Source organism: Pseudomonas sp. PDM31 (assembly GCF_019218965.1).
GTDB lineage: Bacteria > Pseudomonadota > Gammaproteobacteria > Pseudomonadales > Pseudomonadaceae > Aquipseudomonas.
The window spans coordinates 517692-569182 of the sequence record NZ_JAHUWS010000003.1 but is presented as its reverse complement, the minus strand read 5'-3'; the positions used below and the strand labels follow the sequence as shown (position 1 = coordinate 569182).

37 protein-coding genes and 2 pseudogenes (1 of these 39 only partly in view) are annotated in these 51491 nt (G+C 56.7%); 21 read left to right on the top strand and 18 right to left on the bottom strand.

Annotation, left to right across the window (positions count from 1 at the left end; all coding sequences use genetic code 11):
* Positions 1-398: 398 nt before the first annotated feature.
* Positions 399-1043 carry a DUF1345 domain-containing protein gene (locus KW839_RS08885; RefSeq protein WP_218424095.1) on the top strand — a complete coding sequence of 215 codons (645 nt, stop codon included), beginning with the start codon at positions 399-401 and terminating at the stop codon, positions 1041-1043.
* A gap of 53 nt (positions 1044-1096) precedes the next feature.
* Here KW839_RS08885 and KW839_RS08880 read toward each other — a convergent pair whose 3' ends face one another.
* The gene (locus tag KW839_RS08880; protein ID WP_060542897.1) at positions 1097-2320 is read right to left on the bottom strand and encodes a pyridoxal phosphate-dependent aminotransferase; all 1224 of its coding nucleotides are present in this window, start codon (positions 2318-2320) and stop codon (positions 1097-1099) included.
* A gap of 466 nt (positions 2321-2786) precedes the next feature.
* On the opposite strand from KW839_RS08880, the gene KW839_RS08875 reads away from it, so the two are divergent.
* Both KW839_RS08875 and KW839_RS08870 read left to right on the top strand, forming a co-directional pair.
* Positions 2787-3071, top strand: coding sequence for a LuxR family transcriptional regulator (locus KW839_RS08875; RefSeq protein WP_218424094.1), 285 nt, complete (start codon positions 2787-2789; stop codon positions 3069-3071).
* 51 nt (positions 3072-3122) lie between these two features.
* Positions 3123-3869, top strand: coding sequence for a response regulator transcription factor (locus KW839_RS08870; RefSeq protein ID WP_218424093.1), 747 nt, complete (start codon positions 3123-3125; stop codon positions 3867-3869).
* Positions 3870-3965: 96 nt separating this feature from the next.
* Here the strand turns inward: KW839_RS08870 and KW839_RS08865 are convergent, their stop codons facing one another.
* The 5 genes from KW839_RS08865 to KW839_RS08845 all read right to left on the bottom strand — a co-directional run bounded on the left by KW839_RS08865 (position 3966) and on the right by KW839_RS08845 (position 16023).
* The gene (locus tag KW839_RS08865) at positions 3966-4838 is read right to left on the bottom strand and encodes an RHS repeat-associated core domain-containing protein (protein ID WP_218424092.1); all 873 of its coding nucleotides are present in this window, start codon (positions 4836-4838) and stop codon (positions 3966-3968) included.
* Positions 4838-8638: an RHS repeat domain-containing protein gene (locus tag KW839_RS08860; protein ID WP_218424091.1), complete on the bottom strand. Its 3801-nt coding sequence runs from the start codon at positions 8636-8638 to the stop codon at positions 4838-4840. The genes KW839_RS08865 and KW839_RS08860 overlap by 1 nt, the downstream gene beginning before the upstream one ends.
* Positions 8639-8829: 191 nt before the next feature.
* Positions 8830-11730 (bottom strand): hypothetical protein, encoded by a 2901-nt coding sequence (locus KW839_RS08855; RefSeq protein ID WP_218424090.1) that lies wholly within the window; start codon positions 11728-11730, stop codon positions 8830-8832.
* Between the two features lie 33 nt (positions 11731-11763).
* The gene (locus KW839_RS08850; RefSeq protein ID WP_218424089.1) at positions 11764-14136 is read right to left on the bottom strand and encodes a hypothetical protein; all 2373 of its coding nucleotides are present in this window, start codon (positions 14134-14136) and stop codon (positions 11764-11766) included.
* A 51-nt stretch (positions 14137-14187) separates the two neighbouring features.
* A complete protein-coding gene (locus KW839_RS08845) occupies positions 14188-16023 on the bottom strand; it encodes a hypothetical protein (RefSeq protein WP_218424088.1) in 1836 nt (611 codons plus the stop codon).
* A 363-nt stretch (positions 16024-16386) separates the two neighbouring features.
* Between KW839_RS08845 and KW839_RS08840 the strand changes: the two genes are divergently transcribed.
* The 6 genes from KW839_RS08840 (at position 16387) to KW839_RS08815 (ending at position 27362) form a co-directional block, all read left to right on the top strand.
* Positions 16387-16893, top strand: a complete 507-nt coding sequence (locus KW839_RS08840; RefSeq protein WP_156465530.1) for a hypothetical protein — start codon at positions 16387-16389, stop codon at positions 16891-16893.
* A 77-nt stretch (positions 16894-16970) separates the two neighbouring features.
* Entirely contained in the window at positions 16971-21932 is a 4962-nt protein-coding gene (locus KW839_RS08835) for an RHS repeat domain-containing protein (RefSeq protein WP_218424087.1), read from the top strand.
* A 316-nt stretch (positions 21933-22248) separates the two neighbouring features.
* Positions 22249-22797 carry a fimbrial protein gene (locus KW839_RS08830; protein WP_060542887.1) on the top strand — a complete coding sequence of 183 codons (549 nt, stop codon included), beginning with the start codon at positions 22249-22251 and terminating at the stop codon, positions 22795-22797.
* 95 nt (positions 22798-22892) lie between these two features.
* The gene (locus KW839_RS08825; RefSeq protein WP_218424086.1) at positions 22893-23654 is read left to right on the top strand and encodes a molecular chaperone; all 762 of its coding nucleotides are present in this window, start codon (positions 22893-22895) and stop codon (positions 23652-23654) included.
* Between the two features lie 17 nt (positions 23655-23671).
* A complete protein-coding gene (locus KW839_RS08820; RefSeq protein WP_218424085.1) occupies positions 23672-26191 on the top strand; it encodes a fimbria/pilus outer membrane usher protein in 2520 nt (839 codons plus the stop codon).
* Between the two features lie 70 nt (positions 26192-26261).
* Positions 26262-27362, top strand: coding sequence for a fimbrial protein (locus tag KW839_RS08815; RefSeq protein WP_218424084.1), 1101 nt, complete (start codon positions 26262-26264; stop codon positions 27360-27362).
* A gap of 45 nt (positions 27363-27407) precedes the next feature.
* Here the strand turns inward: KW839_RS08815 and KW839_RS08810 are convergent, their stop codons facing one another.
* The 3 genes from KW839_RS08810 to KW839_RS08800 form a co-directional block, all read right to left on the bottom strand.
* On the bottom strand, positions 27408-28907 hold the full coding sequence (locus tag KW839_RS08810) for a hypothetical protein (protein ID WP_218424083.1): 1500 nt from the start codon (positions 28905-28907) through the stop codon (positions 27408-27410).
* A 132-nt stretch (positions 28908-29039) separates the two neighbouring features.
* Positions 29040-31256, bottom strand: a complete 2217-nt coding sequence (locus tag KW839_RS08805) for an autotransporter outer membrane beta-barrel domain-containing protein (protein WP_218424082.1) — start codon at positions 31254-31256, stop codon at positions 29040-29042.
* A gap of 212 nt (positions 31257-31468) precedes the next feature.
* Positions 31469-33475, bottom strand: a complete 2007-nt coding sequence (locus KW839_RS08800; protein WP_218424081.1) for a hypothetical protein — start codon at positions 33473-33475, stop codon at positions 31469-31471.
* 345 nt (positions 33476-33820) lie between these two features.
* Between KW839_RS08800 and KW839_RS08795 the strand changes: the two are divergent.
* Positions 33821-34422 (top strand): annotated as a pseudogene (locus tag KW839_RS08795) (aldo/keto reductase).
* 427 nt (positions 34423-34849) lie between these two features.
* Complete coding sequence (gene rarD / locus KW839_RS08790; protein ID WP_218424080.1) at positions 34850-35731, top strand: EamA family transporter RarD; 882 nt, start codon at positions 34850-34852, stop codon at positions 35729-35731.
* A gap of 125 nt (positions 35732-35856) precedes the next feature.
* Here rarD and hppD read toward each other — a convergent pair whose 3' ends face one another.
* Complete coding sequence (gene hppD, locus KW839_RS08785; RefSeq protein WP_060542879.1) at positions 35857-36933, bottom strand: 4-hydroxyphenylpyruvate dioxygenase; 1077 nt, start codon at positions 36931-36933, stop codon at positions 35857-35859.
* A gap of 409 nt (positions 36934-37342) precedes the next feature.
* Here hppD and KW839_RS08780 point away from each other — a divergent pair, with 409 nt between their 5' ends.
* Both KW839_RS08780 and KW839_RS08775 read left to right on the top strand, forming a co-directional pair.
* Positions 37343-38875 carry an EAL domain-containing protein gene (locus KW839_RS08780; RefSeq protein ID WP_218424079.1) on the top strand — a complete coding sequence of 511 codons (1533 nt, stop codon included), beginning with the start codon at positions 37343-37345 and terminating at the stop codon, positions 38873-38875.
* Between the two features lie 231 nt (positions 38876-39106).
* Positions 39107-39469 carry a histone-like nucleoid-structuring protein, MvaT/MvaU family gene (locus KW839_RS08775; RefSeq protein WP_060542877.1) on the top strand — a complete coding sequence of 121 codons (363 nt, stop codon included), beginning with the start codon at positions 39107-39109 and terminating at the stop codon, positions 39467-39469.
* A gap of 167 nt (positions 39470-39636) precedes the next feature.
* Here KW839_RS08775 and KW839_RS08770 read toward each other — a convergent pair whose 3' ends face one another.
* On the bottom strand, positions 39637-40155 hold the full coding sequence (locus KW839_RS08770; protein ID WP_218424078.1) for a DUF4946 domain-containing protein: 519 nt from the start codon (positions 40153-40155) through the stop codon (positions 39637-39639).
* 144 nt (positions 40156-40299) lie between these two features.
* Here KW839_RS08770 and gloA point away from each other — a divergent pair, with 144 nt between their 5' ends.
* A complete protein-coding gene (gene gloA, locus KW839_RS08765; protein WP_060542875.1) occupies positions 40300-40821 on the top strand; it encodes a lactoylglutathione lyase in 522 nt (173 codons plus the stop codon).
* 208 nt (positions 40822-41029) lie between these two features.
* Here gloA and ahpF read toward each other — a convergent pair whose 3' ends face one another.
* From ahpF to KW839_RS08750, 3 genes are all read right to left on the bottom strand, one after another.
* Positions 41030-42592, bottom strand: coding sequence for an alkyl hydroperoxide reductase subunit F (gene ahpF / locus KW839_RS08760; RefSeq protein ID WP_218424077.1), 1563 nt, complete (start codon positions 42590-42592; stop codon positions 41030-41032).
* Positions 42593-42721: 129 nt separating this feature from the next.
* Entirely contained in the window at positions 42722-43285 is a 564-nt protein-coding gene (ahpC, locus tag KW839_RS08755; RefSeq protein ID WP_007975937.1) for an alkyl hydroperoxide reductase subunit C, read from the bottom strand.
* A gap of 105 nt (positions 43286-43390) precedes the next feature.
* Positions 43391-44362: a site-specific integrase gene (locus KW839_RS08750; RefSeq protein ID WP_218424076.1), complete on the bottom strand. Its 972-nt coding sequence runs from the start codon at positions 44360-44362 to the stop codon at positions 43391-43393.
* Between the two features lie 753 nt (positions 44363-45115).
* Between KW839_RS08750 and KW839_RS08745 the strand changes: the two genes are divergently transcribed.
* Positions 45116-46126 carry a DNA-binding protein gene (locus tag KW839_RS08745; RefSeq protein WP_218424075.1) on the top strand — a complete coding sequence of 337 codons (1011 nt, stop codon included), beginning with the start codon at positions 45116-45118 and terminating at the stop codon, positions 46124-46126.
* Here the strand turns inward: KW839_RS08745 and gorA are convergent.
* Positions 46123-47481, bottom strand: coding sequence for a glutathione-disulfide reductase (gene gorA, locus KW839_RS08740; RefSeq protein ID WP_218424074.1), 1359 nt, complete (start codon positions 47479-47481; stop codon positions 46123-46125). The genes KW839_RS08745 and gorA overlap by 4 nt on opposite strands.
* Positions 47482-47785: 304 nt before the next feature.
* On the bottom strand, positions 47786-48625 hold the full coding sequence (galU, locus tag KW839_RS08735; protein ID WP_060542862.1) for a UTP--glucose-1-phosphate uridylyltransferase GalU: 840 nt from the start codon (positions 48623-48625) through the stop codon (positions 47786-47788).
* A 289-nt stretch (positions 48626-48914) separates the two neighbouring features.
* Here galU and KW839_RS08730 point away from each other — a divergent pair, with 289 nt between their 5' ends.
* Together KW839_RS08730 and KW839_RS08725 are read left to right on the top strand one after the other, a co-directional pair.
* On the top strand, positions 48915-49103 hold the full coding sequence (locus tag KW839_RS08730; protein WP_060542861.1) for a hypothetical protein: 189 nt from the start codon (positions 48915-48917) through the stop codon (positions 49101-49103).
* A gap of 128 nt (positions 49104-49231) precedes the next feature.
* Entirely contained in the window at positions 49232-49513 is a 282-nt protein-coding gene (locus KW839_RS08725; protein WP_060542860.1) for a hypothetical protein, read from the top strand.
* A gap of 11 nt (positions 49514-49524) precedes the next feature.
* On the opposite strand, the gene KW839_RS08720 is transcribed toward KW839_RS08725, so the two are convergent.
* Both KW839_RS08720 and KW839_RS08715 read right to left on the bottom strand, forming a co-directional pair.
* Positions 49525-49755 (bottom strand): hypothetical protein, encoded by a 231-nt coding sequence (locus tag KW839_RS08720; protein WP_060542859.1) that lies wholly within the window; start codon positions 49753-49755, stop codon positions 49525-49527.
* Positions 49756-49827: 72 nt separating this feature from the next.
* Positions 49828-50184 (bottom strand): hypothetical protein, encoded by a 357-nt coding sequence (locus KW839_RS08715; protein WP_060542858.1) that lies wholly within the window; start codon positions 50182-50184, stop codon positions 49828-49830.
* A gap of 192 nt (positions 50185-50376) precedes the next feature.
* On the opposite strand from KW839_RS08715, the gene KW839_RS08710 reads away from it, so the two are divergent.
* The 4 genes and pseudogenes from KW839_RS08710 to alkB form a co-directional block, all read left to right on the top strand.
* The gene (locus KW839_RS08710; protein ID WP_007912251.1) at positions 50377-50679 is read left to right on the top strand and encodes a DUF1883 domain-containing protein; all 303 of its coding nucleotides are present in this window, start codon (positions 50377-50379) and stop codon (positions 50677-50679) included.
* A 30-nt stretch (positions 50680-50709) separates the two neighbouring features.
* The gene (locus KW839_RS08705) at positions 50710-50883 is read left to right on the top strand and encodes a hypothetical protein (RefSeq protein ID WP_156465527.1); all 174 of its coding nucleotides are present in this window, start codon (positions 50710-50712) and stop codon (positions 50881-50883) included.
* Between the two features lie 97 nt (positions 50884-50980).
* Positions 50981-51067: pseudogene (locus KW839_RS27600) on the top strand (2OG-Fe(II) oxygenase); the annotation flags it as partial.
* A protein-coding gene (alkB, locus tag KW839_RS08700; protein WP_060542857.1) for a DNA oxidative demethylase AlkB crosses the window boundary here: on the top strand, positions 51064-51491 show its 5' portion. Its footprint extends 253 nt past the window's final position; the window shows 428 of its 681 coding nt (coding positions 1-428); the start codon lies at positions 51064-51066; its stop codon lies beyond the right edge, outside the window. The pseudogene KW839_RS27600 and the gene alkB, both read left to right, overlap by 4 nt.

Genomic DNA, 51491 nt, shown 5'->3' with positions numbered 1-51491 from the left:
GCGCCGCGGGCATTCAGGAAACCCGCGTCATCGTTCACGTCCATCGCGAGCGTGCTCGCTCCTACAGTCCAACACGGTCAATTGTAGGAGCGAGCACGCTCGCGAAAAACCAGAGAGCGCCGCGGGCATTCAGGAAACCCGCGTCATCGTTCACGTCCATCGCGAGCGTGCTCGCTCCTACAGTCCAACACGGTCAATTGTAGGAGCGAGCACGCTCGCGAAAAACCAGAGAGCGCCGCGGGCGTTCAGGATGCCCGCGTTATCGTTGACGCCCATCGTCGGAACGCCGCCCGGAGCATGCTCGCTCCTGCGAAGATTTGTGTCTGGCCGCGCGAATGTGGTCCAACGGATCGCACTGGGCTAAGGTGATCGCACACCCCCGGCCCCTTCGAGCGCCCATGCCCTTCCTCGCCCGCACCCACCCTCGCCTGTCCGCCGCCGCCACCCTGGGCGTGGCGGTGGGCATTCTGGCCCCGTCCGACTCGATCATCAGCAAAATCCTCTTCGGCTGGAACGCCGGGGTCTGGACTTACCTGCTGCTGATGATCTGGCTCGCCACCCGCGCCAAAGCGCCGGACGTGAAACGCATTGCCGAAATCGAAGACGAAAATGCCGGGTTGGTATTGTTTGTCGTGTGCATCGCGGCACTCGCCAGCCTGGCGACCATCACCTTGGAACTGGCCGGCAGCAAGGACATGGAAACTACTCGCAGGCTGGTCCATTACGGCTTCACGGCAATGACCGTAATGGGCTCATGGCTGTTGATCGGTGTGATTTTCAGCGTGCACTACGCCCGGTTGTATTACACCTGGGGCGGCAAGGAACCGGCGTTGCGTTTTGCCGAGGGTTTGACGACCCCCAATTACTGGGACTTTTTGTATTTCTCGTTCACCATCGGCGTGGCGGTACAGACCTCGGATGTGGGCGTGGCCACCCCTGAGTTGCGCAAGATCGTGCTGGCGCAGTCATTGATCGGCTTTTTGTTTAATACGGCGATCCTGGGATTTTCAATCAATATCGCCGCTGGATTGTTTGGTCACTAGCAGCAAGGTGAGTGCAAAGGCACATCGTATGTGCCATGGCAGACTCGTTTTCATTACCCGCGACCCAAGGTCGTTCCGACTTCCGCCCCGCGCAGGTACAACCTTTCGGTGAACGCTTTGGCGCACAGGGCGATACGTTCACAGGCCTTGGCCAATTGTTTGCAGTCGAGCACTAACCCGATCCGGATGTATCCTGCCGCACTCGCTCCGAATGCCTCGCCGGCAAGTACCGAGACGCTGTAATGCTCGAGTAATTGCTGCGAAAACTCTTGTGCGGTCGCACCCGTTCCACGTACGTCGACCATCACGAACATGCCGCCATCGGGCCAGATTGGCTGCAAGCCCGGACAATCGCCGAGGCTGATGCAGACCAGATCGCGGCGCCGCCGGTACTCCTCGCGCATCAGTGCCAGTTGCGGATGCTCTTCATCCAACGCCACTTGCGCGGCTTTCTGCACAAATTCCGGAATGCCGAACAGCATGCACATCGACAGATGTTCCAGATGATCAATCAGCGGTTTCGCCCCGATCACCCAGCCTACCCGCCAGCCACTCATGGCGTGGGATTTGGACAGGCTGTTGATGGTCGCGGTGCGTTCGGCCATGCCCGGCAGGCTCGCGGGGCTGATGTGTGCGCCTTCGTACAGTAGCTCGCTGTAGACCTCATCGCTGATCAGCCACAAGTCATGACCAATGCACAGCGCGGCCAATTGCTGCCAGACGCTCAACGGCAGACTGGCACCGGACGGGTTGTTCGGACTGTTGAGCAAGATGGCGCGAGTCCTGGGCGTGATACGGGCCGCGACGTCTGCCGGGTCGACGCGAAACCCGTTTTGCGCACTCACCGGAACCGGCACCACTTTGGCCGCGCAAGCCCCGAGCACGCCTTCGTAGGTCACGTACATCGGCTCGGCGACGATCACTTCATCACCCGGATCGAGCAGGCATTGCGCGACGCAATACACCGCACACTGCGCCCCGGGAAGGACGATTACATGGTTGGCGTCAACGGCCTGGCCGCAGCGTTGCCGATGGCGGCGGGCAATGCTGTCACGCAAGCCTGGACTGCCACGCACCGGCGGATAATGGGTATCGCCGGCCAACAAGCTGGCAATGGCTGCCTGGACGATGGGCTCAGGTGTCGCGAAATCCGGATCGCCGATCGATAACAGCAACACATCGACGCCCTGCTCACGCAATTGCAGCGCCCGATCATGAATCTGCCAGGCCGCCGCTCCGTCTCCAGCGATTCGTTGGGTCAAGGCTGAATAGCGCATGTCTTTCTCCTGTCGCGCGGGCTCCCAGACACAACCCTACCTCAAATCGCCAAACGCGCCAGCATGACAACCCAATCGACGGACGGCCCCGACAGTGCACACCAGGAGCGGGCCATGCCCGAGCCCCTTTGTCTCCCCCGGCATTTCAGTGTTGCGCAGAACCGTATTGAAAATAAAAACCAGCTGAATCAGCACATTAACCTTCAAGTTCCAGAATGAAAAACACCAGCGACTACTCCTACACACGCCGGCGCTTTTACTGACAGCCATTTCTACAACATCTGGCTAAAGTCCGTCACCTGTAATATCTGACAGGTTCCAAACGGCCTGAATCGCGTTATAAAAAGCCCGTGCCTCCGGCCCCTATCCAGGTGCCTGAAGGACGGCCGCGCGAACCACGCCATCCTGCAGTAGGAAGATTCTGCCGCGCCCACGCCGTCATTGATGATGAATGGGAGATCCAACCATGCAACGCTCCATCAGTAGTTCAGTTCGATCTTCGCCCGCCCTGCCCAACACCTTGCCACGGGAAAGCAAGCCTGCGAAAAAAATCAAACTCACCACCCGGGAGAAAGAAGTCTTGCAGTGGAGCGCCGCTGGCAAGTCATCCTGGGAAATCGCCCGGATCATCAGCTGCACCGAAGCGGGTGTGAATTATCATTTTTGCAATATCCGCCGAAAATTTGGCGTGAGCTCGCGCTGGATCGCGTTGGTCATGGCGTTGGAACAAGGCTTGATTCGATTGCCTTGAACCGGCCTTGCGCAGTGGTCAGCGTGACATCGACCCCTGTTGAGACATTCCATGAACCCCGCACAAATGCCACCACCCTCACAACCCGAAGCTAGCCATTCAAGTGCCTGTGACGATACCCCCGTACCGTACGGGCACCGCATCATTTCCCCCTTGCGCATCATCCTCGCCGATGATCACCCCGTAGTGTTAATGGGGGCCGAAACGGCCCTGTGCCCAGGATCGGGGTCAGCGTTCTCGATTGTCGCCCAGGCCCATAATGCCGATGAACTGATCTGCCATTTGCAACGCACGCCGTGCGACTTGCTGATCAGCGATTATTCCATGCCCTATGGGCGCTTTCCCGACGGCCTGGCATTGATGAGTTATCTGAAACGCCATTTCGACCACCTGCCGTTGATTGTCATGACCATGATGCGCAACCCTTCGCTGCTGCAGGCTTTGCTCAACTCAGGCGTGAACGGACTGTTTGACAAACGCAGCCCCATGAGCGAACTCAAGCGCGCGGTCAACACGGTGATCAAAGGGAGGCGCCACCTGTGCTCGACATTCGCCACGATTCTGCAGGCCCAGACCTTGCCATGCTCGAGTGTGGCGGTGCCTCGGGTGAGCCTTTCCGAGCGTGAACTGGAGGTGGTTCGGTTGTTTGTCCAGGGCTTGTCCGGCCGGCAGATTGCCGCGCAATTGAATCGCAGCGAAAAAACCATCAGCAGGCAGAAAAGAACCGCCATGGACAAGTTGGGACTTGACCATGACGGTGGGTTGGTGGAATTTGCGCGGGTGAGTGGGCTGGGGTAGATAATGACCCAATAAACATCTACTCCGCTTGTATGTCGTGAACGATTAAACGCTGGATGGTGAGGCATTGTACCCCACCATCCAGACATTAAACGTTTAACTCTTTCCATCACCCAAAAAACTTCTTTCAAATCTACGCTTTACTTCTTTGCCGGCTCTCTCGTTTCGCTTATCAAATTGCGCTTGTTGCATATAAAAATATTGTTGTTTCCGCTCCTTCCTGACTTCGGACGCTGACGCCGCAAACTTGTCTGCTGTTGCTTTCAAGCTTTTTGAAGCTTCCTTTGTTATTCCAATTTTTCCGACATTATTACTTGCCCAACCCTTAAGCTCACGGGAATTTTCCAGGTTATATCTCGCCTTCCCAATGTCATTCATAGCCTCGTTTCGAAAACTTCCCAGACCATGTTTGCGGTCGTATCCCTGTTCATAACCAGGGGTTCTACTCCTTTCGCCCCACTTTTCGTCTACATTGTTTAACTCCGACTCACGCCCCCTCACAACCGTCTTCAACCGCTCTACATCTTTATGCTGAATAGGCCGCACCGAAGCTGGACCAGTTTTGGATCCGGGTTTCTGAAGAAATATATTTGGAACTTTGGCGTTTTCAGCCTGGATAGTAGTAGGTCTGAACATCCGCAGAATATTGCCAAATACCGAATGCCCATCCGGATCCGCGCTCAACACCGGCTCACCCTCGCAATAGGCGTACCTATTCAATCCACCCTCGCCAAACGGACTCAAACTGTCGGGACTTAAAAACTTCATCAATCTAGGGTTATAAGCCCGATACCCATTCCCCAACAACTGCCACCCCGTCTGCGGCTCGCTGAATTGCCCGTTGTAATGCAGTTGCGTACTGATCGGCTGTTGCGCACTGGCATGGCCATACGCGGTATGCGCAACCTGATTGACCACCCCGTTACTCGCCTCGCTCAGCAACGTATTTTTATGGTCACCGAGCAGCATCAAGACTTTGGGTCATCACCTTCCTGGTACTCGGCGAGCACCATGTTATCGCCGTGCATGAAGGTGCTGTGGCTTGCCCCCTGAATGCGGTTGACCAGCACGCCGTTACGATAGAAGCGCTGCTCCGGCCCGCCGTCGCCGTTGCCCCCGGATATCTTGTCCAACGGATCGTAGTCATAATCGGTTGGCGTCTCGCCCGGCAGTGCACTGACGCGGATCAAGCGGCCCAAGGCGTCGTATTCCAGAAACCGGCCTTCTTCATCACGAGTCATGCGGCCGTCCCAGTCATACTCAAGTTCGATGAGCGCGGGATAGCCGTCACCCGAGGCCGAGTTGGTCACGCTGGACAATTGCGTCGGGTCGGTGCCGGTGTAGCGGTAAGTGGCGATGTTGTTACTTGTGGTTCCCCCCGGCCCCTGGTAAGTCGTCGTTACCCGCTTCAGATTATCCATGGCGTCGAACATGAATCTCTGACTGACAATGGCCTTGCCATAGGGATCCACCGGTGGTTCGCTGCCCTCGCACTTATAAAGCACCAGGCGCCCGCGCGGGTCGTATTCATAGGTCTCATCACGCAACAATGTCTGGCCTTCGCGCAATGTTCTGCGCACCAGTAGATCGACCTTGTTATAGACCTGGCTCAGCACCTGCAGGACGCCATCAAGGTCAAACGTACGCTTGATCTCGCGGCCCAATCCATCGTGTTCCAGGCTGATGGTCACCTGTTGTCCGCTGGCGCTGTCCCGGGTTTTGATCGTGAGTGGCTGTCCCAGGGTGTCAAAGGTAAAGTCCGAAAACGTGGTTCCCAGCTCGGTGTGCTCCAGGCGGCCAGGGTCGTCGTAGTGATAAGTTTGAACTTGATCTCGTACGTCGGTGTAACTGAGCAAAAGCCCCTGTCGACTGTAGTCATAATGCATGACATCGGTTTGATTGCCCTGCACCCGTGTTTCGCTTTTCATTTCACCGGTGGTGAAGTATTCGCGTTGCAGCTCCAGGTCATCTTCCTTGCAACGGACAAGACGAGCGTTTTTACCGTCGCGCTCGTATTCAGCTGGATCCTTATCGGGCAGACTGCGCTGGCTCGGTTCATCGCCCAACTGGGGCTGGTAGGCATAGTTGATCACTTGGTTGCTGGCGGTGGTGACCGTCGCCGGTTGGGTTTGGCCCGGGTTGTAGGTGAAGCTTTGCACGCGTCCACCGGTGATCGATTCAATCATCCGATCCAGGCCATCGAACGTTTGCTCGCCAAGCACGACATCGTCGACACTGATTTTCGTCGGCAAGTCTGCGGAACTGTGCTCGGCGTAACAGCGGCGAACCTCGGCGCCACCCGGCAGACCGTTGATGATCAACCGGTCAAAAGCATCGTAGGCATATGTCGTGGTGGCATCGCTCGCATCGGTTTCCTCAACCGTTCTTCCAAACCCGTCATAGACGTATTGATGTTTACTCACCAGCGATTGGTCAATCTCGAATCGCTCAACGTGATCGGGCTTCTCGAACAGATTCAGGTAAGTCACTACCTTGCCGCCGACTTTTCCCGGCCCCTCTCGCCAACTGCTCTGGATCGGCCCTCGCCACCCGGAAGTGCCAATCGGATTGGTTTGCTCATAGACCGTTACACCGTCCGGGCCGGTGACACTGCGCTGCATGCCCCAATCGTCGTATTCGAATGTGCTGGTCTGAGCGACCTGCTGCGCCCCCCGCCAGTCGTAGTGAGTTTCCTCCCTCAGGTTTCCGTACAGATCGTACGAGGCGGACCAGGTCTGGCGGTATTTGTCGGCGCGCTGCGGGTTATCCGCGTCATGGCGCTCTTCGTATATCGGGCGGTTGAGGCCGTCGACCAGGCTTCGGGTCTTCACCCCTTTGACATCGGTGACCACCTGACTGGCCTGCTGCCCGGCAATGGATGTCAGGTAGTATTCATAATGACGCGTAGCTTCGAACTCAGGCTCGTCCGGGGCGACGGTCTCACTCAGCACCCGCATCAGCGCATCGTAGACGTAGCGAATTCTCACGTTATTGTCGTCGCGGGTCAGCAAAGGCTGACCGTGTAGCAGTGAGTCCTCACTGATGATCTTTTTACGGACTTCCTTTTTACCGGGCACATCATCGAAACCCTTGAAGGTTGCAGTGGTCTGCAGCACCGTCGCCCCAGCCAGTGCGCTGTACAACCTCTCGTATTCATATGACGTCGTGCTGGTTTTGCCATTGAGAGTAGTTTGCTCGGTTTGCGGGCGAGCATGCAGGAACGCATCCGCCGGCTCCACGTGATAGGTGCGCTGGGTCTGTTGCAAAGTGGTGTCGGTGGCGCCGTTGATCTGCGCCAGGGTCTCGCTCTCGATCGCCAGCCAGTCGGGTTGCCCGCTGCCGGTCAAGGCTTTGTGCGCCGCATAACGCAAGCGCGTACGCAGTGTCGGGGCGCCCGGTTTGCCTTGGGGCGACGGGGTGACCAGGGTGTCTTTGAGGTTGCGCACAAAACGGTCCGGCGGGCAACCGTCCTCGCCCTCCTTGAGGTAGTAGGTGTAGGTGGTCACGAGGCCATTGGGCTCGACCTGTCTGGTCTGATTACCGTCCGTGTCAAATTCACTCTCTGCCACTTCCTCGCGGTATTGGGTGGGGTCCTTGTCGATTGTCCAGATGGTGGTGACCTTCCTGGGCAGCTGAAATTGCGCGACCTGCTGCTCGAACGGTATGTCCTCGGCGTAGTAGTCGGTCTTGACTTGTTTGATACATTTTTGCTGGGTGGTTGTTTCTTCGGTCAGCAAATGAAAGCGGTTGTAGGTGCGTTTCACGGTGCGCACCACCTTGGGGTTGTTTAGGTCGGTGGCGTCCATCAGCGTGGCGGTGCTGCCGTAATCATAAAGGGTGCGCACTTTGTACAGCGGGTCCATGCCTTCTTCCCAACTGACGGTTTCCCCGAACCCCAGGAAATTATGGTTGGTGTAGCTGTAGTCCACCTGGATCATCGGTTGGTCGAAGCCGGGGTAGCTGCGATGACGGGTGACCCGCGGCAGGTTGGGCCGGCTGACGCCGCCCGGATAAGGGTGCCCGAGGTCACCGTAGTCAAGGGTTTCGCGCCCGCCCGTTGGCGTGTGGACTTCATGCAGGCAGAGAATGTCGCGGATCGGCCCGTTGCCGTAGCCAAACCGCCAGGACGCCTTGTCGGCGGTGGGCAACACGATACTGGTGACCCAGCCACTGCCGTTGAGGTTCATTTCATAGCGCGCCAGCGGGCCGCCACCGGGGCCGTCGTAGGGGCGTATGAGGATTTCCACCTGGGTGTCGTTGGGGCGGTTGATGCGCAACAGTTCACCTTGGGCGTCCCTGATGCTAGCCAGGCGCTGGCCACCGCGGAAGTCGTCATAATCCAGCTCGATGCAGTGCCCGGCGGGCGAGTAGATCTTTTTGGGTAAGGCCACCCGATCAGTGCTGCTGCCACCGACCTCGAGCAACTCCACCAGCCCGGACTTGTGCGTCACGCGGTACCAGTCATTGCCCAGGTTTTGGAAGTGAAAGCTGTCGAGTTTTTTTTCCTTGATGGACGGCTCGGTCCCGCTGCCGGTGACCTTGAAGGTTTCCCCGGTGTGCAGGGACAGGATGCTGTTGTGCGGGGTGAACTGGGTCAGGTTGAGGTTCCAGCCCCGCCCGTAGCCGGAATCCAGGATGTTGATCGGGTTGAAGGCCAGGCTCACGGGAAAGGCCGGGCCACCCAGCCAGTTGCTCTTGACCTCGGGGAAGTCGATGGAGAGGGTGTATTGCCCGGTACGGGGGTCGACACCGCCTTGCAAATAACTCATGAAAGCAAAAGCTTGGGAATGCACAGCACTGGACGTAGTCATGTCATGTGTACCTAATAAAATATTATATAAAAAATAATTGATTAATATTTCGGCAGGCGGCCAGCTTCAGGTCTGATTACATGGCAGGCCCGAAGACTGACTGATCGCCTCTTATGAACGCACCGTTGATCTGAACTAATCAATAGTGATCAAGTACGACTGATGGTCAACCTATTCCGACTGTCTTCTTTCGTTGGATTATCAAAAGCAATAATCAATGAATGTCGATTGCCTTCCTCGTCCACCAATACAATCTTGAGACCCGGATCCAGATGTTTACGGTACATTTTACGTTTATCACCCTCTGCCAGTCCGTCATACCAATACTTCACGTCATTCGTTCGGTGCAAACTCACCATCAACTCGCCGGAAGAGGGTTCTTCATTGATTACAAATGAACTGTCCAGTTTGATATTGCGCAACCTCATCAACCCCCAAAGATACGGATCGAACGTCAATCCTTGCGGAGCAGGGCTATCGCTATTTTCGAAGTTTGCCGGATTAAAGGCGATACCGGTAAAACTAACGAAATTCTCGTCGATCAATTCACTTTCCCACTGAATCGTCGAAACATTGCCTTCAATCGTTGCCGTGGAAAACAACACAGGAAAAGTCCCCACCCGCAGATACCTTAAACGCCAATAGTCGGTGGATTGACGGTAAAAACTGAATGTATCTCCTTCAGGATACAATTTACTGGGTGGTCCATCCTTACCAAGCTCATCCTGCGCTACGCGTTCACCTGCGAATTTATAATGACTAATGTCCGCCGTGGGTGGCGCGATACCCTGCACGGTGATTTCAGAGCCCTCTGCCATTGGCTGATTAGAGTTAAAAGTGCCCTTATCCGAATTGAACTGCGCATAAAAGGTGTGGCTGCCCTGCTTTGTTAGCTGGATCCACAGCTCGCGGTACCGCACACCATTGTTCTGCGGCGTCGGGACTGGGACCGAGTTGGGCGTCGCTGCGTTAGAGGGGGAAAAAAGTTTGAAACGATTCCTTTTTTTATTCACCGCCCAGTCGATCCCGCTCTCGTATTCAATGCCTTCCTGACCTGCGGGCACGAACGGCACGGGGCTGTGCGAAGATGCATGAACCAGCCGCAGGGTCGACAAGTGTGCGTCGCTGACCGGTATGTAGACATTCTCGTCACCAATTTTTACCGGACTGGTCTCAATCTTGACCATTACGGCAATCTGTTGATAGCCATTGCTGAAGCACTGGTTCAGTCCGCCGCTGGCGACGATTGAAAACGTTGCGAGCTCTGACCAGGTGGGGTCTGGCATCTTTTGCTTGGTGAGTTCGATGATGCTCAAGCCGCTGGCCCTGACCGTTCCGTTAACCAGGTAGGAACACCTCACCACGCTGACTCGGGTAGTGGGATCCTTTGGTGGTGTGAACAACCCGGTTTCATCCACTTCACCTTCACCAATGACAACCCACTTGGCGTTATCCGGTTCAAGATCGGCATACAGCTGGATCGGTGTATCCTCACTTATCGCCGCGACGTAAGGCGGATCGACCGGCCACAAGTGGGGTGACTTCATCAACACAATCGATGCGTCTATCGTCTCTTTGGTCTGGGAATCGGTGACCCTGATGGTCTGGACTTTCACCTGCTCACTCAGTTCCGCAGGAGGTTTGTAAATGGCGTTATTGTTATCGACAACCGTCAAAGTCCCCTCAGATGGCTTGAGAACAGGCCACTGCAATGAACCGCCACTCAGCGTGAACGCTGTCAGTGGAATGCCCGCGGCACCGGACCCGATTGCACTGGTGCACACGCGCGGCGAGATGCTCATGCTTTCGTAGACCCCCAGCACAAATGCCGAACTGGTGCGCTGTACTCCCCCCATTGCATACTGCGCCGTCACCACGACAGGCTGTTGCTCTTTGCCCATTCGTGATGGGGCTGGCGTCGTGTACACACCACCGGTTGACGTGATGGTACCCACTGAAAGCGGGCTGACGGGGTTGCTGACTTGCCATTGGGCACTCACCGTTGTGCCGTCACTTTTACGGGCGGTAAATGCCTGAGTGTGACCAGACTTGAGGTAGATGAACGGCGGGTCGATGCTCACGCTTTCGTCCGTCGGCTTGAGGTTACCGAGTATCAGCAGATCGTTGGGCGTGTGCCGCCCGTTAAGGCTTTCGACAAACAGGTTTTCGCCGGGCAGAATCAGGTTTTTGAGTACGTCCAACTGCACTTCGTCAAGCAGCTCGAGCAAGTCCTGGCTCAACACCATCGACGCCGAGTACAACGGCTTGCCAGCGCTCAGATCGTCCGGAATCAAGTAGGGGAAGCCGCTGCCTTCAATGGGAAATAAACCATCTTTCTCATTGAACTTCAGGCGGACAAACACCAACACCGCACCATCGTCATCCTTTTCTTCTCTACCGGGCACTTTCTGCGTGCGAATATAGAAATCGGTTGGACTCAATGGATTATTACCGCTCAAATCCAACAGCCCAAGCTCAAAGGTGCGCATGTCCTCCGGTAGCAGCGTCAGGTACTCTTTAATAAAAGCGGCCACGGGCTTCGTAACACCTGGCAGCCCTCCCAGATTACAAGTCAACTCCTCGGCGCGGCCCAAATCCAGGGCCACTCGACCTCGCTTATCCACACTGCCTTTAATCTGGTTAACGCTGACCTTCATTTCGATCTTGTAGCCCATGGCTTCAGTGATCTTGAAGGTGGACATCAACTGCTGTGCTCCGTCGCCCAGTGGCCGACTGATGGCCGTGTAGCTGCCCGCGACAATATTCATGCTCACTGTCACGAAAGACTGATTCAGTAACGCCTTTCGAAAGGACAGCACCGGTTGGCCCAAAACCAGACCTTCCAGTTTCATCGACTCAGTCCTGCTCTCGGTAAAGACCTCACCCGTGATAGGCGGAATGAAACGGCCTTTGTCCAACCACGCAAGGTATTGCTCTTGCAGCATACGATTGAGTTGCGCCCGGCCGAACGCCAGCACTGCCCCCCAACCGCTGGTAATCGAGCCCCTTTTCATTTGTTCGAGCAAACTATTTAGCGAATGAGTCGCCATGACTTTCTCTCCCGACATTGAGTGAACAACCGATTACTGAGCATCTGTGCTGGGCAACTGACGAAGGGTTTCTGGGGGGAGACTGAAAAACGGCACTGGCAAGATCAAGTAACCGTAATCGTCCGGCTGATTCCTGATGCCGGGAGCGCAGACAGTGACCAGCACATATTTGTCCGGGCCGGCAGGGTTCACTGTGAGCAGACCTTTTTCGGCATCGATCTGCGCAGATCCACCACCTAGCACTACCTCCCATGTTTCTTCAAAGTCACCCGGATTAATGGGGCCTTCTTCGCCCAGGATGGCGAGCTGAAACTGGTTATCCGGCAAGCCAGGTTTTTCGACGATCCCCACGTTCAGCGTGATCCCCCGATGCAGGACCAATACCCGTGCCGTCTCACTCAATTTAGTCCGTGGGTTGTGCACAACGATCGTGTCGACAGTGGGCGGCGATCTGGATATCCGCGGCCCCGGCACATAGACGTGATCCTTTCTTTCTGCGGGATCGGTATTGGGATGCGGCCGTACCACCGCACCCGAGGAAGGATCCTGGATGGACCAGGTCAACGGCCCGCCGTCCACGGTTCCGGCCGAGACGTCAAGCGCCAGCGTATCTCCGGCCGTGGCAACCCGGATCATCGGATTGACGGTGATGGCTTGGCGCAACACCGTGACCAACGCCGAACTGGTACGGCCGCCAGCACTGGCGGTCACCCTTACGCGCACGAAACTACCCTTGAGCTGGGCGCCTGTGGGGGCGGTATAAAGCCCCGTCGTGGGATTAATGGCACCCTTGGGAACCGTCTCGCCAAGGATGTTATGCACCTCCCATTTCAGGTCGGTGCGCGGCGGTTGGGTGGTGAACTGGAATGTTTCGCCGGGACCGACCAGCTGTTGCACTTGATTGATACTGAAGCCGGATGGGCCGGGGCCGACATGTCCAAACAGCGCTACGTCGGTAGGGAATTCAGCCCTCTTGAACTGCACTGCATCTGTGCCGCGAAACAGAAGACTGTTAAGGGTAAATACATTAATACTTTGCGCACTGCCGATGAAATCGGCAATAGACTCGTCAAATATAGGCCTCATCCACTGATTGTAGGTTTGCAGTACCTGCTCCCTATAAGGGGCATCAATTACCGAACCTAGATCACTGGAGTTGATCACATAGCGACTTGCAGACGACGCCTCAATACGAAGATCCTGCTCCTCTCCAATGATAAAATCAAATGGCACCTCAATGTCCCACTGTACCCGGATAGGGTCAATAAATTCGGTACCATATGCATTCAAAGGATGTTGTATACCTGGCTCTTTCCATTCAAGCGAAAATTTTCCCTCCGCTGTATTCAGCAAAAAATAGTCATTTGGGACTTCGACCAATGAGTGAGTATATGCGACCGTGAATTTTGAAGCATATTCGGCAGGACCAATTCTTGCCATCTGCATCACATTCCGCTTTCTGTATCCACTCCTCCCAATAAGCTTCAGGATTTTCAGTTTGTCAGCAGATCGCACTTCGTCGTAGACTATTGCTTCGGTTTTTGAAATTCTCTTCAACCCATCGTCAAATATTTTCTTAATGAAGAACTCATGCCCCAACAACAGCGTTGCCGAATAGCCGTCCGGAAGTAAATATTTCAGATCTTTATTGAGAGTCGGCGGTCTGCCAAGGTCTCGCCCCTGCATCGCGATGAACACCAGAACAGCGCCCTCCCCCTCGTCTTCACCTGCCAATAGCCTGGCACCCGAACCTTTCTTGTTATGTGTACGAATAACAAACTTGTCCGGCTTCAAAAACTGTTTGTCATCGAACTTCAGTTCGTTCAACACGAAAATTTTCTGATCCTCCGGCAAGGATTTGAAAGCGTGCTGCATGCGTTCGCCGGCCAGCTTATTAAAGACCTCAGATAAGCCACCGGTCAGTCGGTAGTTTTTCCCATTCGAAATATCCAGTTCCACGCGTCCTGCGGAACTCACCGACCCACGAGCCGCAATGAGATCGACATCAAAACTTAATTTCTCCCCATCCAGTACATCCTCATGGGAAAGTTTGCTCACGTTCCAAACAGTGGTACCTTGCTGCTTTTCAAAATGCACGCGCGAGCCGCCAACGACATTCATGCTTATCTTGGCAGACGATTTTTCCAACTCTGAACCAGCGAATGAAATCTTCGGGGAGTCCAACTGGTAGTTATTATAATATTCCTTGGAGTTCGGAGTCCCAGTATTTTTGACTTCTTCAGTAATAGGCCGAAGATAATTATCAGTACCGAAGCGATTGATATACTCCTGAAGCAGCACCTTATTTGTTTCACTGCGCCCATAGGCCACGACAGCATCGCAGCCAAATGTCCGAGGCTCCACTTTCAACCAAGTCAACAGTTCAGCAATGGAATTACTTTCCATGATCAATATCCTTTCATTAATAGAAAATCCACCGACTTGCGCCGATGACCGTCAACTAACAAGCTTCGGCGTGCTGTCCACAAAGTTGATATAAGAGTCGCCGCCATTGAAACTAACTTTCGCCTTCAGCGTGAATGGCTCATTGGGCTTGAGCGTACTGAGAAAAGCTTTTGGCAATTTTGCCGTTGCTTTCTTATTTCTGAACTCCGCCGCAGTAACCGGATGAGTGGCCTCGCGCACGAAAATCCGGATACTACCGCCACTACGATCGACACCGTGGACTTCCATGATCAATAGTTGTCCCTCGGCCATGAATGGCCATGCGTCGTTGTGGGGCGAAGAGTGAATTTCCAGATCGGCACCGCCAATACCGACAGAGGACAACTTCATTTCGTTATTTACAATCTGCGGCGACGTCGTAAAGGGATACCGTGACGCGGGCAGTGGCGTGATGCGCACGTTGTAAGTGGCGGACTTTTCGCCGACGTTATCACCCGGTGCAAACACGCGATAAAACACGGGAAAATGCACATCCAGGCGCTCCGACATGTTGGCAGCCAGGACGGTGGCGGGAATGAAGTATTTCTTGCCGTTGCCTGGTATAGGCGTCAACGCAATGTGCCGCCCACCATTGGGATTACCCTCAAAATGCAGCTCTACTCTGCCCGAGCCAACTTCGGCCGTTGCGGGTATGCTGACATGGTCGCCACTGGTATTCGCCCTCAGAAATCCCTTGTCAGTGCCTTCACTTGTCGCGTTTTCGACAACCGGCATGGGCAGGTTCAACGGTTTACTGATATCCAATGGCAATGTATCAGCAGATTGCGCAACACCCTGACGGGCAAACTGATAAACCACGGCCACCTTGGAATTGCTATTGTCGATCAGCCAACGGGGCTCGATCAGAAATTCGATGACACCGCTGTCCACCGTCGACCGATCGACCCGCAGAGCCTTGATGACATTTTTGGTCTTATCCGTGCCCGTCCAGTACACCAGCACCCAATCCCCCTCCTGAAGGGCTGCATAAGCAGGTTTTACCTGTAATACCAGCCCATCAGGATACTTCCCGGGATTGATCGGGCCCTCTTCGTGGCCCTTGACAGTGATGGGGTCTAACCGCTTGGCATCGGATTTGACCAAGTCCAGTGTTTGCACCTCGGAGTCACTTGGTTCCCCCACTCCGTTGGCATACTCGATACGATAACTTAACTCGCCATCTTGAACCGGATAGTCGAACTGGGCTTTCGGGACCGTGAACGTCAGCGGCTGGCCCAACTCCTCAGCCTTGATTGTTTTCTTTTGTTTAAAGGGGTCCTCCGGGATCCCGGCATAGTACCCTTGCCAGGTGAGAATCACGGTGTCCCCAACGCTCATCGCGTTATAAGGCGGTACCACGGCAGTGGCACCCGCAGGGTCGAGTTCATCCGGGTCCAATGCACACCCATGGGATTCCTTGATCTGCGGCACCGGTAAACTGCTGACTTTGTCTGGGCGTTTACCCACATAGCAGAAGGTTCGCAGGGACTCTGGCCCCCGGAATGCTGGATCAGAAGCCTTACCGAGCGCGTACGAATAAAAGGCCCAGCCTTGATCAAGCTGCTTGAGCAGTCCATTGGGTACCAGCACCGGCATTCCCGACTCAGGGGTGTACCCCCCTTCAATCGAAACATCCACTCGGGCATTGAAGTGATCGGCGATTGCACCCTGTGCTCCACAGCCTCGCCAGTTCGGCCAAAATACGTCGTCGATGGCAATATCGGGGTATTTGATATAGGTCATCAGAGCATCACTGCCCAACTGGTCCAGATCGATCCAGTCGCCAGGCTGTAGATCCCGGATCACAGGACGGGGGTTCACATCCGCCATTTTTTTCTCCTTGGTCATTGGAATTCATCGACTATGAATCTCACAATAACGCCATACTCAAGGAGCCGACCACTAACAGAACTACTAGGTTGTCAGGCGCTGGATATGCGATATGCTTGAAGACTTTGATTTAACCCTGCTGTTTTGCTGCACTCAACTTCACTAATCGATACTTATCTTTATTGATCTCTGCGCCCTTCGACAGTCTGCATAGACCTGCCAGCGCATCACACTGTTCCGACAAAAATCCTGAAAGCCTACGCCTTACACGTGACGTAAACAACTATCTGTTCTGATAGGTTTCGACAACCCAATCAGGTGATAACGTTAGCCCAAACTCCGAATGTAAGTCCAACCCAACTCGTTACATGAGGCCACCAGATGAACCTCCAAAAATCAACCAGTATCGGGCTATTGCTCGCCACCTGTTTCTTATTATCCAGCGCCGTAATGGCTGAAACCTCTGCTAGTCGGGGTACTATTATTTTAAGAGACAAGGATAGTAACCGCTGCACCTTAAAAGCTCCCGAGCCGGGACAAACAGCAGTCTACGACTTGGAGAAAAGCGGGGAAGGAAAATGTGGTTATGATACTGCTCGCACCATCGCATTTTCAGAAATGCCTTCGGCTACAAAAATTTTTATTCATGACCATGCAGATTGCAGGGAGGACACAAGCAGGGATGGTTTTTATATAGAACTGAAAACAACAAAAAAAAACACAGAAACCACAATTATTGAAGTTGACTTCCTCACCACCTTTCAACCTGGCCTGATCATCGAACCAGGTTTGCAACTCACTCGCACCTGGAAAAAACATGGCTCCTCCGCAGCAGACAACACAGCTTGCGTAAAAATTATCACTTCAGCGCAGCCCCCATCTCCGTAGTGTCGATATACAAATACCGCTTGTCTTTTCGGACGACAGAATCATCTTGGAAATAATTAATAACGAGGCCCCAAAACATGACTTCTTCCAGAGCCGTGCATTCGCAAGCCTTTGGTTTCGTGAATCATATGCAAGGCGGTGTCGACCCCCGTACCGGGCAATACACCCTCTCCATCGACTTCCCCGAGGTCAAGAGCAACTGGCTGGGTGGCCCGGCCTTTCCCGTGAGCCTGGCCTTCAACCCGATCAACACCCTGGATTCCGGCTGGGGGCTGGGCTGGAACCTCAACCAGACCCAGTTCACCCCGCACAACAGCATCCTGTCCCTGCACACCGGGGAAACCTTCAAGGTCACCGGCAGCGGGACCGAGCCGTCCATCAAGGAAAAAAAACTCGACAGCTTTCACTTCCAAAACCTGGGCAATGACTGGTACCGCGTGACGCACAAGTCCGGGCTGGTGGAGTTGCTCGAGGTCGGTGGCAGCAGCACTGATCGGGTGGCCTTGCCCAAAAAGATCTACTCACCCGCCGGGCACTGCATCGAGCTGGATTATGCCAACTTCCGCGGTGGCCAGCGCCTGGCTAGCATCAGGGACGCCCAAGGCGAACTGTTGCGCATCAACCGCCCCAACGACACCCAGGTGGAAATCCTCATACGCCCCTACGACGGCCCCGGTGGCGGCCCGCTGGCGCGCTATGAAATGAACCTCAACGGCAGTGGCAGGGTCACCAGTATCGTGTTGCCCACCGCCGACAAGGCGTCCTGGCGGTTTGGCTACGGCAACGGGCCGATCCGCGGCATTCTCTGCCTGCATGAAGTCCACACGCCAACGGGCGGGCGCGAAACCCTTGACTACGGTGACCTGGGGCACCCTTATCCGGGCGGCGTCAGCCGGCCCAACCTGCCGCGGGTCACCCGTCATCGCAGCTACCCCGGCTTCGGCCAACCGATGACCCAGGTCGACTTCAGCTACACCAGCCATAATTTCCTGGGGTTCGGGGAAACCGTCAGTTGGGAAGAAGGCATGGACCCGCTGTACAAAGTGGTCACCCATTATGAATACGGCAGCACCGCCACGCTAATGGATGCCACCGACCTAAACAACCCCAAGGTGGTGCGCACCGTGAAGCGCACCTACAACCGTTTTCATTTGCTGACCGAAGAAACAACCACCCAGCAAAAATGTATCAAACAGGTCAAGACCGACTACTACGCCGAAGACAAACCGTTCGAGCAGCAGGTCGCGCAATTTCAGTTGCCCAGGAAGGTCACCACCATCTGGACGATCGACAAGGACCCCACCCAATACCGCGCAGAAGTGGCAGAAACTGATTTTGACACGGACGGTAATCAGACCAGACAGGTCGAGCCCAATGGCCGTGTGACCACCTACACCTACTACCTCAAGGAGGGCGAGGACGGCTGCCCGCCGGACCGCTTTGTGCGCAACCTCAAAGATACCCTGGTCACCCCGTCGCCCCAAGGCGAACCGGGCGCCCCGACACTGCGCACCCGCTTGCGTTATGCGGCGCACAAAGCCTTGACCGGCAGCGGGCAGCCCGACTGGCTGGCGATCGAGAGCGAGACCCTGGCGCAGGTCAACGGCGCCACCGACACCACTTTGCAACAGACCCAACGCACCTATCACGAGCTGCCGGCGGATGCGTTCCTGCATGGCCGCCCAGTTACATTGCTGACCACCCTCAATGGCAAAACCAGCACGACTTCGTATGAATACCAGCGGTTGAACAGTGCGCTGACCGGGCAACCGGTGCTGCAGACCACTGAATTGTTTACCGGTTTTGACAGCATCGAGAAATCAATACTTCAACAACACTCGTTGGTCACCGGAGAAGTCGTTCTGTCCACTGATCTCGACGGCGTGCAACTGCTACGCCAATTCGATGCGCTGGGTCGAATCACCAGGGAAGTCGTCTCGCCCTCATCCCCTGATGTTAGCGCCGAGCGGGTTTACACCTATACCTTGACCAGCATCGACGGGCAACAGGCGTCTCAGAGTGTGACCGAAACCACGGGCGCGACCACCCATACCCGCTACGACGGGATGGGGCGGATGATTTACCAGGCATACGCGGAAAAATCAGAAACGCCACGGCAGATTTTTGCCGCCAGCTACGATGAACGGAACAATTGTTTTGAACAGATCAGCTACGACTACTGGCTGGAAGATAAATGTATCAAGTTGCGCCAGCAGTTCGAGTACGACGCCTGGGGTGTCGAGTGCCGTACCACTAACCCGGACGGTAGCGTAAACAATCTCTTATGGTCGCCGTTTGGCAAAAAGGGGCCCATCGAGTATCGCTGGCTGGAAACGCCCGGCGCGCAAACAGAGATTACGATCAGTGGTCTGACGGGGGGCGAATACAACGATTTCGGTAAGCTGGAGCGTTTTGAACGACTGGACGCCCAGCCGTTGATCGAGCGATGCCAGCAACAACCCGAGCGCCCGGTCGCCGAACACCTTCAGCGATTACTGGGTGAGACGGCACTACCAACCGTTGGAGCCACACAGTTTCTCTACGATGGCAACAGCAACTGCGTAGAACAAATTGAGTTGTACGATGGGCAGGAGCGCACCACACATTTCTCTTACGACGTGTGGGAGCGTGTGGAGGCGACCACGCTCGCCGACAACACGAAGGTCACCAGGGAGTTTGCACAACAAAGTTTTGGCCAGCACGTGACCCGGTTAAAGGTTATACCGGGAAACATCGCCCAACCCGAAGTAACGGTCGGTCACCAGACATTTGACAGTCTCCTGCGTCTGACGGAAAGAAGTACTGGGTCGGCGGGCAATCTGCGAACCGAACGATATCGCTATGCGGGCGCTCAGATGCAGCCCAGCCAACGTATCACTGCGCTGGAAACGTTCGACTATGAATACAAGCCAGAACTGACCCAACAGCCTTTATCCATCAAGACCTGCGAGAGCCAGCCTGCGACGTACAGCTATGACCCCAAAACCGGGGGTATCACCAAGGCGATCAATAGCCATGGCCAGCGCACTTACCGCTATTCACCCAATGGTCAACTGGCGCATGAAAGCTGGACCGACACTGACGGTACAACCCAGGAAACCGATTACGTCACCTCCCTCTTGGGACGTCAAATCAGCCGCCGTGATACCGGCGGCCTTGAAAACCTTCAAACTTATGACAAATGCGGACGACCCTGTTCAGTCACCCAAGGCTCTTTAAAAGCCGACTTTGAATATAACGCTCTTGGACAGCTTCACCGCACTACCACGCGCAACACGGTCTCGGGCGTGACGCTGGTCGTTGAAATGCGATACGACACCCAGAACCGAGAAATTGAACGTACCCTGAGGGTGGATAATCAACCGCCCCGCACCATAATCCAGACCTGGCAGGGAGACAACCAGCTCAAAAGCCGACAACTGAGTCTGGATGGGCGCAGCCTGCTCAAGGAAGAGTTTGACTATGACCCGCGTAACCGGCTTGTACATCACAAGTGTACGGGCACCAGCAAAGCCCTGCCCAAGGATGCCTACGGCAATGCGATCATCAGCCAGAGATTCACGTTCGATGGGCTGGACAATGTTAAGCGCGTTGTCACGCAATTCGACAATGGACTGAGTGATATCGCAACGTTCACCTATGCCCCTGATGATCCCTGTCAGTTGACCCAGATTACTCATACCTATACCGACGGAGGCTATTCGCCCTGCCAGGCATTCGAATACGATGCCAATGGCAATATGCTCAACGACGAACAGAATCGTCGCCTGATCTACGACAGCCAGGGGCGTCTGATCGCTGTCAAGGACCCGACAGGGCTACAAGCCCTGGTGACCTACCGTTATGACGGGCACAACCATCTGGTGGGAATCCGTCTGGGCAATGAACGCGAAACCCTGCGGTTTTACCAAGGCTATAGCCTCAGTCACACGCGCCAGGGTGACACGTACACTCAGTACCTGTTCGACGGCGATCGGCCCCTGGGCCAGGAGCGAAGCGATGATCCCGCACAAACCATTCTGCTGATGACGGACGCCAGCCCCCATGTCATCGGCGAAATTTTGCAATCTGGGATAAAAACAGTGGCTTACACTGCCTACGGTGCTCGCAGCAGCGAAGACGAACTGCGCAGCTTGCTGGCTTTCAACTGCGAAGTGTACGAGGAAGTTACGCAATGGTATCTGCTGGGGCGCGGCTATCGTGCCTACAATCCGAACTTGCAACGCTTTCACAGCCCGGATTCTTTCAGCCCGTTCGGCTCCGGCGGGGTCAACCCCTATGTGTATGGCCTGGGCAATCCCGTCACCTTCCGCGACCCGACCGGCCACCGACCTACCAATGATCGGCCCGACGACCCACAGAAGGATCCCGTCAAAGAGACAACGGGAGGTTTGCTTGGAAAAATTGCCGCCATTTTTGCTGTTGTGCTCGTTGCAGTGGTTCTAGTCGGCGTTGCCTGGTTTACAGCAGGAGTTGGATTGGCTGCTATTGCAGCATGGGGCGGCGCGGTCTTGGCAACGCTAGGGGCTGCTGCTACCACGTATGGCGTTATCGTGGAAGATGACAATTTTGTGGCCGTTGGCTCAATCTTGGTGGCGCTTGGGGCAACTGTGGGCTCGGTAGGTTATTTTAAGCGGCCTCAGAATACACCGACACCCCGCGCATCTGTTTCAAGTGGTCGATCAAGATCTGGCTCTATTCCCGGCGATCTGAACGAGGTTCCACAAGAACGCCCCCGACAAGCAAGCCTATCTCAGGAAAGTCTGAACAACCCAGCTTCCAGGCGTTCTTCTTCCTCAATTTATGATCCAAGTTTACCCGATATTGATCCGCCTTCAGGGTCAACTAATACCAATGTCCGGGCGCCTTCGATCTCCGAGAATTTAGTCACAACTTCTTCAGAAAACGTACCCCCGTCCCCGATCCCGACTCGATCATCGGCTAGTTTTGGTAATTGGAAATCTCTTGGCGACGGAAAGTTTGCACCAAAACAGACGGAGTTTCGAGTTTACCTTAACGAAGGAGGAGTTCGTATGTAAGACATAAGTTATAGCACGCGCCCCTGCTGCCAAGTGCGCAATCCTCTTTGGATTACGCACTTGGAACTTGTCAACCTGCCTCTCAAATTGCCCGAGGCACAATCACAACACCAGCCGAAACACCCCCAAATAAATACCCGCCCTTGCACCCACACAACTGAGAGTTTTCTCATATTCCCTCTACCCCCCGCTTAATACAATCCCCCCATCGAGACATCACCCCCCAAAACCCAACCTATTACTAAACAGTGCAATAACAGCACCGTCTCGACCTTTTAAACGCCCCGCACTGTTTAAACAAACAAGGATCAACGTTTTGAAAAAGTCGCTACTTGCACTTTCCCTCGGTCTGGCTGCCGGCATCGCCGGCACTTCGGCGTTCGCCAACACCGGCAACATCAACTTCGAAGGCAAGATCACCGCCAGCACCTGCCCGATTGAAGTCGTCAACCCCGAGGACGGCTCAATCGGCAATCAGGTGAAAATGGGCAGCCTTGAGGCCAGCCGCTTTACCGGTGCGGGCCAGGAACTCAGTGGCAAATCCTTTGCCCTTCGCGTGAAGGACGGAGTCGCTTGCGGCGTTGCTGTTGGCGGCAAAGGTAGTGTCACCTTCACTGGCAGGGCGGACCCTTCGAACTCCTACTTTGCCGTCACCCCTGACGCGGACGGCGCCAAGAACGTGGTCATCGTACTCAGGGACAAAAGCGGCGCCTCGATCGCGCCAGGTGGCAGTTCGGTTGAATACGACCTGAATGAGACCGGCTCCAGCGACATGCGTTTCGATGCGTACTACCGCTCCACGGCCACGGCGGTGGAAGCCGGCGTAGCCTCGGCGCAAATAGACTTCATCGTCGACATCAGATAACCCCCCCGCCCCCGCCCTCCTGGCCGCTCACGTCGCCAGGGAGGGCACTCAGTGCTGCCTTGCAGCCTGTTACATCCGAAAAAAGGTATTCAACCATGCTCGGTTTGATCAAGCGGGCGGCCGCTTCCCGGCCCGCCCTTGGCGCCTGCATGACTGCGATCATGCTGGCGTCCAGCATTCCCGCCGCCCAGGCCGCCCTGACCCTGAGCGGGACGCGTGTAGTGTTCGACAGCAGCAAACGCAGCACGTCATTGATTGTCGCCAACCCCAGCGAGCGGACTTACGCCGTACAAACCTGGGTCAACACCGCCGCCGATGATACGACCACAGCCGTGCCGTTCATGCCCTCGCCGCCGCTGTTCCGGCTGAACCCGGGCAAGGAACAACACGTGCAGATCAATGGCCTGCCCAACGATCTGCCGACGGATCGTGAATCATTGTTCTATTTCAATGTTCAGGAAATCCCACAGGTCGACCCGGACGCCGGCAATGTACTGAACATTGCCCTGCGCACCCGCATAAAACTGTTTTATCGCCCAAGCGAGCTCAAGGACACCCCCATGTCCCGCCTCAAAGATCTGCAGTGGTCAACCAGGCAGGCAGGCGGTAAAGCGCAACTGGAGGTGTACAACCCGTCCCCCTTCCACGTGACGTTCCTTCGCCTCGCAGTCAAGGGCAATGGCAATGGCCGCGAGCAGATGATTGAGAACGCCGAGATGGTCGCGCCGATGTCCCGGCAGACCTTTGCAGTCACCGGTGCAGCACCCGCGCCGGGAGCGCAGATCGAATTCTCGGTCATCAACGATTACGGCGGTTCATCCACCGCGCTGACTCTGCCGATTCAGGTCACCCCGTGAGACAGAGTATCCGGAGCATGACCTTCCCTCTTTCATTGCCGTGCCGACGTGCACCTGCACGGCGGTACCTCGTTCATTTGTTTGTAGTGGGCTACAGCAGCACCATTCTCGCGCAGGAAAATCCCGCGCAACCAGCACCTGCGCTTGAATTTCAATCCGGCTTTTTACGCCAGAGCCCCGATCATGCCGTGAGCGCCGGCCAGCAAGCGCTGCAGGCGCTGAGCCAAACCCATGATTTGGGAGCGGGGCGCTATCGGGTTGGCACTCAGGTCAACCTGATAGACTTTGGCCAGCGTGAAATCGAGTTCATCCCAAGTCCCGACGGTAGCCAACTGATCCCCTGCCTGTCGGCCGAACTTCTGGATCAGATGGGGGTACGACTCGACAGCATCGCCAACCCCGAATTACTCACAACCCAGTGTGTTGATCTGCTGGCGCTGATCCCCGGCGCGCAAATCGACTTCGATGGCAGCCAGCTGCTGCTGGCCATTTCCATCCCTCAAATCGCCATGCGCCGTGATGTGTTCGGCCGGATCGACCCCGAGCGCTGGGATCACGGCATCAATGCCGCCTTCGTCAGCTACCAGGCGTCGGCGCAGCAAGGCAGCAGTCGCTATCGCGGCCGCCAGAACACCGACGATCTGTACCTCAATGGCGGCGTCAATCTGGGTCCGTGGCGCTTGCGCAGTAACCAGTCATTGCGTCAGAACGAAGACGGCCAGCGTGAATGGACCCGAGCCTATGCCTACGCGCAGCGCGATCTGCCGGGCACCCATGCCAACCTGACACTGGGTGAAACCTTTACCAGTGGTGATGTGTTCAGGAGCTTGCCCATCAAAGGGGCTCTGATTGGTTCGGATATGGGCATGCTGCCGGATGTCCTGCAAGGTTATGCGCCGATCATTCGCGGCGTCGCGCAAACGCGCGCCAAGCTTGAAATCTTTCAGAACGGCTATCCCATCTACACCACCTATGTGAGCGCGGGCCCCTATGAAATCGATGACCTGAGCACCAACGGTGGTAGCGGCGAACTGGACATCGTTTTGACGGAGGCGGACGGTCAGGTCAGGCGCTTTACCCAGTCGTTCGCGACCATCGGCAACCTGCTACGCGAGGGTGTGTGGCGCTACAGTGCGGCCCTGGGGCGCTATAACGGCGCGCAGGACCTGGCAGATCCACTGCTCTGGCAAGGCACCCTGGCCATGGGGACCGCGTGGGATGTGACCTTGTATGGAGGCCTGATGGCCAGCGATTTCTACCGGGCCGGCACCCTGGGCGTCGCTCGGGATCTGGGCCAGCTCGGCGCCCTTGCACTGGACGTCACCCGTTCCGGCGCCGATATCGACACCCAGGATTCACAGCACGTGCAGGGCATGAGTTATGCGCTCAAGTATGGCAAGTCCTTCGCGTCCAGGACCAACCTGCGCTTCGCCGGCTATCGCTACTCGACAGAAGGCTATCGGGATTTCGATGAGGCCGTACGCCAGCGAAGCCACGACTCGGATTGGTACGGCAGCCGCCGTAGCCGGCTTGAGGCCTCCATCTATCAGAATATAGGTGCCAGCAGTGCTTTGAGTCTGACACTGTCACAGCAGGATTATTGGCAGAGCAGCAACACACAACGTCAGTATCAGCTCAACGCCAGTACCCGTTACGAACAGGTGAGCTTCAACCTGTTCGCCGCGCAGTCGCTCAATTCATCCCGGGGCAATGACCGACAGATTGGCTTGAGCATCTCAATGCCGCTCGATATCGGCCACTCGGCCAATGCAACGTTCGACACCCAGAAAAACGGCGATCAATTCACCCAGCGGGCCACCCTCAGCGGCAATACTGATCAGAGCCGTTTGAATTACCAGGCGTCGGTCTCCCGTGAAGACAGTCAGCAACAGTCGGCTGCACTTTCGCTCGGTTATCAGGCAGCTTTCGGCAGCTTCGGTGCCGGTGTGACTCAAAGCCAGGACTACCGGAACGTTTCGCTCAATGCCAGTGGCGCTTTACTGGTGCATGCCGGTGGCGTCGAGGCAGGCCCTTATCTGGGAGAAACCGCTGCGTTGGTGGAAGTGCCAGGCATTGCCGGCGTCGGCGTATTGAATGCCGTTGGCGTCAAAACCAACGAACGCGGCTATGCCCTGGCGCCCTACCTGCGACCCTATCGGGCCAATCAGCTGGTGCTGCAAACCGATCAGTTGGGCCCCGAGGTAGAAATCGATAACGGCACCACCCAGGTCATACCCACACGGGGCGCCGTGGTCAAGGCCACCTTCCCTGCTCGCACTGTCACTCGCCTGCTCATCACCGGTCGAACAGCCCAGGGGCAACTATTGCCGTTCGGTGCTCAGCTGAGCGATGAAAACGGGACGGTCATCGGCATGGTCGGTCAGGCGGGCCAGGTTTTGCTCTCGACCCGCGTCGAACCGCAGATGCTCGATGTGAGCTGGGGCGAACAGGTCGAGCCTCGGTGCCAGTTGCCTATCGACCCGGCGCAAATGGAAGAGGCTCAAGGCTATCGCATCCAGGAGCTGACATGTCGCTGATCGCAACCTTGACCCAACCACTTGCAGGGGCAACGCCCCTGCCCTGCCCGGGCCAACCAGGAGAAACCCCATGAAACCTTCCATGCGCTGTTTGACCGCACTGCTGGGCATCGCAGCCGGGTGTCAGGTGCAATTTTCCGTCGCCGTCGCGGCGAGCAATGCCTGCCAATGGGGCCCCGCCGGAGCGGGAACCATGACCTTCACTCAGGATATGGGGAGTGTCTACGTCCCTCGAGATGCACCTGTTGGCAGCATCATCCGTAACCGGCAGTTCATGAGAGTCACCAACACCGAAGGGCGGAACATTCTCTGTGATAACGATGGCAGTGTGCGTTTGACCTTCAACACTCAAACCAGCGTACCGCCGGTTCAGAATATTCCCCTGGCTGCCGGTGCCTATGGGGCGGCGTATACGCTGCTGCCCACCAATATTCCAGGTGTGGGTGTGCGGTTCGAACTGGCGTTCCCCTTCGATAACTCAGCGACTAACGCGTTCACCCCCGACACGGGAGACTCCACCGTCCCCTTCAGCGCCCACCATCAAAAGCCCATGGGATCGGCAGTGCTGAACTTCTCGAGACTGGATCATTTCATCACGCTGATCAAGACAGGCCCCATTCCCACCGGCTCACAGGACTTCAACGGACAGGAACTGTTCAGCGGTAATTTTTCAGGGATCCCGGGCAAGAGCTTTCGGGTCGGACTCAGGGGCCAGGTCATACACGCTCATTGCGGCAGCAACAGGGTCAGTGCCGACCCTGTACAACTGGGGGACTGGAACCTCGCCGACTTTACCCGACCGGGACATACCACCACCGCCGTACCCTTCCACATCACCCTCAGTGCCTGTGTCGCAGCCGACACCCCGCCTGACATTGCCACCGCGAACATCCGCTTCGAAGGCAGCGGCGGGTCAGCGCCAGTCACCCCGGCAATACCCGGCGTATTCACGCTGACACCGGCCTCGGGTGCCAAGGGAATCGGCATACAGATACTCAAGGGCGACCAATCGACACCCATAGAACTCAGCACGGAAGTGCCGATACAGCAAATCACCAGCGGAGAAACGACGCTTAACTTTGCCGCGCGCTTCTACCAGATTGATGCCAACTCGAACGTCAGGCCTGGCGATGCCAAAGGGGCTCTGAGCTTTACCCTGACCTACAAATAACTCGCACCCCGGTCCTTGTTCGCAAGGACTGGAGGACGTTAGTAACTAATTGATGAATGTCAATTGCAGCAGCGGGAAGTTGGGGGCGGACAAGGGCGGCCATGTTTGCCCGCCATCGAAACTCACATAGACCTTGCCCGTTAAGGGCGCATTGCGCCGCAACCCATTGAGAAACGCCCTGGATACCCTGACCTCGGTTCTGAAACCAATGCCTGCCAGGGTTTCCTGTTCAGTGACAGCTCGCTTTCTGACGGCTTCGAACACCGAATCCTGCCCCGAAGCGTTCACACCTGTCATGGTGATCATGATCCATTGGTCAGTGGTGATCATGCTCCATCTGGCCAGCGTCAACCGTGCCCCTGCCGCTTCAACGTTTTTGTAACTCAGGTTGCCACCGGAAAGACCGTCGCATCTGACCGCCTCGAAACGGTTACTCGGGATGGTTTGAACTGAAAGCCTGCGCGCAATGGAGGGGTGTTCTACCCCTCGCGCATCAATGACGCCATAGCTCACCGATAAGGTTTTGCCGATATGAGCGGCCACCGCTGGCATGTCGATCTGATAGCGGTGTTGCCCTGGAATGATGGGCTGATTAACCCGACGCCCCCCCAGGGTTTCGGGCTCACCCCATTGCACAAATACCCGTTCTTGAGGGTAGATCACGGCATCGTCCGGGACTTGCACAATGCCGCCGGCAACGGCCTGCAGTGGGTCCAGGGTCTGCTGCTGCCCCGTGCCCGCGGCTTTTTCAACACTGGGCCAAGGCAATGTGCGGGGTATCGGAGTGGCTGCGACGTCCAGTTCGACCGCATCCGAGGGCCGGCTGCGATTACCGGCACGGTCGTGGACCTCATACCACACATACCGCAATCCATCTTTACGTTCTCGAATCAAATCACCCGCAATGGTGAAGGCCACCGGGTCCAGATAATTTTCCTTATCGAGTTCTACCCCCCCGCCCTCATCCTGATTGCCGGGAGTTCCCCCCCAAAACCAGGTAATGAGATCCCCCGGACGTGGTGTTGCATAATCAGGGAGGCTGACCTCGACTTCGTCATCGTTCAGATCAAGGTAATGGGCGGTAAGTTTGTAGGGGGGAAGGACTGCGGGAGGAAAAACTGCTTTGCTGCCGGTTGGCACAACAGGGGCGGTGATATCCAGTGTGAACACCAGATCTGCGGAGTGGTCTGGTTCGCCATTATAACCGGTGAACCGGTAAGACAAACTGTGTCGCCCCTCATTGCGCTCATTGCCCAACCATGCCTTGGGTAACCATACGAACCGGTCTGAATCCTGGATGGGCGCGGTCCACTGCCTTTTTGCAATTGGGACCGATGTATCATCCACGTAGTCGACGAACAGGTCGACCGTTTCCATGGACAGAGAAGGATCGGAGTTAGGCGGCACGGTAAACCAGACCTTCAGGTCGTCATGGGTCAGGGCCACTGGAATCAGGTTGGTTTCCCCTCCCGGCACATCGGCCAGTAGCCCGTCGACCTCAGGTTCTGGCAGGGTGATATTGCGGGAAAAAGCACTGTCGACCATGAACAAGACTCCTCAGCAAAATAACGCGCAGGAGAGTGCCCGTTACTGAGCAACTCTCCCGCACCTCACAAAAAGAATATTGAATGCACGGCACACCGGCTTCCCTCAGCCCGGTGACATCAAGTCATTCGACTACCAGTTGTAACGCACGCCGAAGTTCGCTCCCCAAGGCTGCTCGATCTTGTCGCCGTTGCTGTACTCCAGATCAACGTGCATCGATACCTTGTCGGTCATCGCCATGGCTACGCCCGCGCCCAACTCGCCGCGAGAGCCCGACAAGTCGGTGCTGAAGCTGTTGTCATTGATCTCAACATCGCTGTTGCTGGCGAACTCATGCACATAAGCGGCGCGCAGATAGGGTTGCAGGGTTTTGCCTTCGGTCCAGGTGAAGTTGCGACCAACCGTGGTACCGACTTTACCCAGCAAGGAACGGGCACGATCGCCATCGGCGGCCATACCGTTGTCCAGGTCGTAACTCGCGCCATCGATCATCACGCCGGACAGTTGAGCGTATGGCTCGACGAAGTAGTTTTCGGCCAGTCTGATATGCCGCCCAAACTCCAGCGAAGCACCGACGCCATTGGTGTTGTAATCACCCTTGGTTTTTTGCCCGTCACTGAGTTGTACGCTGGATTCGCTCTGGAATCGGTTGTACTTGAACACACCATCGAAGTAGTAGCCGCTGTCCTCATCCAGCCATGTGGTATAGGCACCCAGGTAGTAACTGTCGACTTCGCCAGTGGTACCGCGACTCAGGTCCAGGTCGGACTTGCTGTAACCGCCCAGCAGACCGACCAGCCATTGGCCGTCGCCCATGGGCAACGGCGCGTCGGCACCAAACGAAATGCCTTGCTGGGTTTGCTTGTAGGCAACACCGGAGCCTTCACTGACGTCGTATTTGTTGCCATAGGCGCGGATCCAGCCACCGGCCTTGCCGTGATCCATTCGCACCTCACCCATGCGTGAGCGCAGGGTGCTGAGCTCGCCGTACCACACCGTCGGAGCGGCGTTGAACAGCGCCATTACCGATTGAGCGCCCGGGCTGACGACGCGGCTGCTGGTGTCCAGAACCCAGTCGTTATCGCCCTGTTTGATCAGGTCATAAGAGAAAGCCCCCAGATCCACCGCCCCCCCTTTGAGGGCAAAGGTGGCGTCGCCCGAGCCGATATGCACCACCGATGTCGAACCTGCCCCGACCGGTTCCGTACCTTGACTGTCGAGCGCAATGGTATGGTTGCCACTGGCATTGCCTGTCACCGTCAGGGTATCGATCTGCCCCGTGGTGAAGTCGTTGTGCATATAGAACGTGCCGCCCTCGCCCGCCAGGGTTTCCACCGAGAGTTTGAAGAACTGCCCCGGATTGCCGAACTGCACCCCCCCGCCGTTCAAGGTCAGGTTCTGTACTTGACCGTCCTCGACCATGATCCATCGGGCGTCGTTGCTGATCGCCAGGTTCTCGACATTTTCCAGGCGCCCGGTCAGCGTCGCCAGGTGGTCAAGCGAGACGTCGGCACTGCTGCCATCGGCGACAACAATATCGCCAGTCAGGTGGCTGTTATTGACCTTGAAATTGGCCGAAGAACCGTTGATAACCTCCAGCAGCGTGCCATTGCCGCCCTTGAGCGTGGAGCCATTGTTGATTTCGATATTGGCCCGTTCGGTGTTGGTCTGGGTCAGACCATTGACGATTATGGCCGAACCCGTCAGGCCTTCGACATGGCTTTTATCGAGAATCAGCGCGTTGTCGGCCGGCAGATTGCCAGCGGTGTACAGGCTGACACCATTGAGCCCGCCAACGATAGTGCTGTCGCTAGCACGAACCTTGCCGCCGAAACTCTGCACGCCGATGCCATCTGCGTTGGTGGCAGTGACTGTTGTACCGGACTCCAGTGTCAGCTGCGATTGCGCGCTCAAGCTTGCGCCAAACTGGCCGCCGATGATTTCGCTGTCGCTGACCCGTGCAGTGGAGCCACCGCGTACCGTGCCGATCAGGCGCAACCCCGTGCGATCGCTGACCACTCGGCTTTTGTTGGTGATCGTGGCGTCACTGTTGGACAGTTCAACGCCGCTGCTGGTACCCAAGGCCGTTGTTTTCGAGTTGTTGAGTACCAGCGTCGAACCTGCCTCGGCACGAATCTGATTGGTCGTAGCGTTATTGGCGGTCAGACTTGAAGCATCCCGCACCAGCCATCTGTCTACCACTGTCGTGCCGTCAACCGTGCGCGAATTGCCATCCTCAACCACCGACAGTGCCAGCGCGCAGGGGCTGATCAGCAGCGCCGGCGCGAAGATGGCAAGTTTGAGCATCCGTGTGAGTGGTGAAACTGAAAATGCGTGACTGACGTACATGGTGTCGCTCCTGGGTCTGGCGGCTAATGGCAACCTATTGGCACCGTTCAGATCGTGCTGCTGAAAAGCCGGCGATCTTAGGAACTTTCCTACAGCAGATATGTAGGAGTAATCCTAAAGAGCGGGAGAATTCTCCCTCACAGCTGCATGACCCCGTACATAGGCAAGCGTCGGCACGGATGGAAAACAGCCGTGCCGAGCCTGGAAGGCGACTAAGGTGTAATCGGACACTCGTCAGCAGGCGAATGGAATGCTGTGCGGGTGACTAACGCCGCAGATCCCACCACTTCCGTTCCGTCATCGAAGAAGTACTGGATCTTCGCCCGGCCTCTGCGACTCGGATTCAGGTCATATAGCGGCTTGATATAGGTGCTGTAAGGCGTGACATCAAAGTCAAAGCCGGTCAGTGGGGACGCGGAATCACCCAGGACAAAATCCTTTTCGAACTTCACACCGGGAATTGGATTCTCAGGGCTGCCCAGATCGTCGCCGATCATGGGGATGAACACGAAGCTGATGGTGTCCCCCGCGTTGAGCAACCCCGTAAGGTCGGGTATCCGGACTTTCAGGGCCCCGTCGGGCTCCAGAGACCGGCAGCCCGGGTAACCGGTTGGGTTGTCGATTTTCGGGAAACTTGCTGCGGGCAGCTCCACCGCTATCGCGTTGACGTCGACGTCGATGGGTGCTGAATGCAGATCGTTTTCCACGCCGGGCCGCTGGACTTGATAGTGCACAGGCAACTCTTTGTTGTTTCCCCCTGCCTTGATGTAGCTCCAGGGAATAGTGACAGTATGGGGGTCGCCCGCGGTATGGACTGAGTCGTCAAAAGTGACTTGCGCTTCGGTAACCGGGGTACCATCCCAGAAGCAATCGACTACATCGTCATTGATCGCCGTGGCGTGCCAGGTGAAAGTGAATTTGGCGCTCTGGCCTTTATCGGCCCTGGTCAGTTCATTGGTTCTGCTGTCGTCGAAGTTCTTCACTTCCCCTGCCAGCAGTGACGGATGAACAGGATCAGGCCAATCCACCGGAGGCCAGGGCACCCACGGAATCGGAACCTCGAAGTTGACTGGAAAGTTCGCGGACTCGGGGCCAAACGGGCGCCCCTTGCGAAAGATCTGATAACTGACCGCAGTCGTTTTGGTACCCGTGGTGGTCTGCCCGTACTCCTCCAGCATGAGTACGGCAGGTCGAACAGGAACTTCCATGGTCAGCATGTTGAGAAAGTCGAGGTCCGGCGCTATCTCAGTGCCCCCCCATGTCACACGAACCTTGTCACCGGCCTTCCAGTTATCGTATTTATCGATCCAGACACTCACGCCCCGCCCTACGTCCTCAATCAGCAACGGCCCCGGGTCGGCCTGGGGAACTTTCGGTGGTTTTAAATTCTCGGGAAGTGGCCCGAAAGTGAGGCCCACGGCTTTATGCACCGATACGGCACTGGGGTTTTGTGCTGCATCGATCAATACGTACAGAAATACGCACTCCGCGTCGCCAAAAGCACGGATTTTATCGGCGGGAATCTGCACAGTTGTATCATTAACGCCGGGGGCAGGGACATTGTCGAAAAACACCAACTCGGCGTCTGACGGGTCTTCGGGAATCGCTGCAGCATCCACCAGATAGATGGCAATTTTATCAGTAGGTTTCCAGTCCGGATAACCGGGAACCGTAACATTGAGGTTACCGCCAGCCGGAAGATTGTCATCGTCCAGATAATCAGCGACGAGCTTCAACTCGCTCGGTGGAATATGCTTGTACGGTGGTAGCCGATCACAAATGACTGTGGTCTGTTGTGATTCAGTCTCCCAGTCCGTGTAATCGAGGTTGATGTACTTCAATATGCACGTCGCGTCGTCCGGAAGAGCATTGGTATCGATAGTCATGGCAAAGGGGAAGGTTTCCGGGAGGGGCCCACCGTCCGCCGGTCTGGTGAACTCGTGATAGCCCACCTCGTCCCAACGCCCTGATCCGTTATCCAGATACAGTGTGACTTTGTCGGTTTCCTTCGGCGCTGGAGGATTTGGCCACGATGGAATGTATACCGTCAGCCCATCAATCAGCTTCGGCCCATTCAGCAGGCCAGCCGTCTTGTCGGCGTAATCCTCATCTTTGATCTCGATGACCATATCGGCAATGTTCGCCCGATGCTGGTTGCGCATTTTCAAATAGTCGGTGCTTGCCTTCTGCCGTTGCAGCCGGTTCGAATCAGTCGCCATGTTCCTGCTCTCCTGTCACGCCAATGCAGCCGTAGGAGCCATGGCCATGCCATGCCATGGCCTTAGCGTCGGTCGAAAACATGGGCGCTACGCACAGCCTCGCAAACCCGCTGCACAGCAAGCCGAACTGACCTCTGGCGGAATTTAGCGCTCAACGCAGAGAAAGCGATACTGTCAAAGTTGACAGGTACCCCCCGATTTTTTTGCATTGCAGATCGAGGTTGCGCAGGGTTGCACCTGATCGACTGGCAACTGAACGGTACCCACCGCCACTCGCCACTCGCCACACCCGCGCCACATCGCTCGCCCGTTCCTGCAGCGGTTTACACCCTGACTCTGGGCACCATGATGTTCGGCAAACAGACCAGCACCGAGGATTCCCTGCGGAGCATCGACAAGGCCTGGAACCTGGAACCTTGGCATCAACTTCATCGACACAGCCGATGTCTACTCCGACGGCCGCTCCGAGGAAAATCGTCGGCGCAGCCATCGCCAGTCGCCGGCAGGAATGGGTGCTGGCCACGAAAGTCGACTTCGGACTGGCCGACGGTCTGCCGAACCGCAGCGGCCTGAGCCGCAAGCACATTTTCAACGGCATCGAGGCCAGCCTGACGCGTCTGGGCACGGACTACCTCGATATCTGCACCGCGAAGACCACAACGTCCCTACAGATTGCCCGGCAGAATTAGCAGTACACACAGGAACGTGGTGTTGGCATTGTCGAGTTCGCCATTGCCTGGGTGTTGAACAACAGTGCGGTGACTTCGGCCATTGTTGGTCCACGCACCGAAGAGCAGTGGGATGCCTACACTAAGACGCAAGCGGTTCGCATCAGCGCAGAAGACGAGGCCTTTATTGATTCGCTGGTGACACCGGGGCATGCGTCGACGCCGGGGTTCAATGATGTGAGCCATTTCGTGTCGGGGCGTAGATCGCGTACGGCTTGAGTGCCAGCCCTCACCCTAGCCCTCTCCCAGGGGGAGAGGGGACTGACCGAGTACTGCTTGAAATATGTTTGAGCCTGAAATTTTTCTATCGAATCCATAATCGACCCGATTTTTTCAGGTCGCAGAACTTCTTGAGAGGACTCGGTCAGTCCCTTCTTCTGGGAGAGTGATTGACCGAGTACTGCTTGGAATATGTTTGAGCCTGAACTTTTTGCATCGAAACCATAATCGACCCGGTCTTTCAGGTCGCATAATTTCTTGCGACGACACGGTCAGTCCCCTCTCCCCCCGGGAGAGGGTTAGGGTGAGGGGGCGACGATTAAAAATCCTGTGCAGATGTTGAAAATATCGATCATCCGACCAATATTCAACACGAAAACCACGTATCCTCCGCACCCCGTTTCACCTTCAGCTTCGCGAGGACAGCTTGTCTAAAGGTATCGCTCTATCGGTTTCAGCCTCGGTGCTGTTTGCCGTCATGTACTACTACACCTCACTGCTGACTCCGTTGAGCGGTGTGGAGATTTTCGGCTGGCGCATGCTGTTGACCGTGCCTTGCATGACCGTATTCATGGTGCTGTCCGGCGAATGGAAACGTGTGGTCGAGATTGTCCGGCGTGTCAGCGCCAACCGGAAATTGATGGCCGGCCTGGTCGCCTCCTCGGCGCTGCTCGGCGTGCAACTGTGGCTGTTCATGTGGGCGCCGCTCAACGGCTACAGCCTCGACGTATCCCTGGGCTACTTCCTGTTGCCCCTGACCATGGTCCTGACCGGTAGGATCGCCTACGGCGAACGCCTCTCGTACTTGCAAAAAATCGCCGTGGTATTCGCCTGCCTCGGGGTGATCAACGAGGTGTATCAGGTTGGTGGTTTTTCTTGGGCGACCCTGCTGGTCTGCATTGGTTACCCGGCCTATTTCGTTTTACGTAAACGACTGGCAGCGGACAACCTGGGCGGTTTGTGGCTGGACATGGCACTGACGCTGCCCGTGGCCTTCTGGTTCGTGCACAGTGGCGCGCAAGGTTTCGGCGTGTTCGAGCAGCATCCGTGGTTATCGCTGCTGATCCCGATGCTGGGCGTGATCAGTGCGTCGGCGCTGGTGGTCTACATCATCGCCAGCCGACTGTTGCCGTTCAGCCTGTTCGGGCTGCTGAGCTATGTCGAACCGGTGCTGCTGCTGGGCGTGGCGTTGTTGCTCGGGGAGAGCATCAAGAAAGGCGAGTGGCTGACGTACATCCCGATCTGGATGGCCGTACTGGTGTTGGTCTTTGAAGGCTTTAAGCATCTGATACGACAGCGCCGCCCGTAGGCCACACACAAAAACAAATGTGGGCGCGGGCTTGCTCGCGAAGGCGGTGTGTCAGGCAGTAGATTTCTCACTGACACTCCGCCTTCGCGAGCAAGCCCGCTCCCACAGTTCAAGACAGCGACTGCTTAGTCGGTGGACAACACACCACGGCGAACCTGATCACGTTCGATCGATTCGAACAACGCCTTGAAGTTGCCCTCGCCGAAACCGTCATCACCCTTGCGCTGGATGAACTCGAAGAACACCGGGCCCATCAGGGTTTCCGAGAAGATCTGCAGCAGCAGGCGCTTGTCACCCGATTCCGACGAACCGTCCAGCAGGATGCCCCGCGATTGCAACTCACCCACTGGCTCTCCGTGATTGGGCAGACGGCCTTCAAGCATTTCGTAGTAGGTATCGGGCGGCGCGGTCATGAAGCGCATGCCGATCTTTTTCAGGTGATCCCAGGTCTTGACCAGGTCGTCGGACAGGAAGGCAACGTGCTGGATGCCTTCGCCGTTGAACTGCATCAGGAATTCTTCGATCTGCCCGGCGCCCTTGGACGACTCTTCGTTGAGCGGGATGCGGATCATGCCATCGGGTGCGGTCATGGCCTTGGAGGTCAGCCCGGTGTACTCGCCCTTGATGTCGAAGTAACGGATCTCGCGGAAGTTGAACAGCTTCTCGTAGAAGTTGGCCCAGTAAGCCATGCGGCCGCGGTACACGTTGTGGGTCAGGTGATCGATGATCTTCAGGCCCGCCCCGACCGGGTGACGGTCGACGCCTTCAATGAACACGAAGTCGATGTCATAGATCGAGCTGCCTTCGCCGAAACGGTCGATCAGGTACAGCGGCGCGCCGCCAATGCCTTTGATCGCCGGGAGGTTCAGCTCCATCGGGCCGGTTTCGATGTGGATCGGCTGGGCGCCGAGTTCCAGGGCACGCTTGTAGGCTTTTTGCGAGTCCTTGACCCGGAATGCCATGCCGCACACCGACGGGCCGTGTTCGGCAGCAAAGTACGAAGCAACGCTGTTCGGCTCGTTGTTGAGGATCAGGTTGATCGCGCCCTGGCGATATAGGTGCACGTCCTTGGAGCGGTGGGTTGCGACCTTGGTAAAGCCCATGATCTCGAAGATCGGCTCCAGGGTATTGGGAGTTGGCGATGCGAGCTCGATGAACTCAAAGCCCATCAGGCCCATCGGGTTTTCGTATAAATCTGCCATGGTCGGCGCCTCATCATGCTTTTGGAATTAACAAATGTCAGTTGCTAGCAATGCTGAGACCGGTGGGTGGCGCACAGGAGATGCCCCGCACACTGCGGGCGAGAAAGTCACCGTAGATCAGTTGAAACCCGAATATCTTCATTGTCGACCCAAGGCTCTTGCGGGCGAGGCTTCTGCTGCCAGAAGACGTTTATTCTTGTATGCGTAACCCGATTCTACACAGCGTAAAACAGTTTGTCCGCCTTCTGTATAAAATCCCCTTTTTCCATGACCGCGCAAGCGCTTTGTTACAGCGTAAAACCCCAAACCGCCGTCGGCCATCTATCATGGCAATCACCGAACTCTTCTTGGGAGGCACCCTGCCCTGCCAGCATTTGAGAGCCCTACTTCACCGCCTCAGGTTTCGCGAATGCCACTCAAAGCCAAGACCCGCCATCGCCGCACCAGAATGGCTGGCACTCTGATCAGCGGATTGCTCCCGGTGTTGCTCGGGTCTTTCATTCTTCATATGCAGGCAGAGCGCACCCTGGAGCAAAGCAGCGCACAAACTGCCGAGGACGCGATTCGCCAGATCGAACTGATGCTCGATAACACCGCTCAGGCCGCACACGAGTTACTGCCACTCGCCGGCCAGAGTTGCAACGACGTCAAACTGCCCCTGCGCGAACAGGTCACCCGCCGCCCGTTCGTGCGTTCGACCAATCTGGTGTGGGAGGACATCATCTATTGCAGTTCGCTGTTCGGTGACATTGAGGAGAAGGTCAACCCCGGTGACTACACCCAGGGGGCGTTATGGCTGATGAACGGCAACCCGGTCACGCCCAACACGGCGCTGCTGGTGTATAGGCTCAGCGAAGGCAAAAAAGGCGCCCTGGCGACCCTTGATGGCTACCACCTGGCTAACGTACTGCGCCTGATTGGACGCAAGACTTTACTGCAACTGCAAGTCGGCAAGAACTGGTTGTCGGCCGACGGTGTATTTCATGACACTGCCCTGCCCCGACTGCCGGTAGCGCAAAGCTATCTGACCTCGCAACGCTATGCCTTTTCCGTGTCGGCCGGTTTTCCTTCAGGCGAAACCTGGCGCTACATGACCAGCGAATACCCGCCGTTGTTCAGCTTGCTGCTGTTTTTTGGCGTGATCGCAGGTTTCATCGGGCATTTCCTGCAAAAGCGTTCCGTGTCGCCGACCCATGAAATGCAGCGGGCGCTGGATGCGGCGGAGTTCATTCCGTATTTCCAGCCCGTTGTTGATGGCGACAGCAAGCGCTGGTCGGGGGCTGAAGTCCTGATGCGCTGGAAGCATCCAACCGAAGGCCTGGTGCGTCCCGACCTGTTCATCCCGCTTGCTGAACACACCGGGCTGATCGTGCCAATGACGCGCTCACTGATGCGCCAGACAGCCGCCCTCCTCGCGCCGCATAGCGCCTCATTCGAAAAGCCGCTTCATATCGGCATCAATATCACCGCCAATCACTGCCAGGACTTGCAACTGGTTCAGGATTGCCAAGAGTTTCTCGACGCATTTACTCAAGGGTCGATCCACCTGGTACTGGAGCTGACCGAGCGCGAACTGATCGAGCCTACGGCCACCACCCGTAAACTGTTCGAACAACTGCGTGAAATGGGCATAAAGATCGCCATCGATGACTTCGGTACGGGTCACTCGAGCCTTGGTTACCTGAGCCAGTTCAATGTGGACTTCCTGAAAATCGATCAGAGTTTCGTGGCCATGATCGGTATCGATACCCCCTCCAGCCACATACTGGACAGCATCATCGAACTGGCGGGCAAGCTCGATCTGGCACTGGTCGCCGAAGGCGTGGAAACCCTTGAGCAAAGTGATTACCTGAGTGATCGGGGTGTGAACTTTCTGCAAGGTTATCTGTTCGCTAAACCGATGCCCGGCGCGGAGTTCATTAGTGCATTAAGTGAACATTAACTAAACATTTAACCGGCATACAACGATAACCCCCAGCCATGGGAATCAACACAGCACCGTTGTTACATGAAGAAAATGTCAGGATTTACTCTTGAGCAATTAACTACTACAATTTTTCATACCAGCGCTAAACTGGCAGGTGAATCACTGTCACCGGGTCGCTTCAAGGCTCTTGGCTTATAGCTTTGTTTGCGGTTGGTATCAGCCAAACACACTATTGGAGTAAAGATATTGTCCAGACTCGCTGAATTTCGTGCAGCCGAAAAGGCCCTTCAAGAGCAGCTCAAGCAGCTGGAATCGCTGAAGAACGATGCCGGGCTCAAGAAAGAAATCGAATTCGAAGAGAAACTCCAGGGGTTGATGAAAACCTACGGCAAAAGCCTGCGTGACATCATTGCCATTCTCGATCCGAACCCGACAAAATCCGGCCTGCAGCAGGCTGCACCAAAAACCCGTCGCGCCCGTGTGGTCAAGGTCTATCAGAACCCGCACACCGGCGAGCTGATTGAAACCAAGGGCGGCAATCACCGCGGCCTGAAAGCCTGGAAGGAACAATACGGTGCAGGCACCGTGGATTCCTGGCTTCGCGGCTGACACTCGCTGGAACAAAAAAGCCCTGCCGATGCAGGGCTTTTTCATGAATGGCATCTAATTGCAACGAACAGCAGCGATCAACTACCTGGTTGCCGACTAACTATTTGCTTAATCCATTCTGAATATCTAAAAACCCCGCTGCCAGCCCGCAAAACACTGTCGCCGCTTTAAAGTTTCAGGCTATTGCGCGCAGCCGCAATTTCATCCTGACTCGCCTTATAATCCTGCGCTTTTCCGGCGTAGGAAAGAACATAGGCCTTATCGGCATCCACCGCAGCGACCAATGTTTGAGAAAGCACATGCTGGCCGTTCTGCGTGATGGTGCAGGTAGTTTCCAGCGCAGCCAGGCGACTCAACATCGTCGAATGAATTCGAGTGCAAACACTCTGGTATCCGCCTTGAAAGAAGTCCTTTTGCAAGGATTTGCGCATTTCCAGCAACACACCCTGCAGATTGACCTGATGCCCGCTTTCCACCTGACTGATGGTCAACTCCATCACCATGACCGGTGTAGCGCCCTGATCAATTTTTACCGCGCGCTGACGGCTGACGCCGGAAGCAGCTTCGGGAACTGTCTCAACCTGCCAGCCGGCTGGCCAGGTCATGACTGGCGCATCTGCGTAAGCGGCACTGGCCAATGAAAGTACACCTGCCAGGACCAACAACGATTTACAGAATCGGAACATTGCACCGGGCCCCTACGGATTGAGGCCTAAAGTCTGAGGCCCGTCCGGCTGTCAGGCAATAGCCGGTCATTCGGGTTTGGCGATGTCGGAACCCTTGCGTATCATTGTCACCATTCGTTAGCCCACATATTTTCCGGAGGGCCCATGAGCCTGCAAGAATTGAACACCTTCCCGGGCGTTACCGCACAACCGGACACCGCCACCCAGAAATTCGTCTTCAACCACACCATGCTGCGGGTCAAGGACATCACCAGGTCACTGGACTTCTACACGCGCATTCTGGGTTTCTCGCTGGTGGAAAAACGCGATTTCCCGGAAGCCGAGTTCAGCCTGTACTTCCTCGCGCTGGTCGACAAAAACCAGATCCCGGCCGATGCCGCCGCGCGTACCGAGTGGATGAAGTCGATCCCCGGGATTCTCGAACTGACCCACAACCACGGCACCGAAAACGATCCGGACTTTGCCTACCACAATGGCAACACTGATCCGCGCGGTTTCGGCCACATCTGCATTTCGGTACCGGACATCGTTGCCGCGTGCGAACGCTTCGAGGCACTGGGCTGCGATTTCCAGAAGCGCCTGAGCGACGGTCGCATGAAGAGCCTGGCGTTCATCAAGGACCCGGACGCCTACTGGGTCGAGATCATTCAGCCAGCACCGCTGTAAAGCATGATGGATCATTGCCACGCGCGGGAACGACCATAGAAAAATCCCCTGAGGGAACGGGCTTGCTCGCGAACGCGCAGTGTCGGCCAACATCTCTGCTGGATGACACAGCGCTTTTCGCGAGCAAGCCCGCTCCCACATTTGGAATGTGTCAGACACAAAAAACCCATGATCTCTCATGGGTTTTTTGTGTCTCCGGCTACCGATTTTATGCCGGTGCCGACGTCCGGATCAGGTGATCGAAAGCACTCAGGGAAGCCTTGGCGCCCTCGCCCACCGCAATCACGATCTGCTTGTACGGCACAGTGGTCACGTCACCGGCGGCGAACACACCAGGCACCGAGGTTTCGCCGCGAGCATCGACGATGATCTCACCACGGGGTGACAGCTCGATGGTGCCTTTGAGCCAATCAGTGTTGGGCAGCAGACCGATCTGCACGAAGATCCCTTCAAGTTCTACACTTCGCAGCTCGTCAGTCTGACGATCCTTGTAACGCAGGCCGTTGACCTTCTGACCGTCGCCGACCACCTCGGTGGTTTGCGCGCTGGTGATCACGGTCACGTTCGGCAGGCTGTGCAACTTGCGCTGCAACACCGCATCGGCACGCAGTTGAACGTCATACTCCAGCAGCGTCACGTGGGACACGATACCGGCCAGGTCGATGGCCGCTTCGACGCCGGAGTTGCCGCCGCCAATCACCGCCACGCGCTTGCCCTTGAACAGTGGACCGTCGCAGTGCGGGCAGTATGCAACGCCCTTGTTGCGGTATTGCTGTTCGCCAGGCACGTTCATTTCACGCCAGCGTGCACCGGTCGCCAGGATGACAGTCTTGGCTTTCAATTGCGCACCGCTGGCGAAGTGGACTACGTGCAACTCACCTTCTTTGCCTGGCACCAACTTATCGGCACGCTGCAGATTCATGATGTCCACGTCGTACTGTTTGACGTGCTCTTCCAGCGCAACGGCCAGTTTCGGCCCTTCGGTTTCCTGTACAGAGATGAAGTTCTCGATGGCCATGGTGTCGAGCACCTGCCCACCAAAACGCTCAGCCGCCACACCGGTACGAATGCCTTTACGGGCTGCATAGATCGCCGCCGAAGCACCGGCCGGGCCACCGCCGACAACCAGTACGTCAAAGGCTTCCTTGGCACTGATTTTTTCAGCCTGACGCTCGATTCCGCTGGTGTCGATTTTGGCGAGAATTTCTTCCAGGCCCATGCGGCCCTGGCCGAAGTTCACGCCGTTGAGGTAGATGCTCGGCACCGCCATGATCTGGCGCTCGTCGACTTCTGCCTGAAACAGCGCGCCGTCGATGGCCACGTGACGGATGTTCGGGTTCAGCACCGCCATCAGGTTCAGCGCCTGGACAACGTCCGGGCAGTTCTGGCAGGACAGCGAGAAGTACGTCTCGAAGTTGAACTCACCCTTGAGCGAGCGGATCTGCTCGATCACTTCAACACTGGCTTTCGATGGATGACCGCCGACTTGCAGCAGGGCCAGCACCAGGGATGTGAATTCATGGCCCATCGGGATGCCGGCGAAACGCAGGCTGATATCGGCACCGGGGCGGCTGATCGAGAACGATGGCTTGCGTGCGTCGTCACCGTTGTCGAGCAAAGTAATCTGGGTGGAAAGACTGGCAACGTCTTTCAACAGTTCGAGCATTTCCCGGGATTTCGCACCGTCGTCGAGGGAGGCAACGATCTCGATCGGCCGGGTGACCCGTTCCAGGTACGATTTCAACTGGGCTTTAAGATTGGCGTCCAACATACGGGCGATTTCCTTTGTATTCACAGACATAAAAAAACGCCCGAGCGAATCTCGCCCGGGCGTTTTTATTGGGCGGTGCAGCTTGCTTAGAAGGTGCGGAAGTCCGCCCTGATGAAGCGCGTCACAGACTTAGATCTTGCCGACCAGGTCCAGGGACGGAGCCAGAGTGGCCTCGCCTTCTTTCCACTTGGCTGGGCAAACCTGACCCGGGTGAGCAGCGACGTACTGGGCAGCCTTGATCTTGCGCAGCAGCTCGGAAGCGTCACGGCCTACACCGCCATCGTTCAGTTCAACGATCTTGATCTGGCCTTCCGGGTTGATTACGAAGGTGCCACGATCCGCCAGGCCAGCCTCTTCGATCAGCACGTCGAAGTTGCGCGAGATGGCGTGGGTTGGGTCGCCGATCATGGTGTACTGGATCTTGCCGATGGCTGGCGAAGTGTTGTGCCAGGCAGCGTGGGCGAAGTGAGTGTCGGTGGAAACGCTGTAGATCTCGACGCCCAGTTTCTGGAAAGCGTCGTAGTTGTCAGCCAGGTCTTCCAGCTCGGTCGGGCATACGAAGGTGAAGTCGGCCGGGTAGAAGAACACCACAGACCACTTGCCTTTGAGGTCAGCGTCCGAGACTTTTACGAAGTCGCCGTTTTTGAATGCATCAGCTTTGAACGGTTTAACTTGGCTGTTGATGATAGGCATCGTTGACTCTCCGTCAGGGGTTAAGAAGTTGATGGAGAGAACTTTACCCACTCGACGAACGCAAGGCTCATTGGCAAACCTCATGCCGCTGATTTGTTTTCGCTATTAGCCGACAGTATTAATAGAAGAATTCGGTATCTCGGGCGCGACCGGCTTTTCTGCGCGCAGCGCCATGCCCAGGAACGGATTGGTTTCGATGTAACGCATGGCGGACTTCATGTCCTTCCAGCCCACATAACTCATCAACGATTTCAGATCCCAGCCGCTTTGGTGCGCCCAAGTGGCGAATCCACGACGCAGGGAGTGGCTGGTATAGAGTTCGCCCGCGATTCCAGCGCGCCCCAGGGCCTGACGCAACAGCGGTATCACGCTATTGGCGTGCAAGCTCTCCTCGCTCAGATGCCCCCAACGGTCAATGCCACGAAACACCGGGCCGCGCACCAGTGCCGCCTCGTTGATCCATTCGATGTAGGCCTGCACGGGGCACAAGCGCTGCAGCGCCGGCGTCTGATAAGTCTTGCCAAGGTTCTCGCGATCACTCTTGCTGCGCGGCAGGTAGAGGGTGGTCCCCGCGCCGGCGCTGGCTTGAACGTGCTCGATTTGCAGCCGGCACAACTCATCGCTGCGAAAGCCCCGCCAGAAACCTAGCAGGATTAATGCGGTGTCCCGCCTGGCGCGCAACAGTGCGGGGCGATCGCCCTGAGTCCGGGCAGTTTGCGCCTCCTGCTCCAACCAGTTGACCACCTGCTCCAAATGTTGAAGTTGCAGAGGTTGCGCCTGTTTCTCCTGCGCCGGATGCAGCGCACGGATGCCTTTGAACACCTTGCGCACCAGCGGCGCCTTGGTCGGATCGGCAAACCCCTGACTGTTATGCCACTGCGCCAGCGCCGACAACCGTAGCTTCAACGTGTTGATCGACAACACCCCGGCATGGGCCACCAGGTAGCGCGCCACACTGTCGCCAGTAGCCGGCAGAAAACCACCCCAGGTCACTTCGAAATGCTCAATAGCTGCCCTGTAGCTACGCCGGGTGTTGTCGCGAGTGGCGGCTTGCAGGTAACGATTGAGGTCGCTCATGGAAATACCTTCTGACTAGTTACAAATTGGCGAACTGTAGGAGCGAGCAGGCTCGCGATGGACGTCAACGATAACGCGGGTCTCCTGAATGCCCACGGGGCTCTCTGGTTTTTCGCGAGCATGCTCGCTCCTACAAGGACCGCGTTGAACTGTAGGAGCGAGCACGCTCGCGATGGGCGTTAACGATGACACGGGCGTTCTGAATGCCCGCGGTGCTCTCTGGTTTTTCGCGAGCATGCTCGCTCCTACAAGGACCGCGTTGAACTGTAGGAGCGAGCACGCTCGCGATGGACGTCAACGATGACACGGGTCTCCTGAATGCCCACGGTGCTCTCTGGTTCTTCGCGAGCATGCTCGCTCCTACAAGGACCGCGTTGAACTGTAGGAGCGAGCACGCTCGCGATGGACGTCAACGATAACGCGGGCTTCCTGAATGCCCGCGGTGCTCTCTGGTTTTTCGCGAGCGTGCTCGTTCCTACAAGGACCGCGTTGAATTGTAGGAGCGAGCACGCTCGCGATGGACGCCAACGATAACGCGGGCTTCCTGAATGCCCGCGGTGCTCTCTGGTTTTTCGCGAGCATGCTCGCTCCTACAGGGGACCACTTGTGCCAAAAACGTATCAAAACCACCTTCACACGTGGTAATACCAGTATATCCCGTGTCAGTATCATCGAGCATTTAACTTATTCAATTCAATGGTACAATGTGTATATCAGTGGTATGTACCACAGTATTAAATCGTAGGAGACCCCATGGCTCGCGGTGGTGTAAATAAAGCGGTAGTTCAAGCGGCCCGGTTGGCGATCCTCGCCCGCGGCGATAACCCCAGCATCGACGCCGTGCGGATCGAGATGGGCAATACCGGTTCGAAAACCACGATCCATCGCTATCTCAAAGAGCTGGACGACAGCATCGAACGCACCGAAACACCCTCCGAACCCATTGATGACGAGTTGCTGGCGCTGGTCGCAAGGCTCGCCCAACGGCTCAAGGAGCAGGCACAGGAACCCATCGACCAGGCCTGCACGCAGTTCGAACAACAACGCAAGGCACTGGAAACCAGCCTCACCGAAGCACAGGACGCCAACACTGAGCTGCAGCAGCAGTACGAGTTTCAAAGCCTGGCGCTGGCCCAGGAATCCGACGCACTGCAGGACACCCGCTCGATGCTGCAGACCGAGCAGACCCGCAACGCCGGGCTGAATCAGGCACTGGCCGATTTCGAACTACGCCTGCAAGACAAGGACGAGCAGATCCGCTCCCTTGAGGAAAAGCATCTGCATGCCCGCGATGCCCTGGAGCACTATCGCAATGCGGTGAAGGAACAGCGCGAACAGGAAATCAGTCGCCATGAAGGCCAGGTTCAGCAGCTGCAGATGGAGTTGCGTCAGTCACAGCAGAGCGCCCTGGTGCGCCAGGACGAAATCACCCAACTGCATCGCGACAACGAGCGCCTGCTGACGGAAAACCGCGGCACCCTGCGCGAGTTGAGCTCACTGCACGAACAGCTCAAGCAAAGCCACGCCCGCCAGGATCAGCTACTGGAACAGACCACCCGGGTCGACGGCGAACGCACCCTCCTCCAGGAACGCTTGCGCGTCGCCCTGCTGGAAAGCCAGGCACTCAAACAGAATGTCGACGAGCAGTCGCAGCTGAACAAGGCGCTGGAAACCGAGCTGACCAAGGCCCAGGCAGACCTGGAAGAAAGCGTGCGCCTGGCCGCTGCCGTTGCGGCAACGCCAGACACAGCCAAAGGCGATTAACCGGCGACCGGCGTGCGCATGGTGACGAACTCTTCGGCGGCCGTCGGGTGTACGCCGATGGTTTCGTCGAAGTGGCGCTTGGTCGCGCCGGCCTTCAAGGCAATTGCCAGTCCCTGAACGATCTCACCGGCCTCCGGGCCAACCATGTGGCAACCCAGGACCTTGTCGGTCTTGGCATCCACCACCAGTTTCATCAACGTGCGCTCCTGGCACTCGGTCAGGGTCAGCTTCATCGGCCGGAAGCTGCTTTCGAAAAGCTGCACTTCGTGGCCAGCTTCCCGAGCCTCCTCCTCGGTCAAACCAACGGTGCCGATGTTCGGCAGACTGAACACGGCCGTCGGGATCATTTTGTAATCCACCGGACGATACTGCTCCGGCTTGAACAGACGCCGTGCCACCGCCATGCCTTCGGCCAGCGCCACCGGCGTCAATTGCACGCGCCCGATCACATCACCCAGGGCGAGGATCGATGGTTCAGCGGTCTGATACAGCTCATCGACTTCGACAAAGCCCTTCTTGTCGAGCTTCACACCGGTGTTTTCCAGCCCGAGGTTGTCCAGCATCGGACGCCGGCCAGTGGCGTAGAAAATACAATCCGCTTCCAGCACGCGCCCGTCCTTGAGGGTAGCTTTCAAGCTGCCGTCAGCCTGCTTGTCGATGCGCGCGATATCGGCATTGAATTGCAAGTCCATGCCACGCCGGGCCAGCTCTTGCTGCAAATGCTTGCGCACCGAGCCGTCGAAGCCGCGCAGGAACAACTCACCGCGATAGAGCAATGTGGTCTCGGCGCCCAAACCGTGGAAGATGCCGGCGAACTCGACGGCGATGTAGCCACCGCCCACCACCAACACACGCTTGGGCAACTCTTTGAGGAAGAACGCCTGATTGGAACTGATCGCGTGCTCGTGCCCCGCAATATCGGGAATCTGCGGCCAGCCACCGGTGGCGATCAGAATGTGTTTGGCGCTGTGGCGCTCGCCATTGATCTCGACGGTATGCGGGTCAACAATTTTGGCATGACCCTCATGCAGCGTGACGCCACTGTTGACCAGCAGGTTGCGATAAATGCCATTGAGGCGATTGATCTCGCGATCCTTGTTGGCGATCAGCGTCGCCCAGTCGAACTGCGCCTCGTCCAGGCTCCAGCCAAAACCCGAGGCCTGCTCGAAGTCGTCGGCAAAGTGCGCACCGTACACCAGCAGTTTCTTCGGCACGCAACCGACGTTCACACAGGTCCCGCCCAGGTAACGGCTCTCGGCCACCGCCACTTTCGCACCAAACCCGGCAGCAAACCGCGCAGCCCGCACCCCGCCGGAACCGGCACCAATCACATAAAGGTCAAAATCGTAGGCCATTTTCAATCTCCTCGGCAGGCCAACAGCATACCTGCGCACGGCCGCTGAGCAAGCGTTGTGCTCAAATGCGCGGGGCGTGGGATTCGCGAGGTGAAATAAGCCCCTGCAAATTCGAAGTCGCAGGGCGAAACCGGGATATCGCAACACCTGTAGGAGCCTGGCTTGCCAGCGATGAGGCCCGAAAGGACAACACAAAGCTCAATCCCGCATCGCCAGCAAGCCGGCCCCTACAGTTTTTGCGCGCACACACAAAAACGCCCCGAACCAGTCGGGGCGTTTTTGTGTTTAACCTGCCAAGCCGCTATCAGTAAGCCTTGCCAGTCTTGTAGAAGTTCTCGAAGCAGAAGTTGGTCGCGTCGATGTAACCCTCGGCGCCGCCGCAGTCGAAGCGCTTGCCCTTGAACTTGTAGGCCATCACGCAGCCGTTCTGGGCCTGCTTCATCAGGGCGTCGGTGATCTGGATTTCGCCGCCCTTGCCTGGCTCGGTCTGTTCGATCAGGTCGAAGATGTCCGGGGTCAGGATGTAGCGGCCGATGATGGCCAGGTTCGACGGAGCGTCTTCTGGTTTTGGTTTTTCCACCATGCTGTGAACGCGGTAGATGTCGTCGCGGATCATCTCGCCGGCGATGACGCCGTACTTGTGGGTCTCTTGCGGATCGACTTCCTGGATGGCCACGATCGAGCAGCGGAACTGCTTGTACAGCTTGACCATCTGGGTCAGCACGCCGTCGCCTTCGAGGTTGACGCACAAGTCGTCCGCCAGGACCACCGCAAACGGTTCGTCGCCGATCAGCGGACGGCCAGTCAGGATTGCGTGGCCCAGGCCTTTCATTTCGGTCTGGCGGGTGTAGGAGAACGAGCAGTTGTCGAGCAGCTTGCGGATGCCGACCAGGTATTTTTCCTTGTCGGTGCCCTTGATCTGGTTTTCCAGCTCGTAGCTGATGTCGAAATGGTCTTCCAGGGCGCGCTTGCCGCGGCCGGTAACGATGGAGATTTCGTTCAAACCGGCATCCAGTGCTTCTTCGACGCCGTACTGGATCAGTGGCTTGTTCACCACCGGCAGCATTTCTTTGGGCATGGCTTTAGTCGCTGGCAGGAAGCGAGTACCGTAACCGGCTGCTGGGAACAAGCATTTCTTGATCATATAAGTCCTTGAAAAGGCTGTGTGTTCGAGTTTCGGCGCAGTCTAATCAGGCGGCGGGCACCTTACAATGCCCCGCGCTGGCTATCCGATGCCATCATAGAGAAAAATTCTCGCCGATAGTTCCCCGCGAGAGTGAACAGGCCTGCGGACAGCCCATTATTGATAGCAGAGACTCGCGGATTTGCACGGTTTGGCCCTGCAATAAACAAACCACCATACGCCTGTCGACACTGGTTGGGTGCATTTGGCGCTATTATGGTGCGATTGAACCAGACCACGAGGTTATTAAATGTCGGCAGCAAAAAGCGTTAACGGGTACTTGATCAACCAGGCGAAAGACGGCCAATGGTGGGTAGACAGCGTCGCCGGCGAAAATATCGCCGGGCCATTCCCGACCGAGGCACTGGCCATCGAAGTGGCATCGGTGTTCCAGGATCAGCATCCGGCACCCAAGCGCCGCGGCAAAGACAAGAACTGATGCGACCACAGCCCTGCCTTTGCGCAGGGCTTTTTTGTGAACTTCCACACATAAGTGGCCTTTCGCTATAACCTTTTGCCTGCGGCGCTGTCACAGCCTTAGCCTATCCCCCTGACGACGACCACGCCATGAACAAGATCTTGCCACTGATAGCTGCTTTGGCCCTCTGCGGCTGCGCCACCACCGAACAAACCTACCTGGATAATGGCGAACAAGGCCTGACCATCGATTGTTCCGGCGAAGCCAACTCCTGGGCCACCTGTTACGAAAAAGCCGAGGCCTCCTGCGCTGGCACCGGGTACCGGATTGTCGGTACCGACGGCACGCCTTCGCTCAAGGAGAGTGACAAGACCCTCGGTGCCGACGTTGGCAACTACAAGAACCGCAGCGTCGTGGTGGTCTGCAAGTAAGGCGCCCTGCCCTACATGTGGATTTCCGCGAACTTGATCCCGAGACCGCGCACGGTCTCGACCAACTCGTCCAGACGAGCGAAGGACTCGACTTCATCCTGATCGTCCACCAGAAAGTAGCTGCGCCCGGCGCTTTTCTTGAAAAACACGATCCATTCCTCCGGACATGCCGGGTTCTGGATCACATGGGTGGCAGAGATAAGACCCTCTGCATGACGTTGCCGTACCTGTTCCCGCTTCATGCCCGACTCCAGAAATGACAATGCCGCCAAAGCCTGGCTTTGACGGCATCGATGCGAACTGGCGTTAGTCTATCAGCCGGAAATGCATTCGTTGGCAGCATCTTGTACATCCCGTGGACGCACTGGCACGTTGGAGATACGTTCGTGCAACTTGATGCCGCTGCCGCTGGAGCGCTCTTCGATATCGAATACCGCGGCCGGGCCAGAAGACAATTTCTGCGGCACGATGACTCGCAGCCCGTCTTTTTGCGGCTCTATTTGCAGGGCGCCGCGGCTGTCAGCCAGCTTGTCGCTCAGACACTGCGCATATTCCTGGGGCTTCTTTCCTGAACGCACGTTCATGGTCGGCAGCGTCTGGTTGATATCGGCGACACTTGCACAACCACCCATTGCCAATACCCACGGCAGACCCCATACACCCCACTTCATACAAAACCTCCGATAAAGACCCTCCGACCACACAAACCCGGTTTTTCTCCGCAGCGATGTCTTTTACCGCCCAATAATTACGCAATATCGGTTTTTTATTGTTCACCGAGCCCTTCCCGGCCGGATAATAAAGCCTACGGGCTGATAAACTGCGCGCCGTTTTTGTAGAAAAAGCCCTTCTGGAGGCGCCCCATGAAATTTATCCATCAGCGCGAGCACCTCAATGAGGACGATATCGTCGTCATTCAATGCTCCCAAATGTGCAACATCCGTCTGATGAACGACGCCAACTTCCGCAGCTTCAAAAATGGCGGTCGCCACACCTATCACGGCGGTGCGTTCGACACCTTCCCGGCACGCATCACGGCGCCAAGCACCGGTTTCTGGAACATCACCATCGATACGGTCAACCGCCGGGCGATCAGCGTGACCCGTAAACCGACGCTGACGCACTCGATCAAAATCATCCGCCGCTCCAGCACAAAACTGAGCTGAGTGACGTACCCGATATAAAGAAAGGCAGATATGACCGTGGCTCAAACGACCAAGTACGTCATCAAATACAAGCTCAACGGCGAACGCCGCTTCGAGTTCGCGCAACTTGAAAACGGCACCGCAGAAGAAGCCAGGGCAGCGCTGGATGCCATTCATGGCCAGGGCGACGTGATCAGCGAAATCAGCGTCAGCAAAGCCCTGTAACACCCTCTGCCGCGACCATCTGGACGGTTTGACCGCAAGAGTCGGAGTGTCCGCCCTGGCAATGCCTTTCAGACTGGTCACTTCGAATCCGGAAGGCCTGGTGCCCATTGCCAAACGCTGGCATGAACAGATGGGGCTGGCAGTGCGCTTTCCTGAGTCCCACCAGGCATTTCTCGAACGATGCGTCATGAGCCTATGAATCCGATGACTTTCGATCTGTTTGCCGATGCAGAGCCCGAGCAAGCGCCCAGGCGCGAGCAGATCGGTGAGCAATCATACGTTCTCAGAGGCTTCGCCCTGACCTGGCTGGAGCGCGTGTTGCCCGCACTAGAGGCGGTGTTGGCAGCCGCGCCGTTTCGCCAGATGATCACGCCCGGCGGCTTTACCATGTCGGTAGCCCTCAGCAGCTGCGGCACCTGGGGCTGGACCACCGACCGCAGCGGCTATCGCTACACCCGCCACGACCCGCAAAGCGGCCTGCCGTGGCCGGATATGCCCGAGGCGTTTTACCAGCTGGCTCAAGCGGCGGCAACGGAGGCGGGATTCGCCGACTTTGTGCCGGACTCCTGCCTGATCAACCGTTATATCCCCGGCGCTAAAATGTCACT

Coding starts and splice junctions, on each gene's coding strand:
- hppD (WP_060542879.1), bottom strand. CDS start 36,933: ATGGCAGATTTATACGAAAACCCGATGGGCCTGATGGGCTTTGAGTTC.
- KW839_RS08810 (WP_218424083.1), bottom strand. CDS start 28,907: ATGGTCGACAGTGCTTTTTCCCGCAATATCACCCTGCCAGAACCTGAG.
- KW839_RS08725 (WP_060542860.1), top strand. CDS start 49,232: ATGAACAAGATCTTGCCACTGATAGCTGCTTTGGCCCTCTGCGGCTGC.
- KW839_RS08835 (WP_218424087.1), top strand. CDS start 16,971: ATGACTTCTTCCAGAGCCGTGCATTCGCAAGCCTTTGGTTTCGTGAAT.
- KW839_RS08750 (WP_218424076.1), bottom strand. CDS start 44,362: ATGAGCGACCTCAATCGTTACCTGCAAGCCGCCACTCGCGACAACACC.
- KW839_RS08715 (WP_060542858.1), bottom strand. CDS start 50,184: ATGAAGTGGGGTGTATGGGGTCTGCCGTGGGTATTGGCAATGGGTGGT.
- KW839_RS08865 (WP_218424092.1), bottom strand. CDS start 4,838: ATGCTGCTCGGTGACCATAAAAATACGTTGCTGAGCGAGGCGAGTAAC.
- KW839_RS08880 (WP_060542897.1), bottom strand. CDS start 2,320: ATGCGCTATTCAGCCTTGACCCAACGAATCGCTGGAGACGGAGCGGCG.
- KW839_RS08845 (WP_218424088.1), bottom strand. CDS start 16,023: ATGACCAAGGAGAAAAAAATGGCGGATGTGAACCCCCGTCCTGTGATC.
- KW839_RS08885 (WP_218424095.1), top strand. CDS start 399: ATGCCCTTCCTCGCCCGCACCCACCCTCGCCTGTCCGCCGCCGCCACC.
- KW839_RS08800 (WP_218424081.1), bottom strand. CDS start 33,475: ATGGCGACTGATTCGAACCGGCTGCAACGGCAGAAGGCAAGCACCGAC.
- KW839_RS08745 (WP_218424075.1), top strand. CDS start 45,116: ATGGCTCGCGGTGGTGTAAATAAAGCGGTAGTTCAAGCGGCCCGGTTG.
- KW839_RS08730 (WP_060542861.1), top strand. CDS start 48,915: ATGTCGGCAGCAAAAAGCGTTAACGGGTACTTGATCAACCAGGCGAAA.
- KW839_RS08815 (WP_218424084.1), top strand. CDS start 26,262: ATGAAACCTTCCATGCGCTGTTTGACCGCACTGCTGGGCATCGCAGCC.
- KW839_RS08825 (WP_218424086.1), top strand. CDS start 22,893: ATGCTCGGTTTGATCAAGCGGGCGGCCGCTTCCCGGCCCGCCCTTGGC.
- ahpC (WP_007975937.1), bottom strand. CDS start 43,285: ATGCCTATCATCAACAGCCAAGTTAAACCGTTCAAAGCTGATGCATTC.
- gloA (WP_060542875.1), top strand. CDS start 40,300: ATGAGCCTGCAAGAATTGAACACCTTCCCGGGCGTTACCGCACAACCG.
- galU (WP_060542862.1), bottom strand. CDS start 48,625: ATGATCAAGAAATGCTTGTTCCCAGCAGCCGGTTACGGTACTCGCTTC.
- KW839_RS08850 (WP_218424089.1), bottom strand. CDS start 14,136: ATGGAAAGTAATTCCATTGCTGAACTGTTGACTTGGTTGAAAGTGGAG.
- KW839_RS08840 (WP_156465530.1), top strand. CDS start 16,387: ATGAACCTCCAAAAATCAACCAGTATCGGGCTATTGCTCGCCACCTGT.
- ahpF (WP_218424077.1), bottom strand. CDS start 42,592: ATGTTGGACGCCAATCTTAAAGCCCAGTTGAAATCGTACCTGGAACGG.
- KW839_RS08805 (WP_218424082.1), bottom strand. CDS start 31,256: ATGTACGTCAGTCACGCATTTTCAGTTTCACCACTCACACGGATGCTC.
- KW839_RS08770 (WP_218424078.1), bottom strand. CDS start 40,155: ATGTTCCGATTCTGTAAATCGTTGTTGGTCCTGGCAGGTGTACTTTCA.
- KW839_RS08860 (WP_218424091.1), bottom strand. CDS start 8,638: ATGAGTTATTTGCAAGGCGGTGTCGACCCCCGTACCGGGCAATACACC.
- KW839_RS08705 (WP_156465527.1), top strand. CDS start 50,710: ATGACCGTGGCTCAAACGACCAAGTACGTCATCAAATACAAGCTCAAC.
- KW839_RS08720 (WP_060542859.1), bottom strand. CDS start 49,755: ATGAAGCGGGAACAGGTACGGCAACGTCATGCAGAGGGTCTTATCTCT.
- KW839_RS08855 (WP_218424090.1), bottom strand. CDS start 11,730: ATGGCGACTCATTCGCTAAATAGTTTGCTCGAACAAATGAAAAGGGGC.
- gorA (WP_218424074.1), bottom strand. CDS start 47,481: ATGGCCTACGATTTTGACCTTTATGTGATTGGTGCCGGTTCCGGCGGG.
- KW839_RS08780 (WP_218424079.1), top strand. CDS start 37,343: ATGCCACTCAAAGCCAAGACCCGCCATCGCCGCACCAGAATGGCTGGC.
- KW839_RS08875 (WP_218424094.1), top strand. CDS start 2,787: ATGCAACGCTCCATCAGTAGTTCAGTTCGATCTTCGCCCGCCCTGCCC.
- KW839_RS08820 (WP_218424085.1), top strand. CDS start 23,672: ATGACCTTCCCTCTTTCATTGCCGTGCCGACGTGCACCTGCACGGCGG.
- KW839_RS08710 (WP_007912251.1), top strand. CDS start 50,377: ATGAAATTTATCCATCAGCGCGAGCACCTCAATGAGGACGATATCGTC.
- KW839_RS08870 (WP_218424093.1), top strand. CDS start 3,123: ATGAACCCCGCACAAATGCCACCACCCTCACAACCCGAAGCTAGCCAT.